Below are 57671 nucleotides of genomic sequence, written 5' to 3' on the forward strand. Positions count from 1 at the left end.
TACTATTTCTTCTACGTCAACAGATGCAGTGAATGGTAGCCAGTTAGATGCGACCAACCAGAATGTAACGACTGCCCAGAATACAGCAAACACAGCGGTGACGAATGCAGCAACAGCCCAAGCGACGGCAGACAAAGGCCTGAACTTTAGTGTCAATGGTGGTACAGCAGACAACGCAAAGTTGGGCGAAACGGTTAACTTTGCAGATGGCACCAATACCACAGCAGTTTATGACCCGACAACCAATACCTATAAATACAATGTGAATGACAACATTGCATTAACCAATGCGGGTAGCTTAACGGTCGGTAACACCAAGGTTGATAACAGTGGATTAACCATTACTGGCGGTCCAAGTGTAACCACGGCAGGTATTGATGCGGGCAACCAGAAGATTACTAATGTTGCAGCAGGAACCAACCCGACTGATGCTGTTAATGTAAGCCAGTTGGGTGCAGTAACTACAGCAGCCAATACCAAGACAGATGCTTTAGGTACCAGTACTGCGAGTAATTTAGGTGGTGGCGCAGTTTATAATCCAGTTACAGGCGCAGTCAGTTCACCGATTTATACTGTAAATGGCACCAACGTAAATAACGTGGGTGCTGCCATCAGTGAACTGGATAAAGGCTGGACATTACAAAGTAATGGTACTAATGCGGGTGCAGTGAAAGCTGGTGATACCGTTGACATTGGTACAGTTGCAGGTGAAATGAACCTGAAAGTAACCAAGACTGGAAACAAGATCCAGTATGGTTTAAACCGTGATCTGAATATTGACAGCGTAACGGCAGGCGATAGTAAGTTAGACACCAACGGTTTAATCATTACTGGTGGCCCAAGTGTGACCAAGTCTGGCATTAATGCGGCTAACCAGAAGATTACTAATGTTGCAGCAGGAACCAACCCGACTGATGCTGTTAATGTAAGCCAGTTGGGTGCAGCAACTACAGCAGCCAATACCAAGACAGATGCTTTAGGTACCAGTACTGCGAGTAACTTGGGTGGTGGCGCAGTTTATAACCCAGTTACAGGCGCAGTCAGTTCACCAATTTATACTGTAAATGGCAACAACGTAAATAACGTGGGTGCTGCAATCAGTGAATTGGATAAAGGCTGGACATTGCAAAGTAATGGTAGCAATGCGGGTGCAGTGAAAGCTGGTGATACCGTGGACATTGGTACAGTTGCAGGTGAAGCCAACCTGAAAGTAACCAAGACTGGTAACAATATCCAGTATGGTTTAAACCGTGATCTGAATATTGATAGCGTAACGGCAGGCGACAGTAAGTTAGACACTAATGGTTTAACCATTACTGGTGGCCCAAGTGTGACCAAGTCTGGCATTGATGCTGCTAACCAGAAGATTACCAATGTTGCGGCAGGTACTCTTTCATCTACATCAACAGATGCAGTCAATGGTAGCCAGTTAAATGCGACCAACCAGAATGTAACGACTGCCCAAAATACTGCAAACACAGCGGTGACGAATGCCGCGGCAGCACAAGCGACGGCAGACAAAGGCCTGAACTTTAGTGTCAATGGTGGTGCGGCTAAGAATGTGAAGTTGGGTGAAACGGTTAACTTTGCAGATGGTACCAACACGACTGCAACGTATGACCCAGCAACCAATACTTATAAATACAATGTGAATGACAACATTGCATTAACTAATGCAGGTAGTTTAAAGGTTGGAAATACTAAAGTTGATAACAGTGGTTTAACGGCTGGCAATACTAAGGTTGATAACAGTGGATTAACCATTACTGGTGGCCCAAGTGTAACCACAACAGGTATTAATGCGGGCAACCAGAAGATTACCAATGTTGCAGCAGGTACCAATGCGACGGATGCCGTTAATGTGAGTCAGCTTGGCGCAGTCACTACAGCAGCCAATACCAAGACAGATGCTTTAGGTATCAGTACTGCAAGTAATCTAGGTGGCGGTGCAGTTTATAATCCGGTGACAGGTGCAGTCAGTTCACCGATCTATAGCGTGAATGGTACCAACGTAAATAACGTTGGTGACGCAATCACTGCACTGGATAAAGGCTGGACCTTACAAAGCAATGGTAGCAATGCAGGTGCAGTAAAAGCTGGCGACACAGTTGACATTGGTACAGTTGCAGGCGAAAGCAACCTGAAAGTAACCAAGACCGGAAACAAGATCCAGTATGGACTGAATCGTGATCTTAATATTGACAGTGTAACAGCAGGTGACAGTAAGTTAGATACAAATGGTCTAGCAATTGCGGGTGGCCCAAGTGTAACCAAGTCTGGCATTAATGCGGCTAACCAGAAGATTACTAATGTTGCGGCAGGTACTCTTTCATCTACATCAACAGATGCAGTGAATGGTAGCCAGTTAAATACCCTCGATAACCGTGTGACTAAGAATGGTGATTCTACAGCCAATATTTTTGGTGGTGGTGCCAAAGCTAATCCAGATGGTTCGATTTCTAACCCGACTTATAATGTTGCAGGTACAAGTGCAAACAATGTAGGCGATGCCTTAACAGCACTTGATAAAGCAGTCACTGATGCAGGTACAGCAGCAAATGCAGGCTGGACTGTTTCAGCGAATGGTGACGCAGCGACTGCTAAAAACATCAAACCAAACGGTAAAGTCAACTTTACAGGCGACGATAACTTAACCGTTGCTCAGACGAGCGATAAGGACAATGAAGGCAACATTAAGGTTGCGCTGAACAAAAACTTGAAGGTTGATAGTGTCACAACTGGTAATACAGTTATCGATACGAATGGTGTAAAAGTTGGTGATAACGTTCAGTTAGGATCAACAGGCTTAATTATTGCTGGTGGTCCGAGTATTACGACTTCTGGAATCAGTGCAGGAAACAAGGTCATTACCAATGTAGCTGCTGGTGTTAATACCACCGATGCAGTGAACAAAGGACAACTTGATGGTGCGATCACGAGCATTAATAACAATGTTGGTGCTTTAGCTAATAGTGCAGTTCAGTATGACAAAAATGCAGATGGTACAGTCAATAAAGACTCTGTCACTTTAGCAGGTGGTGCTAATGGTACAGCACTTAAGAATGTGGCAAATGGTACTGTAGCAGCAGGTTCTAAAGATGCTGTAAATGGAGGCCAGTTGTGGAGTGTTCAACAACAGGTTGACAAAAATACGGGTGATATCTCGAACCTTCAAAGTGATATTAGCAACATTAACAATGGTAAATCCGGTCTAGTTCAACAAGCAGATAAAGATGCTGCGATTACTGTTGGAAAAGACACGGGTGGTACACAAGTTAATGTTGGTGGAACAGCAGGTGACCGCACGGTGACTGGCGTTAAAGCAGGCGCAGTGACTACCTCTTCAAAAGATGCAGTAAATGGTTCTCAGCTTAATGCAACCAATCAGGCGCTTGTAAACGCACTAGGTGGTGGAGCGGGATATAACAATATTACCGAAAGCTTCTCAAACCCTACGTATAACGTGGCTGATAAGTCTTACAACAATGTCGGTGATGCAATAGGCGCATTGAATCAAGCTGATCAAACATTAAATAATAAAATTGATAATGTGAACAACAAGCTTGAGCAAGCGTTCTATGCAACAAATCAGCGTATCGACAACTTGGAAGAAAAAATGTCTGCTGGTATTGCTGCAAATGCTGCACTTGAAAATGCGCCATTTATTGCAGGGAAAGTCACTATGGCTGTTGGTGCTGCTTACTATAATCAGCAAAATGCTGTAGGTGTGACCTTACGTAAAACAGCCGACAACGGACGCTGGTCACTTACAACAGGTGCAGCGCTTGGCAGTCAGGGTAGCCCATTAGTGCGAGTTGGTGTAAGCACAGTCATTGACTAATTTTGGCTAGGCGAGGAAGGCTTAAGGCCTTCCTCATTCTCCATTTCGAGAGTAAAAATATGAAAAATACAGTTAAAGCGTTATTTATTGCTGTTCTTTCTGGCCTGGCAATGGTTGGTTATGCACAAGAAGAAGCAATATCTCAGCAAGAGGTTACTTTTCCTAAAGTATCTGATAGCTATCTAAAACAAGTAAAACGTTATGAATACCAAGATGTTGCTCGTTTAGACTTAGGGCTGAATAAAGACCAAATTCGAGCTTTATTGGGAAATCCCCAATTTAGTGAAGGAGTGTTTGCAGTAAAAGTATGGAACTATGTACTTGATGTGCGTATTCCCCACACAAACCAGTATAAACGTTGTCAGTTGCGTATTGATTTTAATGAAAAGTATTTAGCGAATCGTTTATCTTGGAAAGGTGAGGAGTGCGAAGGCTTAGCTGCTTTGGGTGAGAATAATCAGACCCCGCCTGAGCCTGTAAATAGCAATGTGATTGCAGAGCGTACAGCGAGTGTATTATTTGCCTTTGATCGGTTTGATGCGAGCGCGATTCAAGAGGGTACGGATAGCGTTGCGAAAATTGCCGAGCAGATCAAGAAAATTGAGACAACGACTCCTGTAATTGTTTCAGGTTTTACAGATCCGTTAGGTAAATTTAGCTATAACCAAAAATTGTCTTCTCAACGTGCAAATACTATTGCTGAGTTATTGGTACAACAAGGTATCGAAGCAAGCCGTATACAAATACGGGCAAATAGTCAGACCGATTTATACAAGCAGTGTAGCGGTAACAATAGTTCACAACTTATTCAATGTTTAGGACCGAATAGACGTGTTAATATAACTTGGTAAAGCGGTCTGTCACGAAAAAGTCACCATCCTTAGAATGGTGACTTTTTCGTTTTAGGAGACTAAAAAAGTAAAAGGATATATTTTAAGTTTTATAAATTTTATATAAAAATCATCTTTTAAAATAATAAAAATGCTGTGGAGTGAGTAAACCATCTAAGGGTTGATCCCAGCTTTGACGTTCTAAAGTGTGTTCAATAAATTGAAACTGATGGGCTAATCCTAAACGATAAGGCTTATGTGTAGCACTTGCCAATGTGCGATCATAATAACCACCTCCCATACCAATACGTGTTCCGTAGTGATCACAAGCTAAAAGTGGCGTTAGCAGTAAATCAAGCTGTGACACATGTCTTCCTCTGGTTGCCATGGGTTCTTTCATGCCCAATGGATGATGAGAAAAACGTCGATTCAAATATTGGTTTCTAGATATTTTTACCCAAACTAAACGCTGATTCATTGAACAAATCATCGGTAAATAAACTTGTTTATTTTTTTGAAAGCATAGCTTTATGAGAAGGTCTGTATGAACCTCTCCAAAGGCATGTAAATATAAACCAATCTTTTTTGATGAATGAAAAATAGCAAGGGTATTTAGATGGTGGAGAACATTAAGCTGAGCTTGTTTTTGCTCCAATGGAGTTAAAGAGCGTCTTTTAGATCTTAAATTTTTTCTAATAAAACTTAGTTCATTCATGGATAAATCTAACAAAGATTTGAGATCAGTCGAGCAAAATTATACCTATTTTTCTATAGTTTCACTGAAATTTAAACAGTGTTAAAAAATAGCTTAATTTTATCGGCAAAGTAAAAATTGTTTTGCTCTTAAAAGAAGTCATTTATATAAGGTTTTTGAGCTTTTTTACGTATTTACAGTATTTATTTACATTTAATGAGATAAGAATAATTAAAAAGATGAATGTGAAATTGTTAAGCCTATGAAGTTAAAAATTTTAACGATGATGATATGTGTTGCATTGCTGAGTGCGTGTACGAAACAGGCAGAATCTGAAGCTCCTAAAGTTGATTATAATACTCAATTTGAAGAGTCTGACCGAAAAATTGGTGAGTTTTTAGATCAATTGGATAACCCTAAAACACCTCAAGAAGTTAGAGTTAAAATTTTATGTCATGACTATCCTGATGTGTATAAAAAACAATATATGCCAGCATTAATAAAAATTTCACCAAAGCCTTATACTGAAGAGAAATTATTGTCAGATTTGAAAAGTGCAACTGACTACTACAAGGATGCCTTTACGATTAGGTGTAATCAGTAAAATGATTTGTGTATTAAGTCTTAAAAAATTAAATAAGTGTGAATTGATTGGTATTGTTGGGTTGTGGTAAATTTCATTTTGTCTTTATAGTGGTTAATTTAGGGGAAAGCGAGATATGGAAATCTTGAAATTCTTACAGAGTTTTAATACGGTGGGTACATACTTAATGATTGCTTCAACCGTTTTAGGTGGTCTTATTATTTATTTTTACGTGATTAATCCAGCGTGATCATTTAAATGAAATAGTGAAACTCTACTATTTCATTTTTTATTAATTAAATTCTGTTATTAGTTTTAAACTATAAAAATAAGGTAGAGTCATGAAGTTTAAATTGTTTGTTGTTAGTTTTTTTGCTTTAGGTTGTCATGCCGACGAAAACGTAACTGATCCCGAGATTTGTAATGTGGTGAAAAAAGTTGCTTATACTGTCATGGAGGCACGTCAAAAAAAAGTTCCATCTCAAGACTTGCAACAGATAGCGAATAGCCTCGAAGACCCAAAAGCAAAACAACTTTATCAAGATTTAATTAATTCGGCTTACTCTGCCAAAGTATTCAGAACCAGTTTCTTTAAAAGAAAAGCAATAGAAGATTTTCAAACAGGCTGGTATGAAGAATGCCTGAGTAGAAATCAAAAATAATAATATTAGAAAGGGAAATTACAGTTGAATGTTTAAAAGAAATTTTTAGACTGAAAGGTCTGTATAAGAAGCTAAATTAAAATAAATATTTTGATTTTTTCTAAGTATTAAAACTAAATGCTCCGAAGATGCCGCTGCATGTGTCGTTACCCTGAACCCGATGAGTTCAAGGTGGACGCGACGTATACTTGCTGGGTTTCCTACACGAAGGTAGGCATACACTCTAAATATACAGAACACATCCATAAGTTTAAGTATCGGCAGGGGAATAGACCCGCTGGCGAACACCCCAGAGACAATTTAAGTATAACCGATCTGACTATGTTGGCAATCCTCTAATCCTCTGGAACTGTAAACTTAGTTTGCGTTTGATGAAGCTTTGTACATTTGCAAGCATAAAATAATATTCAATCGCAGTAATGGCCTCAATACAAAAACGCCTTGCATCTATTATTCATAGAGCAAGGCGTTTTTGTATGGATAATTTATTAAACGATTTGTTCAATATTATCCAATATCGTTTGCAGTAAACGTTCACAGTGAGTGTATTCTTGCAAAGACTTATTCAGACTCAGTACTTCTTGAGTCAATTGTAGAGCAACCATAATGACCAGTTTGTTGTGCTCAACACGTGGAGCACTACGACGCATCTCATTAAATTTCTCATTGAGAAGTTCGGCTGCACGTTCAAGTTCATCTTTTTTATCTAAAGTAGTCGCGAGTCTAAAGGTCTGCTCAATCAGCCTAAGCTCTACCATGACTTGTTCACTCATGATTGTGTCTCCTCACCAGTTTCAGCATTAGGGTGGGCTAGCTGCTGAATTTCTTGGGCATGCTGATCTTGGGCAGTACCTAAAATTCCTAAACGTTGAATAATGGCTTCAACTTTTGATTTAGCAAGCTCATTTTTTTGTAACAAACGATCACGATCTTGTTGTAAATCATGTAGCTCTTGTTGGGTTTGACGCTGGTGGGCTTGTAACTTTTCTTTTGTAACACGTAATTCATTTCGTTCGGCAAGAATTTCTTGAAAACGATTTTTTAAATCAGTCGTACTTTTTTCTAATCGACTATAACGTTCGGCAAGTGTGTTAGCATCCTGATTCAATTGTTGAAATTGACCTTTTAACTGAGAGAGTTGCTCAGTTACAGACTCAATTTCCTCTTGTTTTTTAGTGATAATACTATTTTTTTGCACAACTTGTGCGTGATGCTCTGTTTCAGCAAGTTCTTTAGCTTCTGAGAGTGCCGCATGTTCACTCTCTAAATGATGTAAGCGTGTTTTTAATACGCTAATATGCGTTTGTAGCCGCTGTAATTGTTCTAACATAACGAGGTCGCACAGAATTGCAATCAAAGGTAATATATACAAAGTATAGAGATTGGATAAACGAATGCAAGACGATATTTCAGGCTGGACAGATTGGAACGCTCATTTTGAAGGAATTGAAGAAATTTCAAGCCCTAGTGAGTTACATGGTCTATTGACAGGTATTGTTTGTGTGACAGAAGCGCCAACGCGTGAAGAATGGTCACAAATCTTAACAACCCTTAATGTGCCAGCGTTAAGTGAAGATGCTCTAACACTTTTAACTGATGAAGCAGAAGATGTTGTTCATGCATTATCTGACGATGAATTAGATTATATACCTATGCTTCCTGACGATGAGCACCTACTTCAAGAGCGTGTACAAGCATTATCAGATTGGTGTGCAGGTGTTGTATTAGGTTTTGGGTTGGCATCAGGTAATATTCGTGCTGATGAACTTGAGTTGATTGAGAACCTTCAAGATATTGCAGCGGTCGAATTTGAAGACTCTGATAATGATGAAGAAGGTGAAAGCAGTTACGAAGAGTTGTATGAGTTTGTACGTTTAATACCTGTAAGTTTGTCTATTGGCAGAAAAAAAATTACTGTAACTGAAAGTTCTTTGTTGAAAAACTTTCATGCAAAAAGTAAATCTGCTGCTGTAGATACAGAACAAAATGTTGTAGAAATGTTTACTCCACATCGCCCAAGCTAATTGAGGCGATGTGTTATTGGTTGTATTTTATTTTTTGACTTTAAAATTCTAAATCAAGTAGATCATTATGAAATTGCCTCAAGCTGATTTTCGACATCGTAGAGACCGTCTGGCAGAAAAAATGGGTCCAAACAGCATTGCAATTATTGCAACGCGTGAGGAAATGTACCGTAATCGTGATGCGGATTATAAATTCCGTGCCGATAGTAGTTTTTTCTATTTGACGGGCTTTGCTGAGCCTGAGGCAGTTGCTGTCATTGAAACCTTCGATGATGAAGACTATAGCTATAGTCTTTTTTGCCGTGAACGTAATCGCGAGATGGAAATCTGGAATGGTTTCCGTGCCGGAGTTGATGGTGCAGTTGAAGACTATGATGCTGATGAAGCATATGTAATTGATTTGCTTGATGAAGAAATTATTGAAAAATTATTAAATAAAGAGCGTCTTTATTATCGTATTGGGCACAATGCTGAGTTTGATGCACGGGTGAGCCAGTGGATTAAAAAAGCAGATGACGAACACCGACATGAGAGTGCTCCAGCTCAATTGCTCCAGCTTGACCGTATTGTTGATGAAATGCGTTTAGTTAAGTCACCACAAGAACTTGAGCTGATGCAAATTGCTGCAAATATTAGTGCCGAAGCACATACGCGTGCGATGCAAACGGTACGTCCAGAGATGATGGAATATGCTCTTGAAGCTGAGCTCAATTATATTTTTGGGAAAAATGGCTGTGTCCCGTCTTATAACAGTATTGTAGGCGGTGGGGCTAATGCTTGTGTTTTACATTATGTTGAAAATAACAAGCCACTCAAAGATGGTGATTTAGTCTTAATTGATGCTGCATGTGAATATGAATTCTATGCGTCAGACATCACCCGTACTTTTCCGGTCAATGGTAAATTTAGTGCTGAGCAAAAAGCATTATATGAAGTTGTATTGGCTGCCCAATATGCAGCGATTGACGCAGTTCGTATTGGTAATTCGTACCGTGAGCCTCATGAAATAGCAGTTAAAATTTTAACTGAAGGTCTAGTTAATTTAGGTTTGCTCAAAGGTGATGTTAACGAACTCATCGAAACCGAAGCATACCGTCAGTTTTATATGCATGGCACAGGTCATTGGCTAGGCATGGATGTACACGATGTCGGATCTTACAAAAAAGGTGAAGACTGGCGTCAATATGAAGAGGGTATGGTCATTACAGTGGAACCTGGTTTATACATTGCACCAGATGATGAAACTGTAGATGAAAAATGGCGTGGTATTGGTATTCGTATTGAAGATGATGTGGTCGCAACTTCGAAAGGACCACGAGTTTTAACTGCTAATGTGGTTAAAGATATTGCAGATATCGAACATTTAATGGCGCAAGCTAAAGCATAATTAAACGTATTCGCTAAAGGAGCAAAACTCGATGCAACAACAAGTGATTATTGTAGGTGGGGGAATGGTGGGTTTGAGCCTTTCACTCATGCTGGCGAAAGCTAATATTGCGGTAAAGCTATTAGAAGCTGTGAAATACCCAAACTATGATGATCAAAATGTTGCCCCTTATCATTCGAGTTTTGATGCGCGTAATACGGCTTTATCACGTCGTAGCGTACAGATTTATCAGAAGCTGGGGTTGTGGGATGCATTACAGCAACATGCGACTCCAATTTTGCAAGTCCATATTACAGAGCAAGGTAGTTTTGGCAAGGCACGTTTAATTGCAGAACAAGAAAAAGTCGAAAGCTTTGGGCAAGTAATTGAAAATGCTTGGCTTGGTCGTGTGCTTTTAACTCAAGTGCGCCAACAACCTTTGATTGAGCTAATTGATGGTGTGCAGGTTACAGCTTTAACTCAAGATGCCGAACAAGTACATATTGAAGCTTTGCGTGGTGAAGAAACCTTAAAACTTGAGTCAAAATTATTAATTGCGGCTGATGGACGCGATTCTTTTTGTCGTCAGGCAATTGGCGTCGGTGTGGATGTCCATGATTATGATCAGGTTGCAATTGTCACCACAGTTCAGACATCGAAACCGCATGAGCATGTTGGTTTTGAGCGTTTTAGTGCATTAGGGCCTTTAGCCTTATTGCCTTTACCGGGTGAATATCACCGTTCGGTGGTATGGCCTGTTAAAAAAGGCACCGAAAATGAATGGCTAGGCGATGAAAATGACCAGCATTTCTTAAGTGCCCTGCAACAAACTTACGGTGACCGAGCGGGTAAATTTGAAAAAACGGGTAAACGTTTTAGCTATCCACTTTCACAAGTGCTTGCACATAAACAAGCTGTAGGTCGCGTTATTTTAATGGGTAATGCAGCGCATACAATTCATCCGGTTGCAGGACAGGGTTTTAATTTATGCCTACGTGATGCAGATGTTCTAGTGCGTTATTTAGTGAACCAGTTAACTACTTCTGATGATTTGGGTAACCCAAATAACTTACTTGCCTATGAACAAGCTCGTTTATCAGATCAGCAGCGAGTGATTAAGTTCTGTGACACTGTCGTTCGTGGTTTTAGTAACCAAAATCCATTATTAAAATTAATTCGTAATACGGGATTAATTGCATTTGATGTCATTCCGGGTGTAAAACCATTGGTGGCTAACTATGCAATGGGGTTAAAAGCATGAGTGAAGTGTTGGATGTCGTCATTGTTGGTGGTGGATTGGTTGGTGGTTTAACTGCTTTATTACTTGCGCAAGGTGGCGTACAACCTACAGTGCTTGATGCGGCCCCTGTGCTTGATGTTGAGAAAACATTAAGCGTGATGAATCCACGTGTTTTAGCACTTAGCCAAGCGACTATTCATTTGCTTAAAACGGTAAATGTTTGGGATGATCTAGCACGTCAAATGCCTTATACAGGCATGCAGGTCTGGAACCTGAATGGCTATGGTGAAATTAATTTTGGCCAAGAGTCGCAACAAAGACCGATGCCAGAGCAAGCCTTGGGTTCTATGGTGGAACCAAGTGTACTGAACGTTGCTATTCAGCAAAAAATGTTGCAGCAGCTTACAGATTACCGTACTCAAGTTGGTGTTACACGTATTGAGCAGGGTATTGGATGTTGGCATATTCAATTAGCAGACGGCACTACCCTTAAAACTAAACTGCTTATCGGTGCAGATGGTGCGAATTCATTTGTACGTGAACAGGCTTTTATTGATCTTGATGTACTAGATTACAAACAAGCAGCCATTAGCTGTGCAATTAGAACAGCAAAACCCCATCATTATGTTGCCCGTCAAATTTTCTTACCTACAGGACCTTTGGCATACTTACCGATGGCAAGTCTTGAAGAAACTGAAAACGGATATTGGCAATCCATTGTCTGGACACTACCAGATGATTATGCCGATGAATATTCAGCTTTAAACGATACCGCCTTTATGCAGCTTTTAACTCAAGAAAGCCAACACATGTTGGGTGAGGTGTTAGAAGTTCGTTCAAGAGCACAATTTCCGCTCAAAGCTCGTGCTGCAAAACAATATGTAAAAGCAGGTTTAGCTTTGATTGGTGATGCAGCACATGTGATTCATCCACTTGCTGGGCAAGGAGTAAATATTGGCTGTCTTGATGCGGCAGTACTGTGTGATGTGTTGCTTCACGATTTAAAGCGTGGTGTCTGGGCACATGAGCAAACTTTATTACGCTATGAGCATCGCCGTAAAGGTCAGAATGATGCAATGATGCATAGCATGTCAGCAATTGGTTGGCTTGAAAGCAGTGAGCTATTTCCAGTCGTGTGGGCTCGCAATATGGGTCTTAAGCAAGTTGAGCTGACTCCGGTTTTAAAAGACCGATTTATGCAACAAGCAAATGGTTTAGGGGCTTTACAAAGTACCCGCTATAAGCATTAAAATATTTACTGGGTCTATACTCTACTGAGTGAATTAAATACCAGTAGATATTTTTTGAACAATCATTTATATATCATTACCAATTTGGTCATAAAAGATACGGAATTGACCAAATTGGCTCTTTGCTAAATGCAAAGAGGTTGCTAAATTTCTGAGGTCTTGGGACCATAGCAATGATGCAATAAAATCATTCTGGGGAGTGTGAAATGTCAGATATCAATGATTATGAAGATGCAGAAGATTCTGCTGTAGATGAAGATGAAGCGAAAGCAGCCGAAAGCGGTGCAGCTGATGAAGAAGCAGGCAGTTTGAGTGATACTGATCTTGCCGAAGCAGAAACGCTGACTGTAACTGCTAAACAGAAACAGCGCCAAGCGTTGGAAGATGAAGTTGCCGCATTTTTAGCTCGAGGTGGTAGAATTACCGAAGTTCCTCCTGATGAACATAGCGACCATTAATCTTAAAAAAGCATCACATGAGTGGTGCTTTTTTATTTGTGTAAATTTACTAAAATAGGTTTAAGGCGAGCTTTGCAGTTCTTTTAAAATTCCACATTCATCTACTGTCCGATTGGTAGAGCAGTGCTGTTTTAAATCAATTAAAGATTCTTTTAAAAGCAATAATCGTTCAATTTTTTCAGATACTTCATTTAAATATTTATCTACTAGGTTATCAATTTTTGTACATGCCTGTTTAGGCTGAGATTTCATTTCTTTTAACGTTTTAATATCACTGAGTGAAATATCTAATTCTCGGCAATGCTTAATAAACAATAGATCGTTTAGTGTCTGCTCAGTGTAAACACGATAATTATTTTCTGAACGTTGGATACGGTCCAACACACCTACTTTTTCGTAATAACGGATCGTATCAATTGGAACATCCGCTTTTTTTGATAATTGACCAATAGAAAGATTCATAAGGCTTGACTCTGGAGCTACTCAAGGGTTTTTAATCACTATAAAAGAGTTCTTGAGGAAATAAAATGGCTGGATGTGGTTGTGCTTCAACATGTTCTCCTTCAAAAAAGGTGAGTCCACGTTTTAGAAAAGCGTTATGGATTGCACTTGTGATCAATGCGTTGATGTTTGTGGTAGAAATTTTGGGTGGTTATAAAGCCCAATCTGTTTCACTCTGGGCAGATGCATTAGATTTTGCCGGAGATGCAGCAAATTATGCATTATCTTTAGTTGTGCTTTCGATGAGTTTATATTGGCGCGCTACGGCGGCATTAATGAAAGGAATAACGATGACCGCTTTTGGTGTTTTTGTTATTGCAAAAGTGGTTTGGTCTTATTTTTATGGTGTTTCACCTGAACCAATGGTGATGGGAGCAATTGGTGTGATGGCTTTAATTGCTAACGTTTCAGTTGCGCTTATGCTCTATGCGTACCGTGATGGAGATGCCAATATGCGTTCCGTTTGGCTCTGTAGTAGAAACGATTCTATTGCCAATATTGCTGTGATTTTAGCAGCGGTTGGCGTATTTGGAACAGGCAGCGTATTTCCAGATTTATTTGTGGCTTTTGTCATTGCTTACTTGGGTGTGTCTTCTGGTTACGCTGTTATAAAACAGTCACAGCAGGAAAGAAAACAGTCAAAATTGGTGTTGAGTTCTCAAGCATAATGTTGAGCGCATAAAAAGTACCATTCATACGTGGTACTTTTTACTGTTTGAATGCATTAGATGAGTAGTGATATTGCGATACTCCACATAACGCAACCAATAATGAAATCTAAGACTTTCCATGCTTTAGGATTGGTAAATAATGGTTTTAATAACCTTGCGCCATAGCCCAAGCTGAAAAAGAAAATCCAAGAGGCAACAATGCTGCCCAAAGCAAAGCTAATTTTGTCTTCTAGCTGAGTGGCAACTGAACCAATCAGCACAATAGTATCCAAATAGACATGTGGGTTGAGCCAAGTAAAGGCAAGACAGGTCACTAGTGCTTGGGTTAGAGTCTGTTTCTGATTGTTATCAAGCTCCATGCTTTGGGTGGTTTTTAAGGCAGCATAGAAAGCTTTCGCACCGTAGACCAATAAGAACGTTGCCCCTAAATATTTAGCGACCGTAATTAAGATCGGTGATGCTGTCATGATTTCGGCAAAACCTAATACACCAAAAGCGATTAGAATCGAGTCGGATAGCGCACAAATTAAACATAACCAAAATACATATTGCTGTTTAAGCCCCTGTTTTAAAACAAAAGCATTTTGTGCTCCAATTGCTACAATAAGCCCGCTACCAATACCGAAACCTTTAAAAAATATACTAAGAGAGAACATAACAATAAGGTGGAAAAATCAGATGTGGGAATTATCTGACTTTTTATCAAGAAATAAGTAAAATTAAGAATATTTAGGTTTAGCTAAAAAAAATTTAGGTTTGATATGTTAGATAGTAAACAATGTGAAGCCTTTCTTGCAGTAGCAGAAGCGGGAAGTTTTGATGCGGCAGGAGAGCATTTATATATCACGCCCTCGGCAGTATCCTTACGCGTGCAGGCTTTAGAAAAATATTTAGGCCAAATTTTAATTATACGTGGTCGTCCATGTGTACTGACACAAGCTGGACAAACGTTATTGCAGCATTTACGTCATACACGATTAATGGAGCAAAACTTATTACAAGGTTTGATGGGGAAATCATCGGAATCGGAATTCTACAAAATTGCCCTAGCTTCAAATGCAGATTCGCTAGCGACTTGGCTTTTACCGAGCATTCAGCAAACGCTTTTTAAAGAAAAAATAGTCTTAGAACTAAAAATTGATGACCAATCGCATACGCATACTTTATTAGAAACAGGGCAAGTCAACGCATGTATCTCGGCAGAAGAGCAGGTCATGTCAGGCTGTTTAGCTCAACCACTTGGGAAAATGCGTTATAAAATGTTGGCTTCTGCTGAATTTGCAGCTGACTGGTTTAAACATGGCGTAAACCGAGAAACTTTAAGAAATGCACCCGCTGTAATTTTTAACCATAAAGACCTGATGCATTCAGAGGTTTTGCTTAAATATTATGGCTTACCTTTGCAGAGCTATCCTTATAGTTTTATTCCTGCTACAGATGCCTTTGTGAAAGCAATCCAGTTAGGTTTGGGATATGGCATGGTGCCCGAGCTTCAGGTTCAATCTTTACTAAATAATGGAACTTTAGTGGATGTTATCCCTGATGCAGAACTAGATATCCCGTTATATTGGCACCATTGGAAAAGGCAGTCTAAACAGTTAGATGCCCTGACAGAGACTATTGTGAAGTCAGCAAAATATATATTGAGATAGCGATTAGGTATTTTTAAAAGCCAGAAAGTTTGTTCAGATTTTCAAGTAATTTTATCTGTAATATTATTATGCAAAATTCAAGCATGGTGATGACACCGACTATTCGTCATCACCATGCTTAATTAAAAAATTAAGATTGTGTTAACTCGAGCGCACGTTGATAAGCGACTTTCTTTTTAATTCCTGTTAAATCGGCAGCAAGTTGAGATGCAGCTTTAACAGATAAGTCTTGAAGTAAGCGCTTTAAAAGCTCGTCTAGTTTTTCTTGCTCTAGATCTGTTTTTGCAGCTGCACCACCTACAACGACTACAATTTCACCTTTCTCTTGGTTATGGTCATTTTCAATGAAGCTAACCAAATCTTTTAAGGTCATTTTTTTGATGGTTTCAAAGGTTTTAGTAATTTCACGTGCAAACCCTACAGGACGGTCTTCACCAAATACCTGAGCCATATCTTTAACAGACTCTAAAATACGATGAGGTGCTTCATAGAAAATTAAGGTCTGGGTTTCATTTTTGAGTTTTTCTAATTGAGAAATACGTTGTGAAGCTCGAGATGGCAGAAAGCCTTCAAAGCTAAAGCGGTCACTCGGTAAGCCTACCGCACTTAAAGCCGCAATCGCAGCACACGCACCCGGCACAGGAACGACTCTAATACCATGCTCTTGAGCAGCACGAACTAACTTAAAACCAGGGTCACTGATGAGCGGTGTACCTGCATCACTAATTAAAGCAACGCTATCGCCAGCAAGTAGTTTTTGAACTAACTGCTCAATTTTATTGCTTTCATTATGGTCATGACATGCAGTAAGTTGAGTCGATATATTATAGTGTTTAAATAATTGTGCTGATTGACGTGTATCTTCGGCAGCTACAATAGAAACTGATTTTAAAATATCAATTGCACGGAAAGTCATATCATCTAAGTGCCCGATTGGGGTGGCTACAACAAATAACTGAGCACTCATTTGGTCTTACTCCGTACAGATAAACAATTTTAATCGGGTAGTTTACCCGAAATTATGATTTGGGCGTGAACAATGTCTGCTAGCTTAAGCTTTTCGAAAATGATCTGATTTTCATTTGTTCGATTTGGATCTGATATGTCAGATGAATTTAAGAAAATAACTTAATTTATAAAAACATCTAGAGATGCTTTTCATTGGGGAAATTAAAAATGTTATTGGCGCAACAGTTGGGGAAATGGGCAGAGCAAACTGCTTTAAACCTTTTACAAGCACAAAACTATGTATGGGTCACAAGTAATTATCATTCACGCCGTGGCGAAGTGGATTTAATCGTCAAAAGAGGGCAAGAGTTAGTTTTTGTTGAAGTAAAAGCACGCACTATAGGAAATTATGGGCAGGCTTGTGAAATGGTAACGTGGACAAAACAGAAGAAAATTATCAAAACTGCGATGCGTTTTTTACAGCGCCATCCATCTTATCAGGATTTTTATTGTCGTTTTGATGTGATTTGTTTTGATTTTCCACAGAAAATTGCAAAAACAGTACAGCAAGACTTTTCAAAATTCCATTATGATCTGCAATGGATCGAAAATGCATTTACTTTGGATTAAGAGTTCATTACTCTTTTGAGCAAATTTAAGTCTGATGCTTTATGATCAAGCCAAGCAATTGATAGGAGTCTGGTGGAGTGTTAAAACGTATTGCTGTAACAATGCTTTGTGTCGCAAGTTTATCAGGTTGCGCAAGTTTTATTTCTGGTGGAACAGGCACAGCTCCAGTGGGCACAGATAGCGGTGTTCGTAGTCTGGGCCAAGTATTCATTGACTCTTCAATTAAACGTACAGCAAATATCAACATTTACAAACTTGATCAACGTTTCAAGCAGTCACGTATTAATATCGAAAGCTTCCACAGTACAGTTTTATTAACTGGCCAAGTACCAGACCCGTACTTGAAACAATTGGCAGAAGACAATCTTAAAGCCATGAGTGATGTGAAAGCCGTACATAACTATATTACGGTGGGTAACAAGGTTAGCTATAACACCATCATGCAAGATGCGGGTGTAACAGCAAATACGCGTGCTCTTTTAATGAAAGCACCTGTGGTTTCTGATAGTAAGGTTCTTGTACATACCGAAGATGGTGTGCTTTATGTAATGGGGCGTTTAAATACTGCTGAAATTAATGATTTAAACAGTGTTTTACAAAACGTTGGTAACGTCACCAAAATTGTCACTTTAATTGATAATATTGATTTGGCACCTGCTCCAGCAGCAAGTTCTGGTAATACAACAACTACGCCGATTATTAATAACGTCATTGCTCAACCAACAGTTCAAACACCTGTTGCAATTGATCCTGACCAAACAGATCCTGCTTCGACTGCACAGTAATATATGAATCTGATTGAACAAGTACAAAGCAAAATTGAACAGGCGCGAACTCTCTATAAAGATTTCCGCCTGTATGATTTGGGGAGTTTTGCTTTAAACCGTTTTACACCAAAAGATGGTTTTGAGCAGGTTCCAAATGTTCGTTATGGCCTAAAGCCTCGCCATCGTTTGGATGTTTACCGATCTGTTAAAAAGCTAACTCATCAGCCCCTTATTGTTTTTGTGCATGGTGGGGCTTGGCAACATGGTAATAAACGAGATTATCTTTTTATTGGTGAGACATTTGCCAAAGAAGGCTATGACGTTGCTGTGATTAACTACCAGTTAGCACCTAAAAATATTTTCCCAAGTTTTGTTGATGACCTGACTCAGGCATTGAATTATTTGCATCAAAACCAAGACAAACTAGAAATCTCTACAGAAAATATTGTGCTCATGGGGCATTCGGCAGGTGCATTTAATGTCATGTCTGCTGTTTATCACCCTGATTCAACTAAAATTGAGTGTCTAGGGAAAATTAAGGCAATAATCGGTTTAGCTGGGCCTTATCATTTTGACTACAAGGGTGACCCACTGGCCGAAGATGCATTTGATCAAGGCATCTCTTATAAAGAAGTCATGCCATATTATTTCGTCAATCAAAATAATATTAAGCATTACCTTTTGATGGCTGAAAATGATCAGATTGTGAAAAAACACAATACCTTAGATATGGATTTAGCACTTAGAGAAAAGGGAAATCACAGCCATATCGCCGTGATTCCTAAAACTGGACATATTACAATTTTGGCCAGCCTTTCTAGTTTTATTAGTCATTATTTCAGAACGAAAAGAACGATCTTACATTTTCTTGATGAAGTGTTTTAAGCGAGAATATCGCTTAAAACACGGCAGATTACCCAGCTTGGGTAATCTGCATAATCATTGAATGAGCAATACTACCTTTAAATGGAATTTCAGGTAATTGATCAATTTTGAAGAATTGTGCATCTGCAATTTCTTCTTCTTGTAGCTTAATTTCACCAGACTCATATTCTGCTCTAAACGCAACCATAAGGTTACTTGGGAACGGCCAAGGCTGACTTGACATATATTGAACATTTTTGAGTCTTAGGCCTACTTCTTCAAAAGCTTCGCGTTGTACTGCTTCTTCAAGCGTCTCACCGACCTCAACAAAACCCGCGATCAAACCATACATGTTAGTTTTATTGTGAACTGACTTCGCCAGCAAGATTTCATCATCACCTCGCGTAATGACGGTAATAATGCATGGGTTTACACGAGGATATTGGTGATAGCAACAAGAAGGACACACCATTGCATATTCAGTTGGATGAACTTCTGTTGGGTGTCCGCAGTGACTACAAAACTTATGATTGCGTCGCCATTCAAGTAACTGTACAGCGCGGCTTGCTTGTAAAAACTGTTCTTTCGACCAACTTGTAATGAGTTGGCGAATTGGAACCAGTTGTAAGCCTTCGGGGATCGGTTCCTCATCAAGCAAGTCACGTGCAATGACCTGCTCATCATGAGTGAAAAGTAAATCACTTGCTAACTTTTCGACTTTGGGTAGTTGAAGGTTTTGGTCAACCAGTAATTGTTGATGATGAAAAATATAAGCAAGTGATAATTCAGACATTAAGCTGCCTTTTCTTGAAGTTGTTGACTACTCGACAATGCTACATTAAACATGGATTGTAGAACAGGTTGTTTATTTTTTAAATTGTCAACCAACATGTCAAGGCCCGCTAATACGTTAAAAATACAGTGAATTTGGTCTGTATTAAAAGGCTGGTTTTGTTCAAGTTGTTGTTGAACAAATTGAGCTGTTTGAAGTAAAGCATCTTGTTGAATGGTACTTCCTAGGAACTCGGCCGCACCCGCTAGCTCTTTTAATGAACCTGCAATTGCTTCAATATTTTGTGTCTGATCATTTGCATATAGCGTAAGACTCTGACAAATAAAATCAATTAAATTTTTTGTCTCGGTGAGTAAGGCTTGATGTGCCTCATCAAGACGATCTAAAGAAATATTCGTATTGTTCACGTTAAGTTGTAAGCGACTAGACGTATATTGGCGGACCAAAATACCAATTGAGTTCATGGCAGACAAAATGCTGTCCATAAGCTGCTGAGCATAGTTTTCATTACTTAATATATTGAGCTGACTTAAACTGCTAGCTTGTTGAGAAAGCTGAGATGAAGCTTCATCAAGGTTAAGTAGTTTAAATGTATATGCGAGCTGTAAAAGGCTTGTTTGTAATTGCTGTGCTTTTTCAGTCGACATATTTTGATAATTATATTCAATATCGTTACGCACTTTGTTCATTTCGCTCAAAATTAATTGGCTGACTGCGTGCATGGTTTCAAAATCAGGACCAAAAAGATGGCGGCTTAAAACCAGTAGTTGCGTGTCTGTTTGTATTTCATCGCCAATATGCAGTTGGTTGCGAATATGGTGCGCAACCTCATCTTCCTGAGCGATAACGATACTTAAAATATCTGCAAGGGCAGACAAATCGGGCTTAAAAGTTTCTGGAGTTGCTAGGAACTGACCAATATAACTTTCAATATTAATGAGTATACGTAGGCGTGAATCATTTAAAAGCAAGTTATCAATATGATCGAAAGCATAATTTACGAGTTGCCAATATTGTTGGCTTGGCTGATGGTTTGCCATGCTGACTAAATAGGTCGCAATCAGTTTAAAAGCTTGAAAATTATGAGTAGCTTCTGTCTTGTTTAAAAATTGATGCAGAGATAGCTTATAGAGCTGATGAATAAACTGAGTTTGTTCATTTATAAACACTTCTGGAGATGGAAGTTCAAGCGAAGTATTTGCAAGTAAAGGAGCAATCGCTTGTCCAGAAGATGTCAGCGGTTTATTTAAAGCTAATTCTAAATTGTTTAAAGTATTAAGAAGGAACTGAGGTACTTGTAATTCACGCAAACAGATAAACTCAATATATCGTTTTACCATGGTCGTGCCTTCACTCAGTGCAACGACATCGTTCGTATTAATTTGCGTTGGCTTCGCAATAATTTTTTGCATTAGCTCAGTTGAATATTGAGTAATTTTTGCAAGATAGGGGATATCAATTAAACGTAAGACTTGAGTGCATTGCTTAAATTGTTCTAATGCATCATCAATACCAAAAGGGAGTGTTTGTTCTTCAATTAAAGTACTTACTGCGCCTTCAACCAGTTTTATTGAGCGATCAATTTCATGTTTAATGATGAGTAAAGCTGTTGGATCGAAATGAATCGAAGTATGCTCAGACATAAACGTTCCCCTTTGCAAAAAAATCAATTGTTATATTCGTAGTGCTCGGTAATTTGAGCTAAAAATCTATGTGACTAATATAACTTAACTTACAAAGGGGAAAAGCTAAAAAAAGCTAAAGAATCAAAAATTTATTTTGCAAAAAAGCAAGGTTCTCCGTGTTTTTTCTCAAATTCTTTGACCCAAGTCTCATGTGTATTGAGCTCTTCTTCGGAAGGACGAATAACGGGTAGATCAATTTGAACCCTAGTTTTATTTGCTGTGTTCAGGCTGTTTTCACTTTGAGATAAGGCATCTATATCAAAAGAAACCTGTCCACCTGTCATTGCTAGGTAAACGTCTGAAAGAATTTCAGCATCGAGTAATGCGCCGTGGAAAGTACGGTCACGTGCCGGAATTTCATAACGTCTTACAAGGGCATCAAGCGAGTTTTTTTGTCCCGGATGTTTGCTTTTTGCTAAAGCTAACGTATCTGTTACCTCACATACTTCCGAAAGCGCGGGAAGGCCTGCGCGTCTAAACTCCATATCAAGGAAGTTCATATCGAAGGTTGCGTTATGGGCAATAATCTCTGCGCCTTTTAGATAATCAAAGAGCGTGTCAGCAATTTCTGCATAGAGCGGTTTATCTTTTAAGAAGTTATCACTGATACCATGGATATTTTCTGAGTCGCCTACGGGTTTTTGCGGGTTAATATAAATATGAATTGAGCTACCGGTGAGTTTCCGGTTAATCATTTCAATGGCGCCCACTTCAATAATCCGGTCACCATCTTGGAAATAAAAACCAGTGGTTTCTGTATCGAGAATCAGTTGTCGAGGCCCTTGTAATTTTAGTTTGGCTTCGGTCACAACAACTTGAGGATGAATATTATTAATGGGTTGTTTGCTTTCTGGCTCAGCAGCTTCAACTTCAATAACTTCTTCTTCCACAATAATCATCTCAATTTCTTCGGACTGCTCAAGATCAATATTATCTTCTTCGGTTACTTCTGCCATATCAAACCCAAAAGGGTCATCAAGCAACCAATCCTCTTCAGGCTTTTTTATATCTTGCAGGGCAGTCGCTTGAACTGTTTTTTTTTGCAGTGCAGTTTGATCGGCTCCGATATTTGCAAGCTCATCGGCCATTTCATTGCCAGCATGTCCAGCATGGCCTTTAATCCAATGCCACTCAATATTTCGACCAGCACATACAGCATCTAATTTTTGCCAAAGGTCAGGATTTTTTACATCCTTCCAGTTTTTCTTTTTCCAGCCATGAATCCACTCAGTAATCCCTTGCTTCACATAATTTGAATCTGTCCAGATAATTAAATGAGCATCGGTTGGGCAAAATGAAACGCCTTCAATCGCAGCTGTGAGTTCCATGCGGTTATTGGTTGTATCTGGTTCACCGCCAAATAATTTATGTTCACCCTGCTCGGTAATGACATATGCGCCCCAACCACCTAAACCCGGATTGCCACGACATGCACCATCAACATACAGTGTGATTGTTTGAGACATAAATCGAAACCTAAACTAAAAGAAAAAGAACTGAATATGGTGTATTGTATACGCAAAAAGTTCGGTTCCATCGTAACAAAGCAAGGTTTTTTTAATTTCTTGTAACATTTCCATGCAAATGACATCAAATTATTGCCTTGTCTATCTTGCACGCTTTACTACAATGGCATCGAAGACCTAGGGTTTGTGGCCAGACCCCAAAAAATATTACGCGAGTTGTTTGGAAGTTTTTATGTATAAACCAACCACATTTGTGTGGCAGCCATCTGCGGCATCATTGTTCAAAATTACCGTACTTAGCTCTGCTTTAGCTGCGTTGGGTATTACAACAGGCTGTTCATCGACTCCGCAATCTGCAAAAACCTCAAAATCGAAACAAGTCAGTGGTGCAGGTTATTTAGATGCGAGTAGTCTTGACTCTTTGGAAGACTTACTTTCAGCAACCGATATGCGTGCTGTAGAAGGTGATCGTCTGCTTATTTTAAAGCATGGTGATGTCTGGAAGCGTATGTCAGTTGGTTTCAAAATGGACTTGAATCATTGGGATTCACGTATTGAAGCTCAGCGTAGTTGGTTTATTTCTCGTCAGCCTTACCTTGATCGCTTGAGTGCTCGTGCCAGTCGTTATTTGTACCATACTGTGAAAGAAGCAGAACGCCGTGGCTTACCGACAGAACTTGCGTTATTGCCGGTAATTGAAAGTTCTTATGATCCAGCTGCAACAAGTAGCGCAGCAGCAGCAGGGCTATGGCAGTTTATTCCAAGTACTGGTCGTATTTATGGCTTAAAGCAAACTGGTATGTATGATGGGCGCCGAGATGTGGTTGAATCGACTCGCGCAGCTTATGAATTTTTGGGAAGCCTCTATAATCAATTTGGTTCTTGGGAACTTGCTTTAGCGGCTTATAATGCTGGCCCGGGACGTATTCAACAAGCGATTAACCGTAACCAAGCTGCTGGTTTACCAACTGACTATTGGTCATTAAAATTGCCTGCAGAAACAATGAACTATGTTCCACGTTTCTTAGCTGTTGCTCAAATTATTAAAAATCCAAAGGCTTATGGTGTCGAACTACCGCCAATTGCAAATAGACCCCATTTCCGTGAAGTGACTTTATCTGCACCTTTAACTTTAAATGAAATTGCTTCTACCGCAGGATTAAGCCGTTCAGAACTTTATGCATTGAACCCCGGATATCGTGGTGAAGCAGTAGACCCTGCAAGTCCAATGCGTATTTTGATTCCAGCAGATTTAAGTCCTTCAATTGATAATAAATTAAAAGGAACAAAATCGGGTGGTAGTTCAGGTTGGTGGGCTAATGTAACTTCACCATCTAAACCGACGACAGTTAGTCCTTCTACTTCAGTGACAACAAGAACAACGCCTACAACTCAAGTTCAGCCAGTTAAACCATCTTCACCAGTGAAGAATAGTTCATCAAAATCTACACCACGTGGTTCTGATGCGTTAGCTGCCTTTGCAGCTTCAGCGGATGTACCGAGCGCACCGCGTATTCCTGTAGCTGTGACCAATGCAGCTAACATTAAAAAGCCTGTTAAGATGGAGCCACCAATTTCGGCTTCTGAACGTGAAAAGATTTTAGCGGCAGTTCGCGCTGAAGGTGTAAAAGAGACTGTAGATCAAGCTTTACAACCGCAAGCAACTCAAGCTGAAAAAGATCAAGTCGTTGCTGAATTAAAAGCAATCGCGCCTAAAGGAACTGAAATTGTCGATCCGTATGATGGCAAAATTAGGTTAACCGCAATTCAGACGAGCCAGTCAGTTGCAGAACAGCAAGGTAAAGAAGTCAGTAAAGGTTTTGCTTATCCAAAAACTTTAGCTGAAGATGCAAGTGTTGCGAACTCTGAAGAGGCACAGCGCAATAAAGATAAACCTTACGTCAAGACAGATACAGATGTGGTTGTGGTGCAGCCGAAAGGTAAGCGTAGTACCTATACTGTTTTACCGGGTGATACTTTAGCCGTTATTGCAATGAAAAATGGCGTGAACTGGCGCGATGTTGCTAAGTGGAACCAGATTGACCCTGAAAAGACGTTATATGTAGGGTCAACGCTTTATCTTTATGATGCTAAGCCACAAGACACTCAAACTACTTCTAAGAGTACGGCCAAACCGGATGTATATGTAGTTGAGGCTAACGACAGTTTAAGCGGTGTTGCTAATCAGTTTAATTTGTCAGTAAAACAATTGGCTGAATATAACGATTTATCAGTGACCGATGGTTTGTTTGTTGGTCAGAAACTGCATTTGAAAGAACCTAAAGGCAACCGTAATTCTGCTAAGGCAGAGGCTAAAGCAGTTCAGGCAAATGCACGTCGTATTGCGACAAAGAGCTATACAGTTAAACGCGGCGAATATTTGAAGTTAATTGCGGATCGTTATGTGCTCTCTAATCAAGAACTTGCTGAATTAACACCAGGGTTGTCAGCTGGTAGTAATTTAATGGTTGGTCAGAAAATTAATGTACCTGCAAAAGAAGTTGCTGTCGATGAAGGTGATGACAACAAAGCTTCTGGTAAATATGAAAAACTTGCAGCAGGTCCATCATATAAGACTGAAAGTTATAAAGTGCAGCGTGGTGATACATTATCAAGTATTGCGACCAAGTCTAAAATTAGCTTAGCTGAACTTGCAGAACTGAATAACTTAAAAGCCAGTAGTCATGTACAACTTGGTCAAAACTTGAAAGTACCCGCGGGTGTAAGTGTTCCAGACCACTATGTTGTACAGTCGGGCGATAGTTTGCATGCGATTGCAGCTAAATATAACTTACAAACAAGCTATTTAGCTGATTTAAACGGTTTATCTCGTACCGCAGGTGTCCGTGCTGGTCAGCGTTTAAAATTGACAGGTGAGGTTGAAGCACCGAGCAAGGCTTCTACTACTAAAAATGCTAAAGATGAAACACCAGATACTTATACAGTTAAATCGGGTGATAACCTACGAAGCATCGCCAATCGCTATCATTTACAGTTAGATTACCTTACAGCCTTAAATGGGTTGTCTCGTAACAGTAGTGTGCGTGTAGGACAGCATTTAAAGCTAACAGGTGATGTGCCTACAGTAGAAACAGCTAAAGTAGAGACAAAGTCATCAACTAAAACAGTTGCAGCGGGTAAAAACACTGAAAAATATACTGTAAAAGCTGGTGAGTCTTTAAATAGTATTGCGAGTCGTGCAGGCATTTCAGTGCGTGAACTTGCTGAAATGAATGCATTAAAAGCGAGTGCTAATTTACAGCGTGGCCAAAATATTGTGATTCCAAAAACTGTTGTGGAATACAAAGTGAAGCGTGGGGATACATTAATTGGCCTTGCCAGCAAATATGGTTTAGAAACCAATTTCTTGGCTGAGCTAAATAATTTGACACCTTCTACTCAGCTTCGCATTGGCGATGTCATTAAAGTGCCTAATTTATAAAATAATTAGCAACTTATGCATAAATCATCTTTTCAACTGAGCCTGCTAGTCGGGCTCAGTGTCGTTTCGCATGCAGTTTTTTCTGCACAGCAAACCACATCATATATAGCGATTCATTCCAAGCCTAAATATTTAGGAATGATGGCTATGCCATATGCAAACCCGAATGCCCCTAAAGGTGGTCTGTTAAGTCAGGCCGCTCAAGGAACTTTTGATAACCTCAATAGTATGAATGGTAAAGGGAATGCTACAGAGGGCGTTAATTATCTTTTTGATACCTTAATGACCCAATCACTAGATGAGGTCGGAGTTTTATATCCTCTTTTGGCTGAGAAAGTGAGTTATGACCCAGAAAAAACGCAGTCTGTTACTTTCTATTTAAACCCTAAAGCGTGTTTTAGTAATGGACAGCCAGTCACTGCGGCAGATGTTAAATTTAGTTTTGATGCCTATCAGACGAAGTCCAATTTAGGCTTACAGATGTACCTTGCTGATTTGGGAAAAACAGAAGTTATCAATGCTCATCAGGTAAAGTTTAGTTTTAAGTCTAACCATAATCCTAAAATGCCATTCATTTTGGCAACCTTACCGATTTATTCAAAAGCAAATTGGCAAAGAAGAGATTTTAGCCGAATTACTTTACAACCGATTATTGGTTCGGGGCCATATGTAGTTGAACGAGTTGATGCAGGTAGAAGCATTAGTTATAAAAGAAACCCAAATTATTGGGCAAAAGATTTGCCTATTAACAAGGGGCGTTATAATTTTGACCGATTAAAATATGTCTATTATCGAAATTGGGATATTGCTTTTGAAGGATTTAAATCTGGGCAATACACTTTGCATGAAGAAACTAATCCAAAAAAATGGGTAACAGATTACCGTTTTCCAGCCGTAAAAGCAGGATTGGTTACTCAATATAAATTTCGTCACCACAATCCTATCGCCACTGAAAGTTATGTGTTTAACACCAGACGAAAACCTTTAAATGATATTCGTTTTAGGCAAGCTTTAACCTATGCCTATGACTTTGAATGGCAAAATAAAGCTTTGTTTTATGGTCAATATCAACGTCTTCAAAGTTATTTTGAAAATAGTGAATTAGCAGCAACGGGTCGACCTTCCAAGTCTGAATTAGCAATATTAAAACCGTTATTGCCTAAGTTATCTCCACTCATGCAGCAAGGGGTTTTAGCAGACTGGAAGTACCCAGTGTCGGATGCGAGTGGGTTCAACCGTCAGAATTTGTTAACTGCACGGCAATTACTCATACAGGCTGGTTATAAAGTTAAAGAAGGGCAGTTATTTACACCTGAAGGAAAAAAAGTTCAGCTTGAGTTCTTAATTCAGCAAGATGGTAAACAACGAACACTTTTACCTTTTATTCGTAACTTAAAAAAGTTAGGCATTGCGATTAATTTGCGTCAGGTCGATGCTCCGCAATATTTAGAACGGACTCGCCGTTACGATTTTGATATGACAACGATGAATCTGCCGCAATCTCTCAACTCAGGCAATGAACAAACTCAGTTTTGGGGAAGTATCGCCGCAGCGCAGGATGGAAATTACAATTATGCGGGTATTCGCAACCCCGTAATTGATCAAGTGATTTCAAAACTTGTTGTAAGTAAAAGCCGTGAACAACAGATTATTTATACTCGCATTCTCGATCGATTGCTTAGAGCTGGTTATTATCAAATTCCGACCTATGGTAAAGGTGAAAACTGGTATGCTTATTGGAATATGTATCAACAACCTAAAGTTAAACCAGCACTTTCTTCTGGGATAGAATATTGGTGGAGTAATGCAAACAAAGCCAAAACAGTTGCTAAATATTTACATCAACAATAAAAAGCACCTGCCATAAAGGAAATCCTGTTATATGGGTTCATATATTCTCAAGCGACTTCTTTTAATGATTCCCACATTGTTTGTCATTTTATTAATTAACTTTGTGGTTGTGCAAATTGCACCGGGTGGGCCAGTTGAGCAAGCAATACATCAGGCACAAAGCGATTTGGGAATTGGTCGTGCATTAAGTGCAGAAACTTATTATCAAGGTGCTCAAGGTTTAAGCCCCGAAATGGTTGAGCAAATTAAGGCACAGTACGGCTTTGATCGTTCTGCTCCTGAACGTTTTTTTCTAATGTTAAAAGGTTATTTAACTTTAGATTTTGGACAAAGTTTCTTTAAAGATAAGCCAGTCGTGCAATTGTTGTGGGAAAAAATACCTGTTTCGATTTCACTTGGGCTGGTGAGCACTTTTCTGATTTATTTAATTTCTATTCCGCTGGGAATTAAGAAGGCAAGACAACAAGGTTCGTGGTTCGATCGGTCCACCTCGTTAGTTCTTATGGTGGGATATGCTGTACCGAGTTTTGTATTTGCCATTTTGTTAGTTGTTTTTTTTGCGGGCGGCTCTTATTTTCAATGGTTTCCCTTACAAAATTTAGTATCAGATAACTTTCATCAATTTAGTCTTTTGGGCAAAGTTATCGATTATTTATGGCATATGACTTTGCCACTGATTACCATGGTATTAGGCGGTTTTGCCAGTTTAACGTATTTAACTAAATATTCATTTTTAGAAGAGCTCAATAAACCCTACGTTTTGGCAGCCTATGCAAAAGGTTTGAACAGCCAACAAGTCTTATATAAGCATATTTTTCGTAATGCCATTTTAGTTGTGCTCGCAGGCTTGCCAGAAGTGTTAGCGGGTATTTTCTTTGTGGGTAATCTCTTTGTAGAAATTATTTTTCATTTAGATGGGGTCGGTTTGTTGGGCTTTGAAGCAATTGTCCAGCGCGACTATCCTGTCATTTTTGGAGTTTTATTTTTCTTTACTTTATTTAGCTTAATTTTACGTCTCATTTGTGATGTGTTGTACCAATTGATTGATCCACGGATTCACTTTGACGCGCAAGGAGGCAAATAATGTCTTTAATTGTGCGGACACGATTACAACGTTTTAGACAGCATAAATTGGGTTGGGCCAGCTTTATTCTATTTAGTCTGATTTTGATTTTGTCCTTAGCTGGGGAGTTGATTGCTAACGATAAACCGCTGCTAGTGAAGTATGAAGATTCTTACTATTTGCCTGTGTTTAAAACATATCCGGAAACAACGTTTGGTGGGGTGTTTGAAACAGAAGCTGATTATAAAGATCCCGCTGTACAAGAACTCATTAATCATAAAGGATGGGCAGTTTGGCCCCTCATTCAATTTTCATATCAAACTCCCAATTTAGACTTGGCCGTTCCTGTGCCATCACCACCTTCCAAACAAAATTGGTTGGGAACAGATGATCAGGGAAGGGATGTTTTTGCCCGCATTCTTTATGGCTTAAGAGTATCTTTACTTTTCGGTTTAGCCTTAACCTTTTGTTCCGCTTTATTTGGCATTACTGTAGGTGCTATTCAAGGTTACTATGGCGGCTGGGTAGATTTATTAGGACAACGTTTAGTTGAAGTCTGGAATGGCTTACCCATGCTTTTTATGGTCATGATTTTGGTCAGTATGTTTGTTCCAAATGTATATTGGCTCTTTTTCATTATGCTATTTTTTGGCTGGACTGTTTTAGTGGGTATTGTCAGAGCAGAATTTTTAAAAGCTCGCCAGCTGGATTATGTTCGTGCAGCCCAAGTATTGGGAGTGACCGATCGCGCTATTATTTTTAGGCATATTTTGCCCAATGCGATTAATTCGACTTTGTCTCAGTTACCTTTTATTTTAACGACTAATATTAGTGCTTTAACCGCTCTTGATTTTTTAGGCTATGGGCTGCCACCCGATGCAGCATCTTTAGGCGAGTTATTGTTGCAAGGTAAAAATAATTTAGATGCGCCATGGCTAGCAATTTCAGGCTTTTTTAGTCTGGCTATCGTTCTTTCACTTTTAATTTATATTGGGGAGGCGGCCCGTGATGCGTTTGACCCAAGAAAATAATTTAAATATCACCTCAACGTTATTAAAGGTAGAACATCTTTCGGTTCAGACTAAAGACCAAAAGATTTTATTGGAAGATTTAAATTTTTACTTAAGTGACGGTGAAACACTCGCTATTGTGGGAGAAAGTGGTTCTGGTAAATCGATGAGCTGCTTAGCAATAATGGGATTGTTACAAGAGAAATTAGAAGTAACGGGTCAGGTCTGGATTGGCTCACAAAACATGTTTGAATTAAATGAGAGAGCTCAATCATATTTACGTGGTCGACAAATTGCTATGATTTTTCAGGAGCCTGCTACTGCGTTAAATCCGCTACATCGGGTTGAAAAAATTGTAGGAGAAAACCTTCTTTTATCAGGTTTTTCAAAACACGAGGTTCGACAGCGAATAGTTGAGCTGCTAAAAGATGTGGGAATTGTTGAACCAGAACAAATTTTAAAACGCTATCCACATGAGCTCTCTGGTGGACAAAAACAACGTGTCATGATTGCGATGACATTAGCGCTTCAGCCTAAAGTTTTGATTGCTGATGAGCCTACTACTGCGCTGGATGTGGTCTTACAGATACAGATTTTAGAGCTATTAAAATCTTTACAAGCAAAATATGGAATGGCACTTATTTTAATTAGCCATGACCTAAATTTAGTACATCGCTATGCTGAGAAACTGATTGTATTGCAAAGTGGGCATGTAGTAGAGCAAGGTGAACTGAGCCAAATCTTTGCAAACCCTAAAACAGCTTATACAGCACAGTTGTTAGATCATGATTTTGGAAGTGTAGAGTCTAGACCTGCTCAACAGAATGTTTTATCAGTTCGACAGCTCAGTGTGCAATTTCCTATAAGAAAAGGAATTTTAAATCGCATTCAAGGGTATTTCACTGCAATAGAAGATTTGAGTTTCGATCTTGCTCAAGGTGAATCACTTGGAGTGGTTGGTGAAAGTGGTGCGGGTAAGTCATCTTTAGCCCTTGCTTTGGTTCAGCTTGTTAAGAGTAAAGGGCAAATTGTTTTTTTAGGGCAAGATTTGAATCAGTTACAGCCAAAAGTGCTACGGTTGATGAGATCAGATTTTCAACTTGTATTCCAAGACCCGTTTGGCAGTTTAAACCCACGTATGACGGTAGGGCAGATTATTGCTGAAGGATTAAAGCTAAAAGCTGTGAATGAAAAAGAGGTAATCCAGCAAGTTGAATCTGCCTTGATAAAAGTTGAATTGGCTGAAGATTTTCAACATCGTTATCCTCATGAACTTTCGGGTGGCCAACGTCAACGTGTGGCCTTAGCTAGAGCTTTGGTGGTTCAGCCGAAACTTTTAATTTTGGATGAACCTACATCGGCCTTAGATCGGACCACACAAAAAGCTATAATCAAGTTGTTGCGACAATTACAGCAAACTGAGCAATTAAGTTATATTTTTATTAGTCATGATCTAAATATAGTGAAATCACTGTGCCATAAAGTGATGGTATTACGTCATGCCAAAGTTGTTGAATTTCAGGAAACTGAACTCCTATTTTCTAAGCCTCAAACTGAATATACTAGACAATTAATTAAAGCATCTCTTTAAGATTTTATTTTAATTATTTGTTTTTAATAGAATAAATTTAATTTTGAACTTATGCAAAAAGTTGCATATTTTTATATTCTTTAAAATTGACATGTGCTATTGTCAGTTATCGATTATGTCTTGACACGCCCAATAACTCATTTAAATTAGAGTAATTGCTCTATAATTCAAAAAAAGAGGTTAACCATGAACCAGATTGCTCAACCTATCACAATTCGTAATACCACCTTTAAAAACCGAATTATTAAAGGTGCGATGAGTGAGGCGCTTGCAAATTATGAAGGCCAACCAAATGATTTACATTTGGGCTTATATGGTGCTTGGGCAAAAGGTGAGCTTGGGTGTGCCATTACTGGTAATGTCATGGTAAATGCCAGAGCAAAAAATGAACCGGGCGTTGTTATCATTGAAACTGAGCGGGATTTAGAGCGTTTAAAAGAGTGGGCGGCATTAGGTAAAAAATATGGCATGGTTCAGTTGATTCAATTGTCGCACCCAGGCCGTCAGTGTCCAAAAGGATTAAATAAAGAAACTGTAGCTCCATCTGCGGTACCTTTTAGCCCAGCTTTAGCCACTATGTTTGGAACGCCACGTGAACTTGGTCATGATGAAATTCTAGATATTATTAATCGTTTTGCGAAAGCAGCTCACATTTGTGAAAAAGCAGGTTTTGAAGGCGTGCAATTACATGGTGCACATGGTTATTTAATTAGTCAGTTTTTATCGCCATTAACCAATAAGCGCACAGATCAATGGGGCGGTTCAGTTGAAAATCGTAGCCGTTTTTTACTAGAGGTTTATAAAGCGGTACGTGAAGCGACTTCAGATAATTTTATTATTTCAGTGAAGCTTAACTCGGCTGACTTCCAGCGTGGCGGTATTAGCGAAGAAGATGTGATTTCAGTGTTTAAAGCAGTAGATGAAGCTGGTATCGATTTAATTGAAATTTCAGGTGGTACTTATGAGGCACCAGCAATGGCTGGAGCTAAGGCGGATAAACGTAAAGCAAGCACGATTGCGCGTGAGGCATACTTTTTAGATTTTGCTGAGAAAATCCGCCAGCATGTTAAGTGTAAACTCATGGTAACAGGTGGGTTCCGTACCGTGGAGGGCATGAATGCTGCACTCGCAAGTGGTGCATGTGACTTCATTGGTATTGCTCGCCCATTTGCTGTGGAAACCGATTTAACAGAACGTTTAATTGCAGGGCAAGATGTACGTTATGCCGTAAAACCGATTAAAACGGGCTTACCTTTTGTCGATAAAATGGCAATTATGGAAATCATTTGGTACGCCGCTCAATTTAAAACCATTGGCAAGGGTAAAAAGCCAAATCCAAAACTTTCACCACTAGTGGTGTTTTTAAATTATGCCAAAGGCAATATTAAAGCGGTGATTCAAGGACAAGTGAATTCACGTAAGTCAGCGTAAAGTAAATATATTTAAAGGAAAGCTGCCATTTTCATAGGTGAAATGGCAGCTTTATTTATAATTTAGAACGTATAGCTCATACCCAATTGAATAGTACGTGATTCACCCGGATAAGCATATAAATTGAAAGCACTTTCATCATAAACTTTGTCAAAAATATTTTTCAGATCTAAGTTAAGACGAAGTTTTGGTGTTGCTTGATAGTAAGAAACCAAATCTGTAACCGCATAACCTTTCATGGTGTAAGTACTATTTGCTGTTTGTCCTGCACGTTTATCAATATATTTTTGATTAATCCCTAGACCTAAGCCTTGTAAAGGGCCATCCTGAAATTCATAGATATTTAGAAGATTAAAACTATTTTTTGGAATATTGGCTAGAGCTGTTCCTTTTTGCAGACTATTGTCTTTAGTTACTTCTGCATCTGTATAGGCATAGCCACCAATAATTTTCCAAGCAGGAGTGATTTGCCCCGCAACATTTAGCTCAATACCTCGGCTACGAACTTCACCAGCAGCAACTTTATAGGCTGAATCTGTAGGATCGATAGTTAAGACATTTTCTTTTTTTGCATAGAAAATAGCAGAGTCAACCGTTAACATATTATCGAGTGCTTGCCATTTAAAGCCTAACTCGTAAGCCATACCTTCCTCTGGGTCAAATCCTTCTCCATTACGGTTAGCACCAGTGTTTGGTTTAAAAGATTTTGCAGCATTGCTATAGATTGAAAGGTCATCACGGGCTTTAAAAACTAAACCTAAACGTGGAATAAATGCATCATCACTGGTATTCCAATTTGCAGTATTTGGTAATAGGTTTTTGTAATCATGTTCGTAGTGCTCAAAACGCAAGCCCAGCAGTGCACTTAAACGTTCATTTAAATCGATTTGGTCTTGTACAAAAAGGGCAGTTGTTTTTAAGTTTTCGCGGTCGTGTGTCGTAACCCGATTAAGCTCAGGCAGCGGTTGGCCTAAAACAGGATTATAAATATTAATAGGATAACTACCGACATCACCACTTGAACGAATAATGTAGGACTTGTAATCATAATTTTCATATTCAAGCCCAGTCACTAAGGTATGTGTTAAACCTAAAAGCTGGAAATTACCTGTTAAGTTAATTTGGGCATCGGTATCTTGCCATTTTAATTCGCGGTAGTTGTAATTTCGGCCTAAAGTTTCGCCGTCATTTTGAACGCCATTTGCTTCTACTGCATAGCCATATAATTTGCCATTTAAGTATTGCATACCCGCATTAAGCTTCCAGTCATTTCCAAGGTCATGTTCGACTCGTAATTGAGTCATATTGTTATCATTGTAGAGGCGGTTGTTATATTTACCTGTTTCCCACAAATAAGTTTCTGGTGAACTATTAAAAGACTTCTGACCTGCATAGCGTGTTTGACCACGATCAAGCGGATGTTGATTCCGTAAAATATCGGCCTCAAAGGTAACTTTAGTCGCGTCGGAAGCTTGCCATTGAATGACTGGTGCAATTCCATAACGTTTAGATTCGACACCATCGCGATAACTATCACCGCCTTCTGCAATCACATTTAGGCGATAACCAATATTTTCTGCATTTGGAATAGTGCCTGTCGTGTCGACAGTGGTGCGATATAAACCTTCACTGTTAAGCTGCGCGCCTAAAGTGGTTTGTTGCTCAGACTTTGGAGTTTTAGAAATTAAGTTAAACGTACCACCCGGGTCACCACGACCATATAAGCTGGAAGAGGGGCCACGTAAAACGTCTACGCGTTCAATCGTGTTGCTATCTGGAGCGTTCGGATAACCACGGTTAATCGGAAATCCATTACGGTAAAATTCACCACTGGTGAAACCACGTAGGTTAAACCCTGTTAAGCCTTGACCGCCAAAGTTATTAGCACGAGTAACACCGCCAGCTAAATCAAGTGCTTCGATTAAACGTGTTGCTCCAATATCTTCAATTACTTTTTGAGTCACCACACTGACAGATTGTGGCGTATCTTTTAATGCGATTTCACTACGCGTTGCGCTACTCGAATTCTCTACCTTATAAGCTTGGTCAGATCCTTGTTGAGCTTTAATTTTAATCGTCGCAAGAGTCGTTGAAGAAATATCTGTTTCTGCAAAAGCAGTTGATAAACAGCAAAATTGAGCAATGCTCAGGGAGAGAAGGCGAAGCTTAAGATCCATTTAATACCTTGTTGATAATAAATATCAGTATAGAAATAAGAATTATTATAATGTAACTGTGTGTAAAAGGAATACAAAATCAGTGATAAGTCTAGACAAGTGTATTTTATTTGGAAATATAAGAATTAAGAGTATAAAAAGATGGGTTTAAATAATTATAAATTACAGTTTAAAATAGAGCATCAAATACATAAAGAATAGCTTTAAAATCAATTAAATATTTAATAGCTAATCGTTTTAAATTAGATTTTTTGAAAATCAAGATAGTTTTTTTATTTTTATCAAGGGGAAGTTTAATGTCTATGCTTATTGGCATGTTTTTGTTGACCATAATTATATTAGCAATTTTAAGTCTTTTAAAGAAAGGGGAAAGCAAAGGCGGGAATGAAAAACGTACCCCAATTAAGGGGAAACGTATCATTACTATGAATGAACAGCCGACTTTTATGAAACTAAGAGAAGCTTTGCCTGAACATATTATTTTAGCGCAGGTTGCTTTTAGTGCTTTTATGACAGCGCAAGGATATGCGACACGTAATTTGTTTAATCGTAAAGTTGCTGATTTTATTGTGTTAGATAGGGCATTTAATATTGTTGCTATTGTTGAACTAGATGATTCGAGTCATAAGGGGAAAGAAAAAATTGATGCAGAGCGAGATGCTTTAATTCGGGAAGCTGGTTTTAGAGTTATACGTTATAAAAGAACACCAGAGCTTGCACAAATACATGCTGATTTTAATATTTCAACAATTTCATTAGCCCAAGTTTCAATAGAACCAAACTCAAGTGGGATAAGAACAAAGTTTGTCGCTGATGTAATAACTATGCAGAGAGATGATCCAACAGTACAACCTTCATCACATATTGACGAAATAAAGTTGAAATCTTAAATTTTGAAAAATACGAAGCTATCTCATGGATAAAATTTGAAGTGAGATAATGTAATTTAAAAGATGTGCTTTTGAAATGAATTTCTTATAAAAGAAATTGGCGTCCCTACGGGGATTCGAACCCCGGTTACCGCCGTGAAAGGGCGATGTCCTAGGCCTCTAGACGATAGGGACGTTGAGGATGGCGGTATCTTAAGAAGCCGCCACCAAACTGTCAAGTAGGTAAGGAGACAGTTTGTTCAAAATATAGCAAAACAGTTCAGCAGTCTTCTGAGTATCGTATAAAGCAGAGTGTGCTTCTTTACCATCGAACTCAATTCCAGCTTGAATACATGCTTTAGCAAGGACAGTTTGTCCAAACATTACAGCACTTAAAGTAACTGTATCCATGACTGAAAAACTATGAAAAGGATTCTGGTTTTTTGTGCTTGTACGTGCAATTGCAGCTTGAACAAAACCAAGATCAAAATGAGCGTTATGACCGACCAAAACAGCATGCGTACAATGTTGCTGTTTACGAACGTCATTTACTGATTTAAAAATACGGCGTAATGCAGTCCGTTCATCTTCAGCCATTGCAATACGCATTGGATTGAATGGATCAATACCAATAAAGTCTAGCGAACGGCGGTCGAGGTTAGCCCCTTCGAACGGGTTAATGTGCGCATGAAATGCTGGACCAGGGACAAATTGTCCCTGAGCATCATACACAATTGGAATGCACGCAATTTCTAGCAATGCATCTGTCTGGGCATTAAAACCTGCCGTTTCAACGTCAACAACAACAGGTAAGAAGCCACGAAAACGTTGGCCAATGACCGGGACAGAGGTTTCTTGTGTCACACTTTTCTCCATTGCAGCGTTTTCCCGGCATGCAGCGGGATAATTTTTTGATCATCTAAATAATCAAAAGATTCTGGTACAAGATTATCTTCTTTTACCAAAGTAATGGTAGAAGTATTACGTGGTAGACCGTAGAAGTCTGCACCAAAATGGCTAGCAAAACCTTCTAGGCGTTCTAATTTACCCACTTGGTCAAATGCTTGGGCATAAAGCTCAATTGCATTAGGTGCACTATAACAGCCCGCGCAGCCACACGCATTTTCTTTTGCATCTTGTGAGTGAGGTGCACTGTCTGTACCCAAGAAAAATTTAGGGTTACCACTCGTTGCAACTTCAAGCAAAGTTGTTTGGTGTGTTTGGCGCTTTAAAATTGGCAGACAATAAAAATGCGGTTTAATACCACCAACCAACATATCATTACGGTTAAATAATAAATGCTGAGGAGTGATTGTCGCAGCAACATTACGGTCATGTTCTAACACAAAATGAGCCGCATCGCTTGTTGTAATGTGCTCAAGTACCACTTTAAGTTTTGGAAATTGTTTTAAAAGCGGGTTGAGTACTTCGTCAAGGAAGCGTTTTTCACGATCAAAAATATCGACATGGTTATGAGTGACTTCGCCATGAAGTAATAACGGAACTTGATGTTCTTCTAATTGTTCAATAACTGCATAAACCTTACGGATATCACTCACACCATTATCAGAATTGGTGGTCGCGCCCGCTGGGTAAAGTTTAATTGCATTCACATGTCCAGATTCTTTAATTTTACGAACTTCGTCTGGTGAGGTGAAGTCAGTAAAATAAAGCACCATACGCGGATCAAAATTGAGACCCTCTGGAACATGAGCAAGAATACGTTCACGGTAAGCCAATGCTTCTTCCACAGTTTTCACTGGCGGAACAAGGTTTGGCATACAGATCGCACGAGCAAACTGTTTAGCCAAATCAGGTACAGTACGTTTTAATGCTAAACCATCACGTAAATGTGCATGCCAGTCATCTGGCTGGAGCAGGGTAATAGAGTCCAAGGCAGTTCAAACTTCGAAATAAAACAAATGATAATCGATAAAGTGTGAAAATGGTAACGGGAATTACGGACAAATGGCAAAATAAAGCACAAGAGGCCTTAAAAAATAATGTTATATTTTGTTAATGTGTAATAGGCAGGAATCGAGTAGTGGTAAATACGGGAAATGTACATGAATTACTCAAAGCAAAAGAAGAAATAGAATATCTGGTAACTTTACATACCCATCGTTATGCCAATATACCTTTGCCTCATCAATTAGAAAAAAAGTTCTGGTGCTTAAATCTTGAACGAACTAAACAAAATATCTCAAAATTTTTAGCAAGTGGTGTTTTCACCTATCTCATTTTTATTTTGTTAGCGCTACCTACAGACTACTTGGTGATCGGTGTACCTTACATTACTTGGGACTTTATTTATTGCTTACTGAGTGCAATTAATATTGCTTGTGCGCTGCTGCTATTTTGGGTTTTTGCCAAGTTTAAAAAACTCACTGAATATTTTTACATCGCTGCGTGCGGGATTGTATTTTTTACCATTATTTTCAATGGAATGTTGCTGCTTAGTGTAGGAAATATCGCTCTTAAAAATCAGTCGATGTTGCTGCTTTCTTTTTTATATATGCTCGGATTTATTTTGAGCGGTATAAAACCTTTGCACATGCTTTATGTGGGTTTAACAGCAGCAATTTTTGTTTTTTCTTCATTGATTTTATTGCAAGCGAATTGTGACTATATTGCTTTGGGGCGGGCATTGTTTGGTAGCTGTATTTTAGGTTTTTCAATTAGTACGATGCTTACGTCTAGAGAAAGAAGTCTTTTTTTAAATAATCAGCTTGCTGAGCTTAATGAAAAGATTTTACGTATTGAGGCATCTGAGTTGCTTCATTTAAGTCAGCAAGATGCGCTCACTAAAATTTCTAATCGACGTACTTTCGATGAGATGTTTGACTTTTTTTACTATCGGGCAAAGCAAGAACAACGACCATTGGCCGTTTTATTTATTGATATCGATTTTTTTAAAAACTATAACGATTTTTATGGGCACCAGATGGGGGACAAGGTCATCTCGGCTATTGCCTCTGCAATTAAAAATTCGATTCGTCATGTTGATTTTGTTGCCCGATATGGCGGAGAAGAGTTTGTCGTTCTTTTGCCGAAAACACCTGCTCAAGGTGCCTATGCTGTGGCTGCCAATATTTATAAAGCTATAGAACGTCAAGCGATACCCCATGAGGCATCGTTGGTTTCTACGCATGTAACGATTAGTTTGGGCTTTACTGTTTACACAGAAGGTTTAAAAGTCACTCAAGAAAATTTAATTCACGCTGCCGATCAAGCTTTATATCGGGCTAAGCAGCTTGGACGTAACCAGATTTATTATCAGCCTTTACAAGTCGCCGAGATTGCCTGAATGAATTTTAAAAATAAAAAGGCCACCTTAATAGGTGGCCTTTTTTGACGTTATAAGAAAATTATTTTTTCTTACTGTCTAATTGAGGAATAGCAGAACCTTGACCTATTGAAAGTAAACCAGCATCTGTATAGATGCCAAGTTTTGCACGTGTATCGGTAATGTCGAGGTTACGCATAGTCAACTGACCAATACGGTCCATAGGCGAGAACATTGAATCGCCTTTTTCCATTGTTAAACGTTCAGCTTCGTACGTTAAGTTTGGAGATTCAGTGTTCATGATGGTGTAATCATTACCACGACGAAGTTCAAGAGTAACTTCACCTGTAACAGCTTTAGCAACCCAACGCTGTGCAGTTTCACGCAACATAAGCGCTTGAGAGTCGAACCAACGACCTTGGTAAAGTAAACGACCTAAACGTAAACCGTTAATGCGGTATTGTTCGATCGTATCTTCGTTATGAATACCAGTAACCAAACGCTCGTAAGCAATATGAAGAAGAGCCATACCCGGAGCTTCATAAATACCGCGAGATTTCGCTTCGATAATACGGTTTTCGATTTGGTCAGACATACCTAAACCATGACGACCACCAATACGGTTTGCTTCAAGAATAAGCTCAACTGGATTGTTAAAAGTTTGACCATTTAACGCAACAGGTACACCTTCTTCAAAACGTACAGTTACTTCTTCTGGTTTGATTTCAACTTCTTCTTTCCAGAAAGCAACACCCATAATTGGGTCAACGATTTTGATACCAGCATTTAGGTATTCAAGATCTTTTGCTTCGTGAGTTGCGCCTAACATGTTTGAGTCAGTTGAATACGCTTTTTCTTTTGACATTTTATAGTCAAAACCGTTGTCGATCAGGAACTGTGACATTTCTGCACGGCCACCGAGTTCATCGATGAAGTTTTGATCTAACCAAGGCTTATAAATTTTAAGATTCGGGTTAGTCAACAAACCATAACGATAGAAACGTTCAATATCGTTACCTTTATAAGTTGAACCGTCACCCCAGATGTTTACGTCATCTTCTTTCATTGCAGTAACTAACATTGTACCTGTTACTGCACGGCCAAGTGGAGTCGTATTGAAATAAGGAACACCACCTGTACTGATATGGAATGCACCACACTGAATTGCAGCAATACCTTCGAGCGCAAGTTGTAAGCGGCAGTCAATTAAGCGAGCTTTTACAGCGCCGTATTGTTCTGCTTTCTTTGGAATTGCATCGTAGTCATCTTCATCAGGCTGGCCTAAGTTCGCAGTATATGCATAAGGCTCTGCGCCCTTTTGTTTCATCCATAATAAAGCAGCTGAAGTGTCTAGGCCTCCGGAGAAGGCAATCCCAACTTTTTTGCCTACTGGTACATGCTGCAAGATAGTTGCATTATCAGTCATTGCTAATCCTAACATTTATAAAAAAGACCCCGTACAGGTGGTCTCGAGAATTCTGAATGGCGGCTATTGTAGCACTATTCATGGTGCTTTTTTTGGCAAAAAAATCATTAATTCACTTGTTCTGATTGGTATTTATTATTTGAAGAAAATATGGGATTGTCTTCTTTATATATAGATTGACCATAATCTCGAATAAAAAATAATTCTGGGTCATCCAAAATTATCAAAAAAGTATTAAAGTACTATGCAACAAGTTGCAAAAAACTATTGGGACGCAGCATGACAAGTTACGCCAATTTATTAAAACCATTACATTTAGGCTTCACCACCATTAAAAACCGTGTGGTGATGGGATCCATGCATACGGGGCTTGAAGACCGTTTTTTTAACTACCCAAAACTAGCAGCTTATTTTGAAGAGCGTGCAAAAGGCGGGGTTGGCCTGATTGTGACAGGTGGTATTTCTCCGAACCGTCAGGGATGGTTGGCACCTGCGGGTGGAACCATGAACAGTCTCTTTGATGTTCCTCAGCACCGTTTGGTAACCCATGCTGTCCATAAACATGGTTCTAAAATCTTAATGCAGATTTTGCACGCTGGCCGATATGGTTACCAACCATTTGTTGTGTCTTCAACAGCAATTAAATCTCCAATTTCACCATTTAAACCGCGTCAACTTTCTGAAAAAAATATTCTCAGCACAATAGAAGATTACGCTCAGTGCGCTGACATTGCCAAAAAAGCAGGTTATGACGGTGTCGAAATTATGGGCTCGGAAGGTTATTTAATTAACCAGTTTTTAAGTAGCCACGTTAACCAGCGTACTGACCGTTGGGGCGGTGAAATTGAAAACCGTATGCGCTTTCCAGTCGAGATTGTGAAAGCGATTCGCGCCAAAGTTGGTGAGAAGTTTATTATTTGTTTCCGCTTGTCTTTACTCGACCTTGTGCATGATGGTAACACCATGCAAGAAGTGGTTACTGTCGCCAAAGCTTTAGAAAAAGCAGGTGTGACTTTATTAAATACTGGCATTGGTTGGCATGAAGCACGTGTACCGACCATTGTAACGTCGGTGCCTCGAGCCGCTTTTGTCGATTACACCGCCCACGTAAAACAACATATTTCTATTCCGATTATTGCGTCAAACCGAATTAACATGCCTGAAACTGCCGAAGAGATTTTGGCAACTGGCAAAGCAGATATGGTTCAAATGGCTCGCCCTTTATTGGCCGATGCATTTTGGGTAAATAAAACTGCGACTAACCGTGTTGATGAAATTAATACCTGTATTGCTTGTAACCAAGCCTGTTTAGACCATGCTTTTAAAAATAAGCGCGTGTCTTGTTTAGTGAACCCACGTGCAGGTCATGAAACAGAACTGGTTTATTTAAAAACCAAGCAGCCTAAACGTATTGCTGTTGTAGGTGGTGGTGTAGCAGGTATGTCCGCGGCAACTGTTGCGGCAAGCCGTGGTCATGCAGTGACGCTATTTGAAGCAACTTCAGATGTAGGTGGACAATTTAACTTTGCCAAAGTTGTACCGGGTAAAGAAGAATTTCACGAAACGATTCGCTATTTTAAAGTCCAGCTCGAAAAAACAGGGGTGGATGTACGTTTAAATACTCGCGTAAATCGCGAGCAGCTTGAACGCGAAGGTTTTGATGAAGTGATTGTTGCAACTGGTGTAATCCCTCGTGCATTAAAAATTGAAGGAAGCAATGCACCACAAGTTCTTTCTTATGCTCAAGTTTTAAAAGGTGCAGAAGTTGGGCAAAAAGTAGCAGTGATTGGTGCAGGTGGTATTGGTTTTGATGTATCTGAGTTTTTACTTAAACCTCCACATCAACCACAGCCTCAACCTTTAGCGGAGTGGCAACGTGAATGGGGTGTAGACCCAGATCCGAATTATGTTTCTGAAGGTGGTATGCAGCCACCAGTGGTTGAAGCAGCAATACGCGAGATTTATTTACTACAACGTAAAACGACACCTCTCGGTATTGGCCTTGGCAAGACTTCAGGTTGGGTACACCGTGCACAGCTTAAAAAGCATGGCGTGCGTATGTTACGAGGCGTGCAATATAAAGCAGTCACTGATGAAGGGCTTTGGATTGAGCACAATGGCCAAGACCAGCTTTTACGCGTAGACACTGTTGTAGTGTGTGCAGGTCAAGAGTCGGTAAAAGACTTGATGCCAAAAGAAGGTGAGTCGACTATAGCGAACTACCATATTATTGGTGGAGCAAAGCTCGCAGCAGAGCTAGATGCGAAGCGTGCGATCAAAGAAGGAGCAGAATTAGCTGCTCGATTGTAATATTTGATGAAACAATATGCACTTGAACACAAAGCGATGATATTTTTCTTGAATAAAATGAATAAGCTTTGTATTCTTACGCACATGGAAGCGTGGCAGAGCGGTTTAATGCACCGGTCTTGAAAACCGACGAGGGTGTGAGTCCTCCGTGAGTTCGAATCTCACCGCTTCCGCCAAATTCAAGTTTCTGACACTGTTTAACACTATATAAGTTTATGATTTATAAGGTTAAAGTTGGAAATATACGATATGACAAGCCGTGACGCACTACGCCAATCGGTAGTTATAAAGTAGTAAAAAATGCAGTAAGATTATTTCTTACTGCATTTTTTTATGTCTGAATTATGGCGACTCGTGGAATCAATAAGCTTAGTGCTTTACAAGTTAAAAAAGCTAAACCTGATCCTGACAAGATGTATAAGCTGTCTGATGGGGGAAACCTGTACCTGCGTATTGATCAGAGTGGTAGCAAGTACTGGATATTCAATTACACACGTCCATTTTTAGCCAAACGTAATGATTTATCTTTAGGTACTTATCCTGAAGTTTCACTGGATGATGCTCGCACTATTCGTGATGAATATAAGAAGCTCATTAAGCAGGGCATCGATCCAGCAATGGAGCGGATTGAAACCAAGTCCCAGAAACAGAAAGAAGCAGAAAATACCTTTCGTATTGTTGCTGAAGCATGGCTATATAAACGTGAGCTAGAGCAAAAACAGGATGAAGAGACGATCCGTCGTTTAAAGCACGATGTCTATCCCTATATTGGTGATTTAACCTTTCCACAGCTTACCTTGGAAATTCTTGAGATTAAGGTCTTTAAGCGCATTATTGAACGTGGTGCATTGTCAGTTGCCAAACGCCTAAAATCGGACTTGAACCAGATATTTAAGTCAGCACGTAAAAAGAAGCTGATTCAATACAATCCTATTGAGGATATTGAACTGCCCAAACCACAGGGTGGGAACTTTGCAGCCGTGACAGAGGAGCAGGAACTAGCTCCAATGCTCAATAAAATTTGGAACTACTCCAAACTTTATCCACGTTGTTCACATATCACACAAGTGGCGTTAAAAATCTCCGTGTTGACCTTTCAGCGACCTGGGGAGATACGCAAGCTGAAAAAGGAGTATTTCTATTGTGAAGAAAGATGCTTTAAATTTACAGCTAGTAAAACCAAGCAGCTTCATATTGTACCATTGTCAGATCAGGCCTTTGACTTAATTGATTCAATTATTGATCTGCACCCATACAGTGAATACATTTTCGTGGGTCGGGATGGTAAAACTTTTATTTCTGATAATACGATTAACTCAGCGTTAAAACGCTTGGGCTATGCTGGGAAGCAAACGGCACATGGATTACGTGCAACCGCACGAACCATGTTGGATGAAATATTAGAACAACGTGTAGACTTTATTGAGCATCAATTGGCACATAAAGTAAAAGATAATAATGGTACAGCCTACAATCGAACCAAATTTTTAAACAATCGTCGGGAGATGATGCAGGAGTGGGCGAATTACCTAGAATCATTGCTGGATCAGCAACAGTAAAAAGATGAAAATCCAATGATAAAAAAATAGCCTGTCAAACGACAGGCTATTTAATTTATGCTGCTTTAAGCTCTTTGAGTTCAAGCCATTCAATAATCTGGCTTTCAGCCCATGTGGGCATACTTGCTGTTAAATAGGTAGGTTCAGGAAAATCACCCCGACGAATCATTTTCCAGAAGGTGGATTCTGCAATATTCAATATCCCTTTGGTTGCAGGCTTATAAGATAGCTTTCGTCTGCGACCACCACGATCTACATAGTCCTTGGCAGGGCGTTCAGGGTAGTTGACTAAGTCTTTGACACGATAATGCTGTTCTATCATTTTCCACCTCTAGGATTTTATACACATAAATATTAACAGTATGAAAGTATTGATATTGAACATTGCATACTTTCATATGGCTCATGATAGACAGTGGTATACAGTGATAAAAGAACAGTGCATAATTATAAAAAAACATTACTATTATACATTGTTAACATATTGGAATATAAAAATATGTCTATTATAAAATTTGAAGACTTAAATGAATTGGAACAGGAGTTCATTGATTGTCTGTTTACTTATTATGAATCCAGTTTTTTACAAAATGAGGCATGTGGAAATATAAAAACAGCTGATGAGCCAGAAAAAAGAATCATCGTTGCTGAGTTAAGCGATATACAGCGAAAGGTGCTGAACGAGCGACTACACCTCAATGATTTAATTCTGAAAGAAATAAATGAATTTCATCAACTGATTTTAGGTGAGAATACTGTCATTTCACCTATGCAGATAGTAGTACTATTGGAACAGCTAAATGCATTAAAAGACGAGTTTGATACGCTTTCAAATACAATTCAAAAAAAACGTTATAGTGTCATTTTACAGGCTTATCAGGCTCTGGATGAAAATATTTGCACCCAACGCAATTTAAAGATTTTGAAACGAATGAGAGGTATTCGGGCAGTCAAAGTTCGTAATGATAAGAATGTATACCCACGGCATCAAATTCTGTATCGGGTTTTAAGGGATGAAGCTCATAAAAATGGTCGGTGGGAGAATTTATCACAGGCGGTAAAATCAATTTTGCCAATACTTAGACTTGAATATCAAAAAAATAATCTGGTCTGGATTCAGAATGAAATAGATTCTAAGCTGGCATTGATTGAAGAATTGGAAAAGGGACGACTCATTAATTCCCATAATAAACAGAATGAAAATTATCATGGAAAGGTTTATCAGAATCGTAAATATCAGAACAGGATCGACAAACTTCAGTTAGAAATAAACGAATTAATCATTGCTCAGAAGTCAACTGACCCTGCTTTGCTGCTGGGGAAAAAAATACCCTATAACACCATTTATAATGATGAAAGTATTCTTCACCACTTAAGGGATTGTACTGAACTGTTACAGGATATTCTTATTCAAAAGTGATAAGAAGTACTCATAAAAAACAATCATCAGCTTATTCATTACCAAAAGTATCAGAAGCAATTTGATCAACGGATAGGTGCCTGATTTGCTCTAGCTGAATATTTTTCTGTATTTCCTTTAAAAACTGGAGTTTTAATTTCTGAATTTCACTGGCGTCCTGAAGGGGGCTATTGGTTAATTCATTAATGGTAATTTTACTGTTGATTAATTCATTAATGAGATACTTCTGGATGACTTCATCCTGTTTGCGTACCTGAAGCTGTTTAATATAAAGCATTTTATCAAGGGCTTTGATGCGTTGGTTCAATTCCTCAATAATCATGTCTTTTTCATTTAATTTTTGCTTATAGGGTGGAGGGAGCGTTTGCTTTGCCTCATACGTATTCATCAGGAATTCTAGACACTCTGCCTCAGTTTTAAGTTTGAGCTTTTCAGTCAATGCCTCCATTTTTTTGGCTGTATGTGAGGTTAGATAAAATTGCTTTCTCACATTCGCATGATTTTTCTTGGAATATTTGAAATTTCTGAATCTATTTTTTAGATCGGAAAAATATTTTTCATTGAGTAAAAGTACCCATTGATTCGTTATTTCTGCTACGAGTAATGGGTGGATCATGGTTTCGATGGGCTGAATTTGCAATCGTCCATCAGGAAGCTGAACTATCTGCAGTAGTGCCTGCTCTTTGTTACATTCGTGCTCTAAAAACAAGGATTTTAATGTCTGATCTTTATCAAGCCATTGTTGCAATGTCAGTTGTTTTCTTGCCATTTTGATGTTCTATGATGTTTGAAATTCTAATATGATTATAGATTTTAATTAAGGTGGAATAAACATTTCTAAATACGTTTAGTAAATGTTTATTTGTTTTAAATTTATTTTATAGTAAATATTTGTGCCTATCTAAAAATAATTCTAAAATTTACTAATAGCAATGTTGAATGAATAAAAATGTATGGATGAAATGACAGAAGAGCATAAGCAGCTCATTTTTAATTTTAATGAGTTATCACCACATAGATTAAGTTCCTACGCTAGACTGGTGCTGATTAAATTTATTAGTCTCTTTGGTACACAAAAAACCAACGATTCATTGTTGGAATTGTCTGAAAAGATAGGTGTGCAACATAAAAAATTAAAACTGGTATTGGAGGAGTTATCAGGCTTTGAGATATTGGAGTTTTCATATCCAGAAACAGGTCGGCGGGCAAGAGTTAGAACAATACAGCTGAATTTAGATTATTTAAATCTGCTATTGAGTAAAGTTAATCAACATGAAACATCCCATCATAGGTATGTCCGCCTTAAGAGAGCGATTAAGCAGTTTGACCTTTTAATGCTTATTTTAATCAAATTATCTCAAGTCAGAGTGACCACTAAAAAGTTTGATTTACTACCCGAACAAAAACTGGATTTTAGGGTATTGTTGACATTATCAAACTTGACTCGCTCATGTGATGCTTATGGGGTGATACGTAATATAGGTACAACACAACTGGTTGCTAAAACAGGGTTAAATAAGCAAGCAATATTTGATTCGATCTACTTTTTGAAAAAGATAGGTCTGCTTCGGGTACATGTGCATGGGACGATCAATAACAAATTTATAAAAAATATAACGCCAACCTACGTGTTGAATTTATCTCATACCTTTTGGGGTAATCATGCTCGGTATGGTCGGTTTTATATATTGGAAGCGAGTGAAAGACATCATTTTGAAATAAAAATGATTGCTGATATTTTTACGGTAATTTCTGAGCAGGTGCAGCCGTTGGATTCTGACAACTCACGCGATCTCAATCACCTTACGACATTGGTTCTTAAGGGGCTTGATTCAGATAAAATCAACATTATTTCTGGAACAATGATTGAGCGTATCCAGTCTTCATCACAAGTTCAGGAGACGATTTCTAGTTTCATTAAAGAATGTCTAATTCATTATTTGCAATTACAACAATGCCATCAGGAACAAGGAGATTTGACAGTATTTGCAAAAGTGTTCAAACAAGCATTAATCAATAAAAAGAAGCAACATATCAAGTTGAATGATTTGGATTCAAATTTGACAATGATGCAATGCTATTTTGAATCATGGTGTTGCAGACTGCTTGATCAGCGGGGTTTACGTCAGCATATCTTACAAGGTTCACTGTTATATGGTGTAGATATTTTAAATCGGACTACAATTGAAAAAGATATTTATCCTTTTGTCTTTCAAGAAAAATACCGTTTGGAATTGATTACAAATCCTGACTTAATCAGAAACAGCGATCCAGATGCGGACATCCAAATACAGATTCAGAAGCTAGAGAAACAGGAGCAACGGTTCATCCTAGAATTCTTATTATTTTGTTTGAATTTGATTGCCAAAAATCAGATTTTACCATTTTTAAAAAGTACGCGAAGACTCAGTCATGTAGCAGGCAAGTTTTTTCAAATTATACCAAAAGTCGAGTCGCAGAAAATGTATAGTTGTATCTATGTGCCCGATTCAACACTCACTAAAGATGAGTTTTTTCTGATCGATATCCCTCATCCAATTCGTGGGAAAGAGGAGGAATATTCGAACGAAGACTATTTGCTGAAATTCATTGAACCTAGTGTTGATGACATGAAAAAATATGGATTGCTGGATCAGTTTTATACAGGAGGAACTGAATTGCTGAATAAAAAAGTAGCGTAAGTTTAGCTTCTGTAATATTCCCATAATTTGGTTATTCTCGCTGTATGGCGCAGTGGTGTAATGGTCAGTCTAGACAGGTTTGCTTAACAGGTAATATATATTATTATCTATTAATAATATAAACAATAACTTATATCGTTGATTAAATACAGTGAGTTATTTAGTTAAGTATAGCCCATACTCAAATGGGTTATAGACAATGTATCAATATCAAATCACTAAAAGCATTCTAAATTAACCCTATAGTATGTTCCAAAGTCTCTAAGCATGTTCAGCTAAGCAGGATGACCACAACATCCTGCTTTAGAATCATGATCAGTAAAATTTTACATCTCTCACTTAGATATGAACCTTATGTTTCAGTGAGAACCTAAATGTACCAGAATAATCCATTAGAAAGTGAATCATCCATTCTTATCTCAATCGAAGATTTTATGGTTAGTACATGCCATGAGCAATTTGTTGATGATCATGAAGAATTCAAGCGAGAGCTGTTGGATGCTGTGTGTGCTTTTAAGGTGATTTACAGAGAAGATTTTACTTATTCCAGAATCATTAATGTTTTCAAAAGAGTGATTAATCTCGTAGATTACATTATGGATAAATTGGACTCCCATCTTTATGAAGATATTTTACGATTTGAACTAAACCACATCTTCCATATTCAAGGCATAATTCAACATGAGATGAAAAATACAATACGAGAACAATTCGATTTTCAGCGTCAAGAACAACGTAATCGCTTTAAACTGGAATGCTACCTAAATAAACTGCTTACACACTATGCTAGATTACAGTTTGTTCGAGTAGATATCTCTATTCTTAAAGAATATCAAATCCATTGGGGTATTCAAGACTTTAAGTATGCATTGGATATTCTATGTAATCGTATGTCAAATAAAGATACCTGTTTTAAGCACTTACAAGGTTATGTATGGGCATTAGAGCAGGGTGTAGAAAAAGGCTATCACTGCCATTTATTACTCATCTATGATGGGAATAGTCGTATAGAGGATTCAGGTTTAGCAAAACTGGTGGCTGAGTATTGGAAGCACATCACCAATCAACAGGGTACTCACTACAACTGTAATACCAAAGACAACAAGGAAAAATTTGATAAAAATGGATTGCTTGGGGTTGGAATGATTCATCGTGATCAACCAATACAAGTTACAAATGCGATTCGTGCAGCGATGTACTTGGTCAATCCTGAAAAAGAAGATCAGCGCTTACGGGCTAAAACCTCTCCACAGATGCGGACTTTTGGTACAGGTCAGTTTGAAGTAAAATGGCGCAGAGATATTGAACAAAATGAGTCATTATGATATTAAAAATAGAGAACACGACTATCAGATGTATTCTCTATCTTGTACAGTTTGACATCAAAAAGACAAACTTACATTTCCTTGATCGGTGATTAATTCAGCTTCAAGCACCTGATCACCACGGCATTTCAATAAGTACGATACTGTAGAGCTATAGCTCATTTGCACAGGCATCTTGCTATGAAAGTCAGCGGTGTAATAACCACAACGACCACGATTAATTTTCATGCCTTGTAGAACAAAAGGCTGATTGCTGGTCGATTGAATTTCAAGAATATATTCAATTGCCCCTTGTACATTAAAAGCAGATTGAGATTCTCTAGCACTAATGCGAGCCTTAACATTTAGATCGCTAACTTGTGCAGATTCATTCTCAAGCGGAATGTCAGCAGCTTCCTGAGTGTTGTTTGGATTAAGGTCAGTTTCCATCATGGCTTTCAGCACATCAGGATACTTATTCCATCCACTGATATAAGACTCCGCTTCCTTGACCTCAGCAGGTAAATAGACATGACCATTGTCAATAATCATCTGCATTTCATTGAGTTTAGCTTTAACTGCTTCCTCGGTATAAGGAGCATAGATTGATTGAGTATGCTGAGCAGCATTATTGGTAGGCTCACCTGAAGTATCAGTTTTTGGTGGTTGATTGTTCTGGCTACATGCCATTAACAGGGAACACAAGGCAATGGTGGAAAATAATGATTTCATGATTGCACTCCCTTATAATTTAGGACGAATAACAACAAACCAGACGAATAGTAGAATCAAAATTCCACCAACAATTTTACCGATTACAGGAAACATCACCGCAGGCCACACTAAGCCTTGCCCTAAATTGTAGGTAAATGGCTTATAGTTATACTGCCCCCAGAAATGTTGATAGATGGCAAAAAAGAATCCAATGACCAGATAAGTGCTGATCAGTCCAGCTTTAAGATTAGAATTCATTTACTTCCCCCCCAGTTGCAAATTTTGCCAATGCAATAAAAATTCCCATCACGATCATGAAGCTAATGAAGGGTAGACCCAGTACACAAATCACAGCGATGACGCAGATAATGCCTGCAAGTGTTCTCATGGCTACTCCTTCATACACTGATAGGACACATTGACCATATCCATCTGGAAGGATTCAGTTTGTTGTAAGGTGTAGATATTTTCTTTCAGTCCACCCTCACCATATTTCTTTTCAAGTTTGTCGTAGATGCATGAACAAGTGCTGTCATTAATGCCGCCTGTTTTACAACCACTGATAAACTGGCGTTCGGTTTTGCTGGCACAGCCTGATGCTAGAAGTGCAACTGAGACAACAATGAGTGAAGTTTGAATTTTCATCATTTCCCCTAATTTTTATTGTGTTATTTGATGTGTAATATATTTTGCTGAATTGACTAAAGTGTAGATCTGAAAAAGCTTTCCAAGGCTAGATAGCGTTTAGATCAGTCAAATAAGCAAAAAATTTTGAAAGTTGCTATTGCAACAGAGGAATAGAAAATCGTTTTAGGGAAAATAATATAGATAGAAAGTGCTGAGTCATGGTGACTACTCCTTTTGTATGAAAGAGAGTCTTACCAAATTACTGTCAAATAATGGTGGCAAGACTGGGCGGGTTGACAGACTGATACAAAAGGAAATCAGCGCACGCAAGCGTGCCCCTCCCAGTCTCACCGTAAAGGCGTGACTTAAGAGAACGCACAAAACCATCACAGCGTTGTTGTGCGCCTTTTGTAAACGGTCTGTCAAAACCGACTGACGATGTAGGTCAGCAGTCGAATGATAAAATTAAGGGTGAGTTTAGTCAATCGAGGTTATGAAAATATATAAATAAATCAATAATTTTATTATTTTTAATACACTAGTACTTTTTCAATTTTAAGTAATATAATTCTGGTGTCTAAAATAGTAAATTATCTGAAAATTCAAAAAATTAGGGGGATATATGAATTTTAAATTACTTAAAGTACGACTAGATAGAATTAAAACTCAAAAACATACACTTACTCCAGAAGATATGTTGATGTTAGTTACTCAAGAAAAAGCTGATCTTAATTCGGGGTTTTTCTCTCGCTTATTTAGTGTGACTATTCCACAAAAATGGGAATTTTCTATCAATTCATCTGAGGAAATTGGCGTTGCTTTAGAATTGGTTGAATTGATTGAAACAGTATTTATCCCTCACTATCAGGGGCATGCAAAAAATTATGCTTGGTTAGAGCAATGTATTTTATTCAAACTCAAGCATCAAGCGTCGATGAATATTTCTGAATTAGTCAGTCGGTATTTATCGAAGATTGAAAAAAGTGAACATTTACAGATTAGTCGAGAGATCTTAAAAATTTTATTTGAGCGTGAGCCTAGCAATGCTGTCATTAAAGCACAGGCGATAGTGTACAAACGTAGTCAAATCTATACTAGCGCTATAGAAAAGTTTGAGTACTATTTTGAGCATTGTTCTTATCAAGAAACATTATATTTTGATTATCTTGAATGTTTAATAATGCGGAAGAATGTTATCTATAATCAGGAAAAAGGAGAGTTTGGTGATTTGCAATATGCTGTATATTTACTTTGCTCTATAGACGATGCGAAAGATAGAGCATTACAAGGGAATCTACTCAATCGTGCTATAACAGCCCTTTTACCAGAAGACGTTATTGCAACTCGTCCTGAAGATACGAATTTCTTAGCTGACATGGGACGTGGGCTAAATAGTTTTAGTAAGGGAGTTGGTACATTTTTTGGAGGGCGTGATTCGCAGATTCCATATAGTGAAGGAATTATTGCGAGTGCACCAAAACTTTTGAAAAATAAAAAAATTGTTGAGTGTCTTAACCAAAATCAAAAAGCACAAAAAGAGCTAGAAAAAATATTATCTGATCAAGGGCTAAAGGTGGGTGTGGGCTTAACGGCATCCGCATATTCTTTAGGATTAATTTGGGATTATGCACATATTGATCCATCTGTATTAGATGCATTGAGCTTTGCATCAAAAGGAAATCCTGAAAACTTAAATACTTTACAAGACATTTCAGCGAATACACTAGATAGTGCAGGAGCAGTGACTCGTTTAACTGGTTATGTTGCTGAACAACAGGTTGCACTGAATTTACAACAACAAGGACATACAGTTGAATTTCCCGATAGCGCAAACCAAGCTGGTTATGATTTGATTGTTGATGGCACACCGATGCAAGTTAAGTGCTCAATGGATGCTGATTATGTATTAAGTCATTTTGATAAGTATCCAGATATTCCAGTGATTGTGAACAGTGAACTTGCAGAGCAGCTAGGTAATCATCCGATGGTGTTAGTGGATACCACTTTAAGCTATGAAGCTGTTCAGGAAACTACTGGTGTAGGACTAGAGCAAGTTTCAGATTTTGCGGATGTAGGAGATATGCTACCAATCCCACTATTAACGATTGGTTTAGCGGCATATCGTAATTATGGTGATTTTAATTCAGGTAAAGTGGATGGCGAGCAATACTTAAAAAATGTTGGCAAAGAAACTGCTGCAATTGCTGGAGGTGCAATGACAGGGTCAATGCTACTCGGCGCATTAGCAGGTCTTGCTACAGGTGGTGTTGGAGTCATTGTTGCGAGTGGTATTGGTGCATATATGGGAGGGGTTGCTGGTTCTACAGGTGCAAATAGTATGAATCGAGAAGCCTTGTGTAATCAGAGAGATATCGTAGTGAAATTACTCATTGAATTCGCAGCGTGGTTCAATGAAAATTTATTGGTTCATCGAACAAATGTGCTATTCAAACAGCTACAAAGTTTTGAAACTCATATGTTGAATAATGCTGATCGTATTATTACTTTTAGTACTTTATTGATCTATCAACATGAAGCTTATATGCGTGCCTATCATCTGAACCAATGGATATTACATAAGTTGCAAAAAGGTAATGAAATGGAAAAGGTTCAAGCTGGTTGGGTGGCTATTGATGAGTCAAGTAATTTTATATCAGTTGATCTACAGCCAAAAATTAATGAAATTAATCGTCAATTAGAGATTTATAGGGAACTTGCCAAACCTGATTCAGCACAGCCTAATCGTACTCATCAGCTTAAACCTGCTTGAGTGTTGGAATAATATTGATAGTTGTATTTGAAATAAAAAATTGGAGAGATTATTTACTAATTGAATTAGTAAATTAAAAGTTATTCCAAATAATTTCAGACACATAATATCCTAATGAGAATCATGAAACTCTTTTGAGTTCTTCATGAAAATATGAAAACAAAGTCTGCCATCGAGCAGGCTTTTTTTATGCACAAAATTTAAGGAGTCGAGCTATGAGCTTGAGCTGTCCCTTTTGCCATTCAACGAATGTGATATTGGTTGAAGCAAGTACACAACAATCAAATACGACCTTAACCAATTTGGTCACACCGACCACATTGGGTGCATTGGGAACCACGGTCGCAAAGTCTTTCAATCTGCCACCGATTGTCGGTGGAATAGCAGGAACGGTACTCGGCAGTGTGTTGAATTCATTTACCGAACAAAGCACACCACCACAGCAGAATTTATGCTTCTGCCACAACTGCTACCAAAAGTTTCCAGCGCACCTTTTGCATTAAAGATCGTTAGTAACCACACAAATTCAAATTTCATTTTCAAATTAAAAGGAATAAAACTATGGCACATCAACTTGAACAAATGGCGTATGTCGGAGAAACCCCTTGGCACGGACTAGGGAATCAACTGACACAAAACCAACCGATTGAAGTCTGGGCACAGCAGGCAGGTATGGATTGGCGGATTGAATCTTCTAATGTCAGTTATATGGCGCAGAATGACCGTGGGCAAAGCATCATCATGCCTTATGAAGAACAACGAGTTTTATATCGCTCTGATACCCATGCTCCACTGTCAGTCGTCAGTCAACGCTTTCAGGAAGTGCAACCGAGAGAGATTTTAGAATTCTATCGTGACCTCACCGAGCAATCAGGTTTTGAACTTGAAACCGCAGGTGTACTCAAAGGTGGCAAGAAATTCTGGGCACTAGCACGTACAGGGCAAACATCCATGTTGAAGGGCAAAGATGTCAGTAATGGCTATATGCTCTTGGCAACAGCATGTGACGGAACCCTTGCCACCACCGCACAATTTACCTCGATCCGAGTAGTGTGCAACAATACTTTAGCGATTGCCTTAAAAGGACAGAACAGCAGTGCAGGTGTGGTCAAAGTTCCACACAGTACTAAATTTGATGCTGATAAGGTCAAACAGCAACTCGGTATTTCAGTACGTGCATGGGATGAACACATGTATGAAATGAAGCAACTGACACAACGTAAAGTGAGTCAGATGGAAGCATCCGCTTACTTTGATGCCGTGTTCAATAACAGCACAATGAACAACGTGGTGGATCAGGAGGACAACATCATCCAGTTCTACCGTGATGTAGCCTTACAAGCCCAAGCCAATGGCAAGGACAAAGCTGAACCAAATGCCAAATCGATGAGTCGAGCTATGGAAATGTTTAATGGTCAAGGACGAGGTGCGGAGCTAAGTTCAGCCAAAGGAACAGCCTATGGATTACTGTGTTCAATCACAGAATTTATAGACCACGAACGTCGTGCCATGAGTACCGATCACCGGCTTGATTCAGCTTGGTTTGGTGCTGGCGCATCGATCAAACAACGAGGATTGGAACAGGCACTTAACATGCTTGCATAGTGCGGAATATACATTTTTCAATCATGGAAAGTTAGACCTAACTAAGCATTTTTAAATGGAATTTCGAATTTTAAAAATTATTAAAACCATAGCTTCGGCTGTGGTTTTTTTATGCCCATTTTTTGTGATCCCCATCATTTTACATAGCAAAATAATCAGGACTTCAATATGAATACCGCAATTTTAAATCCATCTATGCAACAGGCAAGTACCCCATTTATTGCCCCAAAATTATTCACAGCCAAACGCTTGGTCAATACAAAGAATATGACTCAAGCAGAATGGCTTGAAGTCAGACGCCAAGGTATTGGCAGTAGTGACTGTGCCGCAGCCTGTGGACTTAATCCCTATATGTCGATGCTAGAACTGTGGATGATCAAGACAGGTCGAGTTAAACAATCCATTGAAGATGAAAGCACAGGTCATGCCCCTTTATATTGGGGTAAACAACTTGAACCTTTGGTCGCTGAATACTACAGCATGCATACCAACAACAAAGTTCGTCGTATCAATGCCGTACTACAACATCCTGATGAGGATAAGCATTTTATGCTGGCTAACTTAGATTACTCGGTGGTAGGTAGTGAGGAAGTACAGATTTTAGAATGCAAAACCGCAGGGGAATATGGAGCAAAGTTATGGCGAGATGGTGTGCCTTTATACGTATTGTGTCAGGTGCAACATCAACTCGCTGTAACAGGCAAAAAGGCAGCGCATATTTGTGTGCTGATCTGTGGTCATGAAACTCGTATCTATAAAGTGGCACGCAGTGAATCAGTCATTCAACATATTGTGAATGCAGAGCGATACTTTTGGGAGTGTGTGGAAAATGACACGCCACCTTCAGTCGATGCCAGTGAATCGGCAGCTAAAGCCATTCAGCAACTCTATCCTCAACATATTCCACTCAGTGTCGAAGATCTCAGTCAAAATGAACAAGCCAATCAGTTGTTTGCTCAACTGATTCAAGAAAAGCATCATATTGAAAAACACCAAAACAGCTTTGATGAAACTAAGCATCAAATTCAGATGTTAATGAAAGATGCTGAACGAGCAACTTTTGCCAATGGTTCAGTGACGTGGAAACGATCTAAAGACTCCATTGCTTTAGATAATAAGGCTGTATTGAAAATGCATCCTGAACTAATCAATGAGTTTCCACAAAACAAGGTGGGGACACGACGTTTTCAAATCTATAGCAATGATGACTGACCCGATCAAAACCATGCATCTATATCGCTAACTATATATGCATGAAATATCCATTCTTCCCAAAAGCGCAAAAAAACCACCCCCGATCTACCGACTCCCGAAGGAGCGGTAGACCAACAATGGCGGTTTTTGCGAAGTCGTAGCTTTTCATATTTCTGTTTACTTACATAGCAAGGGGTAATCAGTAAAATTTTACTTATAGGACAAACAACATGATCAAAGGTTTAGCGATTACACCGCCAATACTCGGCAGAATTAGTATCGGTAAAGTGGTCGAAAAGAATGGTAAACGTCTGCCTGAAAAAGATGATCAATTTACGATTACTAGCCAAATTCAGAATAAGGATGGCTGGGTGAAACACCCACTGGATGAGCAGCTAAGAGCCAAGGCACAAAAC

At 38.8% G+C, this 57671-nt stretch carries 52 protein-coding genes, 2 tRNA genes and 1 other RNA gene (1 of these 55 running past the window's edge); 34 read left to right on the forward strand and 21 right to left on the reverse strand.

Features of this window, described 5'->3' with window-relative positions:
* Positions 1-3841 (forward strand): YadA-like family protein (locus tag WA249_RS16710; protein ID WP_336170394.1); only part of this gene is annotated, 3841 nt, incomplete at its 5' end.
* A 59-nt stretch (positions 3842-3900) separates the two neighbouring features.
* Complete coding sequence (tpgA, locus tag WA249_RS16715; RefSeq protein WP_336170395.1) at positions 3901-4692, forward strand: trimeric autotransporter adhesin/peptidogylcan-associated protein TpgA; 792 nt, start codon at positions 3901-3903, stop codon at positions 4690-4692.
* A gap of 109 nt (positions 4693-4801) precedes the next feature.
* Here the strand turns inward: tpgA and WA249_RS16720 are convergent, their stop codons facing one another.
* On the reverse strand, positions 4802-5386 hold the full coding sequence (locus WA249_RS16720; protein ID WP_336170397.1) for a 5-formyltetrahydrofolate cyclo-ligase: 585 nt from the start codon (positions 5384-5386) through the stop codon (positions 4802-4804).
* Between the two features lie 241 nt (positions 5387-5627).
* Between WA249_RS16720 and WA249_RS16725 the strand changes: the two genes are divergently transcribed.
* The 3 genes from WA249_RS16725 to WA249_RS16735 all read left to right on the forward strand — a co-directional run bounded on the left by WA249_RS16725 (position 5628) and on the right by WA249_RS16735 (position 6610).
* Entirely contained in the window at positions 5628-5969 is a 342-nt protein-coding gene (locus tag WA249_RS16725; protein WP_336170399.1) for a hypothetical protein, read from the forward strand.
* A 115-nt stretch (positions 5970-6084) separates the two neighbouring features.
* Positions 6085-6198 (forward strand): hypothetical protein, encoded by a 114-nt coding sequence (locus tag WA249_RS16730; RefSeq protein WP_336170401.1) that lies wholly within the window; start codon positions 6085-6087, stop codon positions 6196-6198.
* Positions 6199-6289: 91 nt separating this feature from the next.
* Positions 6290-6610, forward strand: a complete 321-nt coding sequence (locus WA249_RS16735; protein ID WP_336170403.1) for a hypothetical protein — start codon at positions 6290-6292, stop codon at positions 6608-6610.
* 115 nt (positions 6611-6725) lie between these two features.
* Here WA249_RS16735 and ssrS read toward each other — a convergent pair.
* The 3 genes from ssrS to WA249_RS16750 all read right to left on the reverse strand — a co-directional run bounded on the left by ssrS (position 6726) and on the right by WA249_RS16750 (position 7940).
* Positions 6726-6909, reverse strand: a non-coding RNA gene (gene ssrS / locus WA249_RS16740) — 6S RNA.
* Positions 6910-7098: 189 nt separating this feature from the next.
* Positions 7099-7383 carry a cell division protein ZapA gene (locus WA249_RS16745; protein ID WP_336170405.1) on the reverse strand — a complete coding sequence of 95 codons (285 nt, stop codon included), beginning with the start codon at positions 7381-7383 and terminating at the stop codon, positions 7099-7101.
* The gene (locus WA249_RS16750; protein WP_336170407.1) at positions 7380-7940 is read right to left on the reverse strand and encodes a hypothetical protein; all 561 of its coding nucleotides are present in this window, start codon (positions 7938-7940) and stop codon (positions 7380-7382) included. The genes WA249_RS16745 and WA249_RS16750 overlap by 4 nt, the downstream gene beginning before the upstream one ends.
* Positions 7941-8004: 64 nt before the next feature.
* Between WA249_RS16750 and WA249_RS16755 the strand changes: the two genes are divergently transcribed.
* The 5 genes from WA249_RS16755 (at position 8005) to WA249_RS16775 (ending at position 12948) form a co-directional block, all read left to right on the forward strand.
* On the forward strand, positions 8005-8634 hold the full coding sequence (locus WA249_RS16755; protein ID WP_336170409.1) for a UPF0149 family protein: 630 nt from the start codon (positions 8005-8007) through the stop codon (positions 8632-8634).
* Between the two features lie 67 nt (positions 8635-8701).
* Positions 8702-10021 carry a Xaa-Pro aminopeptidase gene (gene pepP / locus WA249_RS16760; protein ID WP_336170411.1) on the forward strand — a complete coding sequence of 440 codons (1320 nt, stop codon included), beginning with the start codon at positions 8702-8704 and terminating at the stop codon, positions 10019-10021.
* A gap of 31 nt (positions 10022-10052) precedes the next feature.
* Complete coding sequence (gene ubiH / locus WA249_RS16765) at positions 10053-11261, forward strand: 2-octaprenyl-6-methoxyphenyl hydroxylase (protein ID WP_336170413.1); 1209 nt, start codon at positions 10053-10055, stop codon at positions 11259-11261.
* On the forward strand, positions 11258-12490 hold the full coding sequence (locus WA249_RS16770) for an FAD-dependent monooxygenase (RefSeq protein ID WP_336170415.1): 1233 nt from the start codon (positions 11258-11260) through the stop codon (positions 12488-12490). Before ubiH ends, WA249_RS16770 begins: the two co-directional genes overlap by 4 nt.
* 206 nt (positions 12491-12696) lie before the next feature.
* Positions 12697-12948: a hypothetical protein gene (locus tag WA249_RS16775; RefSeq protein WP_005303414.1), complete on the forward strand. Its 252-nt coding sequence runs from the start codon at positions 12697-12699 to the stop codon at positions 12946-12948.
* A gap of 60 nt (positions 12949-13008) precedes the next feature.
* Here WA249_RS16775 and WA249_RS16780 read toward each other — a convergent pair whose 3' ends face one another.
* Complete coding sequence (locus WA249_RS16780; protein WP_336170417.1) at positions 13009-13410, reverse strand: MerR family transcriptional regulator; 402 nt, start codon at positions 13408-13410, stop codon at positions 13009-13011.
* Between the two features lie 65 nt (positions 13411-13475).
* Between WA249_RS16780 and WA249_RS16785 the strand changes: the two genes are divergently transcribed.
* Positions 13476-14117 (forward strand): cation transporter, encoded by a 642-nt coding sequence (locus tag WA249_RS16785; RefSeq protein WP_336170419.1) that lies wholly within the window; start codon positions 13476-13478, stop codon positions 14115-14117.
* Between the two features lie 56 nt (positions 14118-14173).
* Here the strand turns inward: WA249_RS16785 and WA249_RS16790 are convergent, their stop codons facing one another.
* A complete protein-coding gene (locus tag WA249_RS16790) occupies positions 14174-14776 on the reverse strand; it encodes a LysE/ArgO family amino acid transporter (RefSeq protein WP_336170422.1) in 603 nt (200 codons plus the stop codon).
* A 105-nt stretch (positions 14777-14881) separates the two neighbouring features.
* Between WA249_RS16790 and WA249_RS16795 the strand changes: the two genes are divergently transcribed.
* Positions 14882-15772, forward strand: a complete 891-nt coding sequence (locus tag WA249_RS16795; RefSeq protein WP_336170423.1) for a LysR family transcriptional regulator ArgP — start codon at positions 14882-14884, stop codon at positions 15770-15772.
* Positions 15773-15902: 130 nt separating this feature from the next.
* On the opposite strand, the gene rsmI is transcribed toward WA249_RS16795, so the two are convergent.
* Positions 15903-16739, reverse strand: a complete 837-nt coding sequence (gene rsmI / locus WA249_RS16800; RefSeq protein WP_092707515.1) for a 16S rRNA (cytidine(1402)-2'-O)-methyltransferase — start codon at positions 16737-16739, stop codon at positions 15903-15905.
* A 209-nt stretch (positions 16740-16948) separates the two neighbouring features.
* Here rsmI and WA249_RS16805 point away from each other — a divergent pair, with 209 nt between their 5' ends.
* From WA249_RS16805 to WA249_RS16815, 3 genes are all read left to right on the forward strand, one after another.
* Positions 16949-17350, forward strand: a complete 402-nt coding sequence (locus tag WA249_RS16805; protein ID WP_336170425.1) for a YraN family protein — start codon at positions 16949-16951, stop codon at positions 17348-17350.
* 77 nt (positions 17351-17427) lie between these two features.
* On the forward strand, positions 17428-18135 hold the full coding sequence (locus tag WA249_RS16810; protein WP_016138873.1) for a BON domain-containing protein: 708 nt from the start codon (positions 17428-17430) through the stop codon (positions 18133-18135).
* 3 nt (positions 18136-18138) lie between these two features.
* Complete coding sequence (locus WA249_RS16815; protein WP_336170428.1) at positions 18139-19002, forward strand: alpha/beta hydrolase; 864 nt, start codon at positions 18139-18141, stop codon at positions 19000-19002.
* A 28-nt stretch (positions 19003-19030) separates the two neighbouring features.
* On the opposite strand, the gene nudC is transcribed toward WA249_RS16815, so the two are convergent.
* From nudC to dnaQ, 3 genes are all read right to left on the reverse strand, one after another.
* On the reverse strand, positions 19031-19774 hold the full coding sequence (nudC, locus tag WA249_RS16820; protein ID WP_336170431.1) for an NAD(+) diphosphatase: 744 nt from the start codon (positions 19772-19774) through the stop codon (positions 19031-19033).
* Complete coding sequence (locus WA249_RS16825) at positions 19774-21417, reverse strand: chemotaxis protein (protein ID WP_336170433.1); 1644 nt, start codon at positions 21415-21417, stop codon at positions 19774-19776. Before WA249_RS16825 ends, nudC begins: the two co-directional genes overlap by 1 nt.
* Positions 21418-21548: 131 nt before the next feature.
* Positions 21549-22925 carry a DNA polymerase III subunit epsilon gene (gene dnaQ / locus WA249_RS16830; RefSeq protein ID WP_336170435.1) on the reverse strand — a complete coding sequence of 459 codons (1377 nt, stop codon included), beginning with the start codon at positions 22923-22925 and terminating at the stop codon, positions 21549-21551.
* Between the two features lie 232 nt (positions 22926-23157).
* On the opposite strand from dnaQ, the gene WA249_RS16835 reads away from it, so the two are divergent.
* From WA249_RS16835 to WA249_RS16860, 6 genes are all read left to right on the forward strand, one after another.
* Positions 23158-26367 (forward strand): lytic transglycosylase, encoded by a 3210-nt coding sequence (locus tag WA249_RS16835; RefSeq protein WP_336170437.1) that lies wholly within the window; start codon positions 23158-23160, stop codon positions 26365-26367.
* Positions 26368-26382: 15 nt separating this feature from the next.
* Positions 26383-28218 (forward strand): extracellular solute-binding protein, encoded by a 1836-nt coding sequence (locus tag WA249_RS16840; protein ID WP_336170439.1) that lies wholly within the window; start codon positions 26383-26385, stop codon positions 28216-28218.
* A 31-nt stretch (positions 28219-28249) separates the two neighbouring features.
* Entirely contained in the window at positions 28250-29302 is a 1053-nt protein-coding gene (locus WA249_RS16845) for a microcin C ABC transporter permease YejB (RefSeq protein WP_336170441.1), read from the forward strand.
* Positions 29302-30312 carry an ABC transporter permease gene (locus WA249_RS16850; protein ID WP_336170442.1) on the forward strand — a complete coding sequence of 337 codons (1011 nt, stop codon included), beginning with the start codon at positions 29302-29304 and terminating at the stop codon, positions 30310-30312. The genes WA249_RS16845 and WA249_RS16850 overlap by 1 nt, the downstream gene beginning before the upstream one ends.
* Entirely contained in the window at positions 30287-31882 is a 1596-nt protein-coding gene (locus WA249_RS16855) for an ABC transporter ATP-binding protein (RefSeq protein ID WP_336170444.1), read from the forward strand. The genes WA249_RS16850 and WA249_RS16855 overlap by 26 nt, the downstream gene beginning before the upstream one ends.
* Before the next feature lie 186 nt (positions 31883-32068).
* Positions 32069-33313: an NADH:flavin oxidoreductase/NADH oxidase family protein gene (locus WA249_RS16860; protein WP_336170446.1), complete on the forward strand. Its 1245-nt coding sequence runs from the start codon at positions 32069-32071 to the stop codon at positions 33311-33313.
* A 62-nt stretch (positions 33314-33375) separates the two neighbouring features.
* Here WA249_RS16860 and WA249_RS16865 read toward each other — a convergent pair whose 3' ends face one another.
* Positions 33376-35490, reverse strand: a complete 2115-nt coding sequence (locus WA249_RS16865; RefSeq protein WP_336170448.1) for a TonB-dependent siderophore receptor — start codon at positions 35488-35490, stop codon at positions 33376-33378.
* A gap of 296 nt (positions 35491-35786) precedes the next feature.
* On the opposite strand from WA249_RS16865, the gene WA249_RS16870 reads away from it, so the two are divergent.
* Entirely contained in the window at positions 35787-36380 is a 594-nt protein-coding gene (locus tag WA249_RS16870; RefSeq protein WP_336170450.1) for a DUF2726 domain-containing protein, read from the forward strand.
* A gap of 98 nt (positions 36381-36478) precedes the next feature.
* On the opposite strand, the gene WA249_RS16875 is transcribed toward WA249_RS16870, so the two are convergent.
* From WA249_RS16875 to pyrC, 3 genes are all read right to left on the reverse strand, one after another.
* Positions 36479-36554 (reverse strand) — tRNA-Glu (locus tag WA249_RS16875).
* A gap of 18 nt (positions 36555-36572) precedes the next feature.
* On the reverse strand, positions 36573-37235 hold the full coding sequence (rnt, locus tag WA249_RS16880) for a ribonuclease T (protein WP_336170452.1): 663 nt from the start codon (positions 37233-37235) through the stop codon (positions 36573-36575).
* Positions 37220-38254, reverse strand: a complete 1035-nt coding sequence (gene pyrC, locus WA249_RS16885) for a dihydroorotase (RefSeq protein ID WP_003652801.1) — start codon at positions 38252-38254, stop codon at positions 37220-37222. Before pyrC ends, rnt begins: the two co-directional genes overlap by 16 nt.
* A 149-nt stretch (positions 38255-38403) precedes the next feature.
* Between pyrC and WA249_RS16890 the strand changes: the two genes are divergently transcribed.
* A complete protein-coding gene (locus WA249_RS16890) occupies positions 38404-39666 on the forward strand; it encodes a GGDEF domain-containing protein (protein WP_336170454.1) in 1263 nt (420 codons plus the stop codon).
* Between the two features lie 61 nt (positions 39667-39727).
* Here WA249_RS16890 and argG read toward each other — a convergent pair whose 3' ends face one another.
* Positions 39728-41086 (reverse strand): argininosuccinate synthase, encoded by a 1359-nt coding sequence (gene argG, locus WA249_RS16895; RefSeq protein WP_009390370.1) that lies wholly within the window; start codon positions 41084-41086, stop codon positions 39728-39730.
* Positions 41087-41350: 264 nt separating this feature from the next.
* Here argG and WA249_RS16900 point away from each other — a divergent pair, with 264 nt between their 5' ends.
* The 3 genes from WA249_RS16900 (at position 41351) to WA249_RS16910 (ending at position 44940) form a co-directional block, all read left to right on the forward strand.
* A complete protein-coding gene (locus WA249_RS16900) occupies positions 41351-43381 on the forward strand; it encodes an NADPH-dependent 2,4-dienoyl-CoA reductase (RefSeq protein WP_336170456.1) in 2031 nt (676 codons plus the stop codon).
* Positions 43382-43467: 86 nt separating this feature from the next.
* Positions 43468-43557: transfer RNA gene (locus WA249_RS16905), tRNA-Ser, on the forward strand.
* Between the two features lie 168 nt (positions 43558-43725).
* Positions 43726-44940, forward strand: a complete 1215-nt coding sequence (locus WA249_RS16910; RefSeq protein WP_000235462.1) for a tyrosine-type recombinase/integrase — start codon at positions 43726-43728, stop codon at positions 44938-44940.
* Positions 44941-44995: 55 nt separating this feature from the next.
* Here the strand turns inward: WA249_RS16910 and WA249_RS16915 are convergent, their stop codons facing one another.
* A complete protein-coding gene (locus WA249_RS16915) occupies positions 44996-45262 on the reverse strand; it encodes a helix-turn-helix transcriptional regulator (RefSeq protein ID WP_000572501.1) in 267 nt (88 codons plus the stop codon).
* Between the two features lie 177 nt (positions 45263-45439).
* Here WA249_RS16915 and WA249_RS16920 point away from each other — a divergent pair, with 177 nt between their 5' ends.
* Positions 45440-46360 (forward strand): hypothetical protein, encoded by a 921-nt coding sequence (locus tag WA249_RS16920; protein WP_000022452.1) that lies wholly within the window; start codon positions 45440-45442, stop codon positions 46358-46360.
* Positions 46361-46391: 31 nt separating this feature from the next.
* On the opposite strand, the gene WA249_RS16925 is transcribed toward WA249_RS16920, so the two are convergent.
* Positions 46392-47129 carry a hypothetical protein gene (locus tag WA249_RS16925; RefSeq protein ID WP_000101621.1) on the reverse strand — a complete coding sequence of 246 codons (738 nt, stop codon included), beginning with the start codon at positions 47127-47129 and terminating at the stop codon, positions 46392-46394.
* 184 nt (positions 47130-47313) lie between these two features.
* On the opposite strand from WA249_RS16925, the gene WA249_RS16930 reads away from it, so the two are divergent.
* Both WA249_RS16930 and WA249_RS16935 read left to right on the forward strand, forming a co-directional pair.
* The gene (locus tag WA249_RS16930; RefSeq protein ID WP_000344079.1) at positions 47314-49041 is read left to right on the forward strand and encodes a hypothetical protein; all 1728 of its coding nucleotides are present in this window, start codon (positions 47314-47316) and stop codon (positions 49039-49041) included.
* A 596-nt stretch (positions 49042-49637) separates the two neighbouring features.
* Positions 49638-50366, forward strand: coding sequence for a YagK/YfjJ domain-containing protein (locus tag WA249_RS16935; RefSeq protein ID WP_002041114.1), 729 nt, complete (start codon positions 49638-49640; stop codon positions 50364-50366).
* A 57-nt stretch (positions 50367-50423) separates the two neighbouring features.
* Here the strand turns inward: WA249_RS16935 and WA249_RS16940 are convergent, their stop codons facing one another.
* The 4 genes from WA249_RS16940 to WA249_RS16955 are packed head-to-tail and all read right to left on the reverse strand — an operon-like array spanning position 50424 to position 51704.
* A complete protein-coding gene (locus WA249_RS16940; protein WP_000838342.1) occupies positions 50424-51077 on the reverse strand; it encodes a hypothetical protein in 654 nt (217 codons plus the stop codon).
* 12 nt (positions 51078-51089) lie between these two features.
* Positions 51090-51317: a hypothetical protein gene (locus WA249_RS16945; protein ID WP_001087629.1), complete on the reverse strand. Its 228-nt coding sequence runs from the start codon at positions 51315-51317 to the stop codon at positions 51090-51092.
* Entirely contained in the window at positions 51307-51447 is a 141-nt protein-coding gene (locus WA249_RS16950; protein WP_001259410.1) for a hypothetical protein, read from the reverse strand. Before WA249_RS16950 ends, WA249_RS16945 begins: the two co-directional genes overlap by 11 nt.
* 2 nt (positions 51448-51449) lie before the next feature.
* Entirely contained in the window at positions 51450-51704 is a 255-nt protein-coding gene (locus WA249_RS16955; RefSeq protein ID WP_000701730.1) for a hypothetical protein, read from the reverse strand.
* Positions 51705-52308: 604 nt separating this feature from the next.
* Here WA249_RS16955 and WA249_RS16960 point away from each other — a divergent pair.
* From WA249_RS16960 to WA249_RS16980, 5 genes are all read left to right on the forward strand, one after another.
* On the forward strand, positions 52309-54456 hold the full coding sequence (locus WA249_RS16960; protein ID WP_001009680.1) for a glycine zipper family protein: 2148 nt from the start codon (positions 52309-52311) through the stop codon (positions 54454-54456).
* Positions 54457-54671: 215 nt separating this feature from the next.
* Positions 54672-54959, forward strand: a complete 288-nt coding sequence (locus WA249_RS16965; protein WP_000058781.1) for a hypothetical protein — start codon at positions 54672-54674, stop codon at positions 54957-54959.
* 58 nt (positions 54960-55017) lie between these two features.
* Positions 55018-56061, forward strand: a complete 1044-nt coding sequence (locus WA249_RS16970; RefSeq protein WP_000951122.1) for a DUF932 domain-containing protein — start codon at positions 55018-55020, stop codon at positions 56059-56061.
* Positions 56062-56229: 168 nt separating this feature from the next.
* The gene (locus WA249_RS16975; protein WP_001090272.1) at positions 56230-57273 is read left to right on the forward strand and encodes a YqaJ viral recombinase family nuclease; all 1044 of its coding nucleotides are present in this window, start codon (positions 56230-56232) and stop codon (positions 57271-57273) included.
* Between the two features lie 212 nt (positions 57274-57485).
* A protein-coding gene (locus WA249_RS16980; RefSeq protein WP_000589670.1) for a recombination directionality factor crosses the window boundary here: on the forward strand, positions 57486-57671 show its 5' end (the start). It continues 711 nt past the right edge of the window; 186 of the gene's 897 nt are visible here — the first part of the coding sequence; the start codon lies at positions 57486-57488; the stop codon falls past the right edge of the window.

Source organism: Acinetobacter sp. 161(2023), assembly GCF_037027805.1.
Lineage (GTDB): Bacteria > Pseudomonadota > Gammaproteobacteria > Pseudomonadales > Moraxellaceae > Acinetobacter.

Coding starts and splice junctions, on each gene's coding strand:
- tpgA (WP_336170395.1), top strand. CDS start 3,901: ATGAAAAATACAGTTAAAGCGTTATTTATTGCTGTTCTTTCTGGCCTG.
- WA249_RS16720 (WP_336170397.1), bottom strand. CDS start 5,386: ATGAATGAACTAAGTTTTATTAGAAAAAATTTAAGATCTAAAAGACGC.
- WA249_RS16725 (WP_336170399.1), top strand. CDS start 5,628: ATGAAGTTAAAAATTTTAACGATGATGATATGTGTTGCATTGCTGAGT.
- WA249_RS16730 (WP_336170401.1), top strand. CDS start 6,085: ATGGAAATCTTGAAATTCTTACAGAGTTTTAATACGGTGGGTACATAC.
- WA249_RS16735 (WP_336170403.1), top strand. CDS start 6,290: ATGAAGTTTAAATTGTTTGTTGTTAGTTTTTTTGCTTTAGGTTGTCAT.
- WA249_RS16745 (WP_336170405.1), bottom strand. CDS start 7,383: ATGAGTGAACAAGTCATGGTAGAGCTTAGGCTGATTGAGCAGACCTTT.
- WA249_RS16750 (WP_336170407.1), bottom strand. CDS start 7,940: ATGTTAGAACAATTACAGCGGCTACAAACGCATATTAGCGTATTAAAA.
- WA249_RS16755 (WP_336170409.1), top strand. CDS start 8,005: ATGCAAGACGATATTTCAGGCTGGACAGATTGGAACGCTCATTTTGAA.
- pepP (WP_336170411.1), top strand. CDS start 8,702: ATGAAATTGCCTCAAGCTGATTTTCGACATCGTAGAGACCGTCTGGCA.
- ubiH (WP_336170413.1), top strand. CDS start 10,053: ATGCAACAACAAGTGATTATTGTAGGTGGGGGAATGGTGGGTTTGAGC.
- WA249_RS16770 (WP_336170415.1), top strand. CDS start 11,258: ATGAGTGAAGTGTTGGATGTCGTCATTGTTGGTGGTGGATTGGTTGGT.
- WA249_RS16775 (WP_005303414.1), top strand. CDS start 12,697: ATGTCAGATATCAATGATTATGAAGATGCAGAAGATTCTGCTGTAGAT.
- WA249_RS16780 (WP_336170417.1), bottom strand. CDS start 13,410: ATGAATCTTTCTATTGGTCAATTATCAAAAAAAGCGGATGTTCCAATT.
- WA249_RS16785 (WP_336170419.1), top strand. CDS start 13,476: ATGGCTGGATGTGGTTGTGCTTCAACATGTTCTCCTTCAAAAAAGGTG.
- WA249_RS16790 (WP_336170422.1), bottom strand. CDS start 14,776: ATGTTCTCTCTTAGTATATTTTTTAAAGGTTTCGGTATTGGTAGCGGG.
- WA249_RS16795 (WP_336170423.1), top strand. CDS start 14,882: ATGTTAGATAGTAAACAATGTGAAGCCTTTCTTGCAGTAGCAGAAGCG.
- rsmI (WP_092707515.1), bottom strand. CDS start 16,739: ATGAGTGCTCAGTTATTTGTTGTAGCCACCCCAATCGGGCACTTAGAT.
- WA249_RS16805 (WP_336170425.1), top strand. CDS start 16,949: ATGTTATTGGCGCAACAGTTGGGGAAATGGGCAGAGCAAACTGCTTTA.
- WA249_RS16815 (WP_336170428.1), top strand. CDS start 18,139: ATGAATCTGATTGAACAAGTACAAAGCAAAATTGAACAGGCGCGAACT.
- nudC (WP_336170431.1), bottom strand. CDS start 19,774: ATGTCTGAATTATCACTTGCTTATATTTTTCATCATCAACAATTACTG.
- WA249_RS16825 (WP_336170433.1), bottom strand. CDS start 21,417: ATGTCTGAGCATACTTCGATTCATTTCGATCCAACAGCTTTACTCATC.
- dnaQ (WP_336170435.1), bottom strand. CDS start 22,925: ATGTCTCAAACAATCACACTGTATGTTGATGGTGCATGTCGTGGCAAT.
- WA249_RS16835 (WP_336170437.1), top strand. CDS start 23,158: ATGTATAAACCAACCACATTTGTGTGGCAGCCATCTGCGGCATCATTG.
- WA249_RS16840 (WP_336170439.1), top strand. CDS start 26,383: ATGCATAAATCATCTTTTCAACTGAGCCTGCTAGTCGGGCTCAGTGTC.
- WA249_RS16845 (WP_336170441.1), top strand. CDS start 28,250: ATGGGTTCATATATTCTCAAGCGACTTCTTTTAATGATTCCCACATTG.
- WA249_RS16850 (WP_336170442.1), top strand. CDS start 29,302: ATGTCTTTAATTGTGCGGACACGATTACAACGTTTTAGACAGCATAAA.
- WA249_RS16860 (WP_336170446.1), top strand. CDS start 32,069: ATGAACCAGATTGCTCAACCTATCACAATTCGTAATACCACCTTTAAA.
- WA249_RS16865 (WP_336170448.1), bottom strand. CDS start 35,490: ATGGATCTTAAGCTTCGCCTTCTCTCCCTGAGCATTGCTCAATTTTGC.
- WA249_RS16870 (WP_336170450.1), top strand. CDS start 35,787: ATGTCTATGCTTATTGGCATGTTTTTGTTGACCATAATTATATTAGCA.
- rnt (WP_336170452.1), bottom strand. CDS start 37,235: ATGGAGAAAAGTGTGACACAAGAAACCTCTGTCCCGGTCATTGGCCAA.
- argG (WP_009390370.1), bottom strand. CDS start 41,086: ATGTTAGGATTAGCAATGACTGATAATGCAACTATCTTGCAGCATGTA.
- WA249_RS16900 (WP_336170456.1), top strand. CDS start 41,351: ATGACAAGTTACGCCAATTTATTAAAACCATTACATTTAGGCTTCACC.
- WA249_RS16910 (WP_000235462.1), top strand. CDS start 43,726: ATGGCGACTCGTGGAATCAATAAGCTTAGTGCTTTACAAGTTAAAAAA.
- WA249_RS16915 (WP_000572501.1), bottom strand. CDS start 45,262: ATGATAGAACAGCATTATCGTGTCAAAGACTTAGTCAACTACCCTGAA.
- WA249_RS16920 (WP_000022452.1), top strand. CDS start 45,440: ATGTCTATTATAAAATTTGAAGACTTAAATGAATTGGAACAGGAGTTC.
- WA249_RS16925 (WP_000101621.1), bottom strand. CDS start 47,129: ATGGCAAGAAAACAACTGACATTGCAACAATGGCTTGATAAAGATCAG.
- WA249_RS16930 (WP_000344079.1), top strand. CDS start 47,314: ATGGATGAAATGACAGAAGAGCATAAGCAGCTCATTTTTAATTTTAAT.
- WA249_RS16935 (WP_002041114.1), top strand. CDS start 49,638: ATGGATAAATTGGACTCCCATCTTTATGAAGATATTTTACGATTTGAA.
- WA249_RS16940 (WP_000838342.1), bottom strand. CDS start 51,077: ATGAAATCATTATTTTCCACCATTGCCTTGTGTTCCCTGTTAATGGCA.
- WA249_RS16945 (WP_001087629.1), bottom strand. CDS start 51,317: ATGAATTCTAATCTTAAAGCTGGACTGATCAGCACTTATCTGGTCATT.
- WA249_RS16950 (WP_001259410.1), bottom strand. CDS start 51,447: ATGAGAACACTTGCAGGCATTATCTGCGTCATCGCTGTGATTTGTGTA.
- WA249_RS16955 (WP_000701730.1), bottom strand. CDS start 51,704: ATGAAAATTCAAACTTCACTCATTGTTGTCTCAGTTGCACTTCTAGCA.
- WA249_RS16960 (WP_001009680.1), top strand. CDS start 52,309: ATGAATTTTAAATTACTTAAAGTACGACTAGATAGAATTAAAACTCAA.
- WA249_RS16965 (WP_000058781.1), top strand. CDS start 54,672: ATGAGCTTGAGCTGTCCCTTTTGCCATTCAACGAATGTGATATTGGTT.
- WA249_RS16970 (WP_000951122.1), top strand. CDS start 55,018: ATGGCACATCAACTTGAACAAATGGCGTATGTCGGAGAAACCCCTTGG.
- WA249_RS16975 (WP_001090272.1), top strand. CDS start 56,230: ATGAATACCGCAATTTTAAATCCATCTATGCAACAGGCAAGTACCCCA.